Annotated in this window: 46 protein-coding genes and 1 pseudogene; 29 read left to right on the top strand and 18 right to left on the bottom strand. The window is 40.0% G+C overall.

Going from position 1 to position 57,671, the window contains the following annotated elements; all coding sequences use genetic code 11:
* Positions 1 to 305 precede the first annotated feature (305 nt).
* From hisC to lepA, 5 genes are all read right to left on the bottom strand, one after another.
* A complete protein-coding gene (hisC, locus tag JWR87_RS11460) occupies positions 306 to 1,376 on the bottom strand; it encodes a histidinol-phosphate transaminase (protein ID WP_297819948.1) in 1,071 nt (356 codons plus the stop codon).
* A gap of 61 nt (positions 1,377 to 1,437) precedes the next feature.
* The gene (gene hisD, locus JWR87_RS11455) at positions 1,438 to 2,718 is read right to left on the bottom strand and encodes a histidinol dehydrogenase (protein ID WP_297819945.1); all 1,281 of its coding nucleotides are present in this window, start codon (positions 2,716 to 2,718) and stop codon (positions 1,438 to 1,440) included.
* Between the two features lie 3 nt (positions 2,719 to 2,721).
* A complete protein-coding gene (locus tag JWR87_RS11450) occupies positions 2,722 to 3,192 on the bottom strand; it encodes a GNAT family N-acetyltransferase (protein WP_297819942.1) in 471 nt (156 codons plus the stop codon).
* 213 nt (positions 3,193 to 3,405) lie between these two features.
* The gene (gene hisG / locus JWR87_RS11445) at positions 3,406 to 4,260 is read right to left on the bottom strand and encodes an ATP phosphoribosyltransferase (protein WP_297819939.1); all 855 of its coding nucleotides are present in this window, start codon (positions 4,258 to 4,260) and stop codon (positions 3,406 to 3,408) included.
* A 406-nt stretch (positions 4,261 to 4,666) separates the two neighbouring features.
* Entirely contained in the window at positions 4,667 to 6,451 is a 1,785-nt protein-coding gene (gene lepA, locus JWR87_RS11440; RefSeq protein ID WP_297819936.1) for a translation elongation factor 4, read from the bottom strand.
* Between the two features lie 246 nt (positions 6,452 to 6,697).
* On the opposite strand from lepA, the gene JWR87_RS11435 reads away from it, so the two are divergent.
* A complete protein-coding gene (locus JWR87_RS11435; RefSeq protein ID WP_297819932.1) occupies positions 6,698 to 7,195 on the top strand; it encodes a DUF6252 family protein in 498 nt (165 codons plus the stop codon).
* A gap of 125 nt (positions 7,196 to 7,320) precedes the next feature.
* The gene (locus tag JWR87_RS11430) at positions 7,321 to 7,905 is read left to right on the top strand and encodes a pentapeptide repeat-containing protein (RefSeq protein ID WP_297819929.1); all 585 of its coding nucleotides are present in this window, start codon (positions 7,321 to 7,323) and stop codon (positions 7,903 to 7,905) included.
* 51 nt (positions 7,906 to 7,956) lie between these two features.
* Here the strand turns inward: JWR87_RS11430 and JWR87_RS11425 are convergent, their stop codons facing one another.
* Complete coding sequence (locus JWR87_RS11425) at positions 7,957 to 8,709, bottom strand: LexA family transcriptional regulator (RefSeq protein WP_297819926.1); 753 nt, start codon at positions 8,707 to 8,709, stop codon at positions 7,957 to 7,959.
* 111 nt (positions 8,710 to 8,820) lie between these two features.
* On the opposite strand from JWR87_RS11425, the gene surE reads away from it, so the two are divergent.
* The 5 genes from surE (at position 8,821) to JWR87_RS11400 (ending at position 15,767) form a co-directional block, all read left to right on the top strand.
* Positions 8,821 to 9,762, top strand: coding sequence for a 5'/3'-nucleotidase SurE (surE, locus tag JWR87_RS11420; RefSeq protein ID WP_297819923.1), 942 nt, complete (start codon positions 8,821 to 8,823; stop codon positions 9,760 to 9,762).
* On the top strand, positions 9,762 to 10,055 hold the full coding sequence (locus JWR87_RS11415; RefSeq protein ID WP_297819920.1) for a hypothetical protein: 294 nt from the start codon (positions 9,762 to 9,764) through the stop codon (positions 10,053 to 10,055). The genes surE and JWR87_RS11415 overlap by 1 nt, the downstream gene beginning before the upstream one ends.
* Before the next feature lie 277 nt (positions 10,056 to 10,332).
* Positions 10,333 to 11,424, top strand: a complete 1,092-nt coding sequence (locus JWR87_RS11410; RefSeq protein ID WP_297819917.1) for a ligase-associated DNA damage response exonuclease — start codon at positions 10,333 to 10,335, stop codon at positions 11,422 to 11,424.
* Entirely contained in the window at positions 11,417 to 13,099 is a 1,683-nt protein-coding gene (locus JWR87_RS11405) for an ATP-dependent DNA ligase (protein WP_297819914.1), read from the top strand. Before JWR87_RS11410 ends, JWR87_RS11405 begins: the two co-directional genes overlap by 8 nt.
* A 166-nt stretch (positions 13,100 to 13,265) precedes the next feature.
* On the top strand, positions 13,266 to 15,767 hold the full coding sequence (locus JWR87_RS11400; protein WP_297819912.1) for a ligase-associated DNA damage response DEXH box helicase: 2,502 nt from the start codon (positions 13,266 to 13,268) through the stop codon (positions 15,765 to 15,767).
* Positions 15,768 to 15,912: 145 nt separating this feature from the next.
* On the opposite strand, the gene JWR87_RS11395 is transcribed toward JWR87_RS11400, so the two are convergent.
* Both JWR87_RS11395 and pdeM read right to left on the bottom strand, forming a co-directional pair.
* Positions 15,913 to 16,752: a histone deacetylase gene (locus tag JWR87_RS11395; protein ID WP_297819909.1), complete on the bottom strand. Its 840-nt coding sequence runs from the start codon at positions 16,750 to 16,752 to the stop codon at positions 15,913 to 15,915.
* A 212-nt stretch (positions 16,753 to 16,964) separates the two neighbouring features.
* Positions 16,965 to 17,648, bottom strand: coding sequence for a ligase-associated DNA damage response endonuclease PdeM (gene pdeM / locus JWR87_RS11390; protein WP_297819906.1), 684 nt, complete (start codon positions 17,646 to 17,648; stop codon positions 16,965 to 16,967).
* A 174-nt stretch (positions 17,649 to 17,822) separates the two neighbouring features.
* On the opposite strand from pdeM, the gene dgt reads away from it, so the two are divergent.
* The gene (gene dgt, locus JWR87_RS11385) at positions 17,823 to 19,202 is read left to right on the top strand and encodes a dGTP triphosphohydrolase (RefSeq protein WP_297819904.1); all 1,380 of its coding nucleotides are present in this window, start codon (positions 17,823 to 17,825) and stop codon (positions 19,200 to 19,202) included.
* 22 nt (positions 19,203 to 19,224) lie between these two features.
* Here dgt and JWR87_RS11380 read toward each other — a convergent pair whose 3' ends face one another.
* A complete protein-coding gene (locus JWR87_RS11380) occupies positions 19,225 to 19,506 on the bottom strand; it encodes a hypothetical protein (protein ID WP_297819901.1) in 282 nt (93 codons plus the stop codon).
* A gap of 61 nt (positions 19,507 to 19,567) precedes the next feature.
* The gene (gene pncB, locus JWR87_RS11375) at positions 19,568 to 20,752 is read right to left on the bottom strand and encodes a nicotinate phosphoribosyltransferase (RefSeq protein ID WP_297819898.1); all 1,185 of its coding nucleotides are present in this window, start codon (positions 20,750 to 20,752) and stop codon (positions 19,568 to 19,570) included.
* A 523-nt stretch (positions 20,753 to 21,275) separates the two neighbouring features.
* Between pncB and sucC the strand changes: the two genes are divergently transcribed.
* The 3 genes and pseudogenes from sucC to JWR87_RS11360 form a co-directional block, all read left to right on the top strand.
* Positions 21,276 to 22,487, top strand: coding sequence for an ADP-forming succinate--CoA ligase subunit beta (sucC, locus tag JWR87_RS11370; RefSeq protein ID WP_297819895.1), 1,212 nt, complete (start codon positions 21,276 to 21,278; stop codon positions 22,485 to 22,487).
* A 304-nt stretch (positions 22,488 to 22,791) separates the two neighbouring features.
* Positions 22,792 to 23,532, top strand: a complete 741-nt coding sequence (locus JWR87_RS11365; protein WP_297819892.1) for a glucosamine-6-phosphate deaminase — start codon at positions 22,792 to 22,794, stop codon at positions 23,530 to 23,532.
* Positions 23,533 to 23,988: 456 nt separating this feature from the next.
* A pseudogene (locus JWR87_RS11360) lies at positions 23,989 to 25,527 on the top strand (malate:quinone oxidoreductase); the annotation flags it as partial.
* A gap of 202 nt (positions 25,528 to 25,729) precedes the next feature.
* Here JWR87_RS11360 and JWR87_RS11355 read toward each other — a convergent pair.
* On the bottom strand, positions 25,730 to 28,114 hold the full coding sequence (locus JWR87_RS11355) for an alpha-ketoacid dehydrogenase subunit alpha/beta (protein WP_297819889.1): 2,385 nt from the start codon (positions 28,112 to 28,114) through the stop codon (positions 25,730 to 25,732).
* Between the two features lie 210 nt (positions 28,115 to 28,324).
* Here JWR87_RS11355 and JWR87_RS11350 point away from each other — a divergent pair, with 210 nt between their 5' ends.
* The 14 genes from JWR87_RS11350 (at position 28,325) to JWR87_RS11285 (ending at position 46,507) form a co-directional block, all read left to right on the top strand.
* A complete protein-coding gene (locus JWR87_RS11350) occupies positions 28,325 to 28,810 on the top strand; it encodes a DUF1573 domain-containing protein (protein ID WP_297819886.1) in 486 nt (161 codons plus the stop codon).
* 62 nt (positions 28,811 to 28,872) lie between these two features.
* Positions 28,873 to 29,271: a DUF1573 domain-containing protein gene (locus JWR87_RS11345; protein ID WP_297819883.1), complete on the top strand. Its 399-nt coding sequence runs from the start codon at positions 28,873 to 28,875 to the stop codon at positions 29,269 to 29,271.
* A gap of 91 nt (positions 29,272 to 29,362) precedes the next feature.
* Entirely contained in the window at positions 29,363 to 30,559 is a 1,197-nt protein-coding gene (locus tag JWR87_RS11340; RefSeq protein ID WP_297819880.1) for a pyridoxal phosphate-dependent aminotransferase, read from the top strand.
* Positions 30,560 to 30,729: 170 nt separating this feature from the next.
* On the top strand, positions 30,730 to 31,830 hold the full coding sequence (locus JWR87_RS11335; RefSeq protein ID WP_297819877.1) for a Nif3-like dinuclear metal center hexameric protein: 1,101 nt from the start codon (positions 30,730 to 30,732) through the stop codon (positions 31,828 to 31,830).
* A gap of 154 nt (positions 31,831 to 31,984) precedes the next feature.
* Positions 31,985 to 32,740, top strand: coding sequence for a C4-type zinc ribbon domain-containing protein (locus JWR87_RS11330; protein ID WP_297819874.1), 756 nt, complete (start codon positions 31,985 to 31,987; stop codon positions 32,738 to 32,740).
* Between the two features lie 196 nt (positions 32,741 to 32,936).
* The gene (locus JWR87_RS11325; RefSeq protein ID WP_297819871.1) at positions 32,937 to 34,310 is read left to right on the top strand and encodes a tetratricopeptide repeat protein; all 1,374 of its coding nucleotides are present in this window, start codon (positions 32,937 to 32,939) and stop codon (positions 34,308 to 34,310) included.
* Positions 34,311 to 34,406: 96 nt separating this feature from the next.
* Positions 34,407 to 36,062: a DNA repair protein RecN gene (gene recN / locus JWR87_RS11320; protein WP_297819867.1), complete on the top strand. Its 1,656-nt coding sequence runs from the start codon at positions 34,407 to 34,409 to the stop codon at positions 36,060 to 36,062.
* A 205-nt stretch (positions 36,063 to 36,267) separates the two neighbouring features.
* Positions 36,268 to 37,083, top strand: coding sequence for an SDR family oxidoreductase (locus JWR87_RS11315; RefSeq protein WP_297819864.1), 816 nt, complete (start codon positions 36,268 to 36,270; stop codon positions 37,081 to 37,083).
* Positions 37,084 to 37,260: 177 nt separating this feature from the next.
* Positions 37,261 to 37,563, top strand: coding sequence for a SemiSWEET family transporter (locus tag JWR87_RS11310; RefSeq protein ID WP_297819861.1), 303 nt, complete (start codon positions 37,261 to 37,263; stop codon positions 37,561 to 37,563).
* 109 nt (positions 37,564 to 37,672) lie between these two features.
* The gene (locus JWR87_RS11305; protein WP_297819858.1) at positions 37,673 to 40,087 is read left to right on the top strand and encodes a TonB-dependent receptor plug domain-containing protein; all 2,415 of its coding nucleotides are present in this window, start codon (positions 37,673 to 37,675) and stop codon (positions 40,085 to 40,087) included.
* Positions 40,088 to 40,280: 193 nt separating this feature from the next.
* Positions 40,281 to 42,236: a gliding motility-associated C-terminal domain-containing protein gene (locus JWR87_RS11300; RefSeq protein ID WP_297819855.1), complete on the top strand. Its 1,956-nt coding sequence runs from the start codon at positions 40,281 to 40,283 to the stop codon at positions 42,234 to 42,236.
* Between the two features lie 383 nt (positions 42,237 to 42,619).
* Positions 42,620 to 43,447 (top strand): glycoside hydrolase family 16 protein, encoded by an 828-nt coding sequence (locus JWR87_RS11295; RefSeq protein ID WP_297819852.1) that lies wholly within the window; start codon positions 42,620 to 42,622, stop codon positions 43,445 to 43,447.
* 135 nt (positions 43,448 to 43,582) lie between these two features.
* Entirely contained in the window at positions 43,583 to 45,322 is a 1,740-nt protein-coding gene (locus tag JWR87_RS11290; protein ID WP_297819849.1) for a YaiO family outer membrane beta-barrel protein, read from the top strand.
* Positions 45,323 to 45,328: 6 nt separating this feature from the next.
* Complete coding sequence (locus JWR87_RS11285; protein ID WP_297819846.1) at positions 45,329 to 46,507, top strand: hypothetical protein; 1,179 nt, start codon at positions 45,329 to 45,331, stop codon at positions 46,505 to 46,507.
* Here the strand turns inward: JWR87_RS11285 and JWR87_RS11280 are convergent.
* From JWR87_RS11280 to JWR87_RS11265, 4 genes are read right to left on the bottom strand one after another with little or no spacing between them, the layout of a single operon-like run.
* Positions 46,492 to 48,531 carry an LTA synthase family protein gene (locus tag JWR87_RS11280; RefSeq protein WP_297819843.1) on the bottom strand — a complete coding sequence of 680 codons (2,040 nt, stop codon included), beginning with the start codon at positions 48,529 to 48,531 and terminating at the stop codon, positions 46,492 to 46,494. The genes JWR87_RS11285 and JWR87_RS11280 overlap by 16 nt on opposite strands.
* Entirely contained in the window at positions 48,509 to 49,978 is a 1,470-nt protein-coding gene (locus JWR87_RS11275; protein ID WP_297819839.1) for a glycosyltransferase, read from the bottom strand. The genes JWR87_RS11280 and JWR87_RS11275 overlap by 23 nt, the downstream gene beginning before the upstream one ends.
* The gene (locus JWR87_RS11270) at positions 49,978 to 51,768 is read right to left on the bottom strand and encodes a HEAT repeat domain-containing protein (RefSeq protein ID WP_297819836.1); all 1,791 of its coding nucleotides are present in this window, start codon (positions 51,766 to 51,768) and stop codon (positions 49,978 to 49,980) included. Before JWR87_RS11270 ends, JWR87_RS11275 begins: the two co-directional genes overlap by 1 nt.
* A gap of 55 nt (positions 51,769 to 51,823) precedes the next feature.
* Entirely contained in the window at positions 51,824 to 52,222 is a 399-nt protein-coding gene (locus tag JWR87_RS11265; RefSeq protein ID WP_297819833.1) for a response regulator, read from the bottom strand.
* Positions 52,223 to 52,725: 503 nt separating this feature from the next.
* On the opposite strand from JWR87_RS11265, the gene JWR87_RS11260 reads away from it, so the two are divergent.
* Positions 52,726 to 52,932 carry a DUF4982 domain-containing protein gene (locus JWR87_RS11260; protein ID WP_297819830.1) on the top strand — a complete coding sequence of 69 codons (207 nt, stop codon included), beginning with the start codon at positions 52,726 to 52,728 and terminating at the stop codon, positions 52,930 to 52,932.
* Complete coding sequence (locus tag JWR87_RS11255) at positions 52,908 to 53,189, top strand: hypothetical protein (protein ID WP_297819827.1); 282 nt, start codon at positions 52,908 to 52,910, stop codon at positions 53,187 to 53,189. Before JWR87_RS11260 ends, JWR87_RS11255 begins: the two co-directional genes overlap by 25 nt.
* A 187-nt stretch (positions 53,190 to 53,376) precedes the next feature.
* Here JWR87_RS11255 and JWR87_RS11250 read toward each other — a convergent pair whose 3' ends face one another.
* On the bottom strand, positions 53,377 to 54,522 hold the full coding sequence (locus tag JWR87_RS11250; RefSeq protein WP_297819824.1) for a M28 family peptidase: 1,146 nt from the start codon (positions 54,520 to 54,522) through the stop codon (positions 53,377 to 53,379).
* A 33-nt stretch (positions 54,523 to 54,555) separates the two neighbouring features.
* Positions 54,556 to 55,686, bottom strand: a complete 1,131-nt coding sequence (locus JWR87_RS11245; RefSeq protein WP_297819822.1) for an alpha/beta hydrolase-fold protein — start codon at positions 55,684 to 55,686, stop codon at positions 54,556 to 54,558.
* A 94-nt stretch (positions 55,687 to 55,780) separates the two neighbouring features.
* Here JWR87_RS11245 and JWR87_RS11240 point away from each other — a divergent pair, with 94 nt between their 5' ends.
* Positions 55,781 to 56,155: a hypothetical protein gene (locus JWR87_RS11240; RefSeq protein ID WP_297819819.1), complete on the top strand. Its 375-nt coding sequence runs from the start codon at positions 55,781 to 55,783 to the stop codon at positions 56,153 to 56,155.
* Between the two features lie 182 nt (positions 56,156 to 56,337).
* On the top strand, positions 56,338 to 56,649 hold the full coding sequence (locus JWR87_RS11235) for an RNA-binding protein (protein WP_297819815.1): 312 nt from the start codon (positions 56,338 to 56,340) through the stop codon (positions 56,647 to 56,649).
* 207 nt (positions 56,650 to 56,856) lie between these two features.
* Here the strand turns inward: JWR87_RS11235 and JWR87_RS11230 are convergent.
* Positions 56,857 to 57,671 (bottom strand): FN3 associated domain-containing protein (locus JWR87_RS11230; RefSeq protein WP_297819812.1); only part of this gene is annotated, 815 nt, incomplete at its 5' end.

Below are 57,671 nucleotides of genomic sequence, written 5' to 3'. Positions count from 1 at the left end.
TTCATTTCTATTTGTTTTAAAAATTTAAATGCCCGGTGATGAAAGAATTAATACAAGCGGTTCTGCCTTGCACGGCGATATTTATAAGATTAGAGAGATTAATTACCTACACTCTAATTTAAAAAACAATTTAAAAGTTTCCAATAGACAAAAAAGCTGGGGCGTACCGAATCGGAAGCACAGATCGAGTATTTGTGCAAACACAAGCGGATGAAAAGAGTGGCAAGAAGTGAAAGAGAAGCTACTACCTGATAGTAAGGATTTTCTTTTAAGTGAAGATGTTTAGGGAAGGCAGTTTTACCCTTTTAGGCATTTACAGGCTTATTTGCAACAAACCAATCAGCCATTGCCTCAATTAGTTCGGTGTTTTCTTCCTCGGTACCAACCGTAATTCTCAGGCAATTCTCACAGAGCTGCACGCTGCTTCTATCTCTCACAACAATTCCCCGCGTCAATAAATAATGATAGATTTCTTTTGCATTATCCACTTTTACAAGTAAAAAGTTGGCATCAGAAGGATAGACTTTTTTAATAAATGGAATTTTCTCAAACACCCCTTTTAGTGCAACCCGCATTTGCACCAGTTCTTTAATCATATCATTTACCTGACCTACTTCTTCCAAAGCCTTTAGCGCTAATTCTTGCGTAACCTGGTTGATGTTATAGGGCGGCTTCACGCGGTTTAAAACTTCGATAATCTCTTCTGACGCAAAAGCCATTCCTAAGCGAAGACCTGCAAGTCCCCAGGCTTTACTAAAAGTTTGAAGGACGACCAGGTTGGGATAATCTTTAAGTTCCTGGATGAAAGATTTCTGGCGGGAGAAATTGATGTAAGCCTCATCTACTACTACTAATCCACTAAAGTTGTTGAGAACCGTCTCGACATCTTCCCTGTTCATAGAATTAGCTGTCGGATTGTTTGGCGAACAAATCCAAATAAGTTTGGTGTTTTTGTCTACCAAATTTTCAAGATGAACAAGGTCAAGTTGAAAATCATCAAGCAATGGAGCTTTCCTGATTTCGACATCATTGATGTTGGCACTTACCTCGTACATGCCATAAGTTGGAGGACATATTATGACATTGTCTTTACCGGGATTACAAAAACAACGATATAAAAGATCAATACATTCGTCGCTTCCGTTACCTAAAAAAATCTTTGATGCTTCAACTGACTTCACTGCCGAAAGCGCCTCTTTTACTTTCACCTGGTGAGGATCTGGATATCGGTTATACCACTTCGTCAGGGGCGACCCCAGCGCGTTTTCATTTGCATCTAAAAATACTTTTGCATCACCACTAAATTCATCTCTTGCCGAGGAATAAGGGGTGAGGCTCTTTATGTTTTCACGAACAAGTTTATTTAAATCAAACATGATGATATTCGTTTGTATCTGCTATTAAGCTAAAGATGAATGAAAGTAAAAAGCTCCTACATTAGTTGGAAAGCCTGATCGAAACGGCATTTTTATGAGCCAGCAATCCTTCTGCCTCAGCCATCAATTCTACCGTTCTGCCAATCCCTTCCAGGCCTCGTTTCGACAATTTTTGATAGGTAATTTTCTTTACGAAAGAATCAACGCTTACCCCGCTATAGGCTTTAGCATAGCCATTAGTAGGCAATGTATGATTGGTGCCACTTGCATAATCGCCTACACTCTCAGGGGAATAATTGCCAAGAAAAATAGAGCCTGCGTTTATAATTTCCCCTGCAATTTTTTCATCATCCGAACAGCTAATAATTAAGTGTTCCGGAGCATATTCGTTAATTAATTCAATTGCTTCCTTTATCGTCTTAACTAAAAATATTTTGCTATTCTGAATAGCTATCGTTGCAATGTCTTTTCTAGGTAAAACCGCCAACTGCCTCTCTACCTCACTTTTTGTCTCAGCTGCTAATGCAGCCGATGTAGTAACCAAAATTGACTGACTATCATTGCCATGCTCAGCCTGCGATAAGAGATCAGCGGCAACGAAAGCTGCATTGGCTGTATCATCAGCCAGCACGGCAACTTCACTTGGCCCGGCAGGCATATCAATTGCCACTCCATCTTTTTGAACCAACTGTTTTGCGCAGGTAACGTATTGATTTCCCGGTCCGAAGATTTTATAAACCTGGGGTATGGCAGCAGTTCCGTAAGCCATGGCAGCAATTCCCTGGGCTCCACCGGCTTTAAATATTTGAGTAACCCCAACAAGCTGAGCTGCATATAATATAGCAGGATGTAATTTTCCTTCTTTATTGGGAGGTGAGCACAAAACGATGTCTTTACAACCAACGATTTTAGCAGGAATTCCTAACATCAATATAGTAGAAAATAAAGGAGCTGACCCTCCGGGAATATAGAGACCTACTTTCTCAATCGGCACTGACTTACGCCAACACTCTACGCCGGGCATTGTCTCAACACGCTCTTCCACCTTCAATTGGGCCCGGTGAAATTTTTCTATATTCTCTTTGGCCTGCTGTATAGCCTTCTTCAGATCTTCGTCAACCAGATCACATGCTTCCCTTATTTCTTCTGAACTTACTTTAAAGCTGCTAACGCTCACCTTATCAAACATCGATGTAAATCTTCGCACGGCTTCATCCCCGCTCTTCTTTACTTCTTTCAAAATGTTTCCGACACTTGCTTCGAGAGAAGAATTATCAAGTACCGGCCTTAATAAAAGCTTTCTCCACGCCTTCTTCTCAGGATACTCATACAACACTAACATAGTTTACAGCTCTTTAGTCATTTTATAATTCGTAAAATCTTTACCGTTATAAAGCTTCTTCTTTATACGGGTGACCCTAAAACCATAAGCTTCAAAAAAAGGCTTTGCTGTTATACTGGCTTCCGTCGTCAACACCCTGTAATTTCTTTCCCCGGCTATAAGAAGTATTTCCTCTATCAGGTTTGCCGCAACTTTCTGACGTTGAAAATCTTTGTGTACATACAAAGTGTCCACATGTCCGTCATCTACCAACTCCGTAAAGCCGACCATTTTATTTTTTATAAAGGCTACTTTACACACATTTTTCTTCAGCCGCTCTTGCCAAAATCTTTTGTCCGAATTCTCAGGTGCCCACCCGTTCAATTGCTCCTTTCTATAATCTCGTGCGTTTATGGTATGTACCGTATCATAAAATAACTGCATCATCTCATCGAGCATACTTTCGTCATAATCCAAAATTCTAAACTCCTCCATTCTATTTTTTATTATTCTTCTTTTTATACGAACAATCGTTTTTCATAGCATCAACGTTGCGTCGCAATCCGTTCGTCATTTGAACTTCGAGGAAGCTTTTCTTAAGCGTTCCCGATGTCCCGCAGAAATCACAGAAGCCGCAGAAAATATAACAGCCTCGCTTCATTCCCGATTTAATTCCCGTTAATCAAAACAATTCCAGCAATTCCGGTTTTAAATAATCATCTTCTCAATGGGCACAACCAATATTCCCTGTGCGCCTGCTTCCTTTAATTTTTCTATGATTTCCCAAAAATCACTTTCCTTCAATACACTATGAACACTACTCCAACCACTTTCAGCCAGTGGCAAAACTGTTGGACTTTTCATTCCCGGAAGCAACCCAATAATCTCAGACAGCTTATCGTTCGGTGCGTTTAATAAAATGTACTTATTATTTTTAGACCGTTTCACAGCCTTTATTCTAAACAATAGCTTGTCAAGCAAGCGCTGTTTCTCTTCGTTTAAATCGCTGCTTTTAATTAAAACTGCCTGCGACTTTAAAACAGTCTCTACTTCTTTTAAACCGTTCATAAACAAAGTAGAGCCGCTGCTTACAAGATCGCAAATTGCATCAGCAAGGCCGATGCCGGGAGCTATTTCAACACTTCCACTGATCTCGTGTATTTCAGCATTTACACCTTTTTCCTCCATAAACTTTCTTACTATCACGGGGTAAGTGGTAGCGATCCTTTTACCATGCAAATAAGAAACATCGTTGTACACTTCATTCCTGCTAACAGCAATACTTAGTCGACATTTTCCAAACCCCAATTGTTCTACGACCTCTACCTTCTTATTTTTCTCGTACACCACATTTTCCCCTACAAAACCTATGTCAGCTACACCATCTTCCACATACTGCGGAATGTCGTCATCTCTCAAAAAATACACTTCAATCGGAAAGTTGCTTGCTTCTGTGCGTAGCTTATTTACTCCGTTAGCAATATCAATACCGCACTCTTTTAACAGCTTCATGCTGTCTTCATTTAGTCTTCCCGATTTCTGAATAGCAACTCTGAGAACCATGATTTTAGCCTCCTGGCCTCCCTAAAGGGAGGAATTTTTAAGATTAATTATTTGAATACCTTTTTCCTCTTTCCCCCTTCAGAGGAAGGTTGGGATGGGGTACAAAAAAAGGCTTACCGAAGTAAGCCCTTTAATGTTTTATAGTGAGTACACAATACAACAACGGCTTACCCTAAGGCAAGAAGTGATGATGATGTTTGTGCAACTTTAAATTCATGCGGCAAATATAGATTGTGATTACTAAGTAAAAAAAAATTACTTTAAAAACTGATCCCAAATGAACCAAAAGACGAACGAAATGCGACGCAACAATGAAACATCTGTGATTCAAATGTCGGTTAAAAAAAAACTTTGAGGCACTAGCTACAAGCCTTCAGCCTCCGTAACCTGACCTGTTGATTTCTAATTAATCCAACTTCAGTACGGCCAAAAACGCTTCCTGTGGAACCTCGACATTCCCGATCTGCTTCATACGTTTTTTACCCTCTTTCTGCTTTTCAAGAAGTTTACGTTTACGGCTAATATCACCTCCATAACACTTTGCAGTTACGTCTTTCCGCATGGCACTAATGTTTTCGCGCGAAACGATTTTAGCTCCGATTGCTGCCTGTATTACAATTTGAAACTGTTGGCGAGGCAATAACTCTTTCAGCTTTTCGCAAAGCTTTCTTCCAAAGTCCTGCGCACGTCCTCGATGTATCAACGCACTAAGTGCATCCACTTTCTCCGCATTTAGCAGAATGTCCATTTTTACAATATCACTTACACGGTAACCAATCGGGTGATAATCGAACGACGCATAGCCCCTGGTCGAACTTTTCAGTTTATCGTAAAAATCAAAAACGATTTCCGTAAGCGGCAACTCAAATGTAAGTTCAACACGCGTGGCGGTAAGGTAGCTTTGGTTAACGATGATACCCCGTCGGCCGAGGCATAGGGTCATGATGTTGCCAATGTAATCGGCGTGTGTAACAATTTGTGCTTTGATAAAAGGCTCCTCTATCGATTCGAGCTTGGTCGGATCTGGCATCTCTGTCGGATTGTTGACCGTAATCGTGTCGCCCTTTGAGGTATGAGCAATAAAGCTAACGTTGGGAACTGTTGTAATTACCGTTTGATTAAACTCACGCTCCAGCCGCTCCTGTATTATTTCCATGTGCAGCATGCCTAAAAAGCCGCAACGAAAACCGAAGCCAAGGGCCTGCGATGTCTCGAGTTCAAACGTAAGTGATGCGTCGTTTAACTGAAGCTTATCCATGCAATCGCGCAACTCTTCAAAAGCATCGGTCTCAACGGGAAAGATACCAGCAAAAACCATTGGCTTTACTTCCTCAAAACCCTTAATCATTTCCGCCGGATTATTAGCCAACGTAATGGTATCACCCACTTTTACTTCCTTCGCGTTTTTTATACCGGTAATAATATAACCTACATCACCTGTCTTCACCTCATCTTTAGCCGTCATTGTTAGCTTAAGCACGCCCACTTCATCAGCAAAATGCTCGGTCCTTGTACTTGCAAACTGTATCTTATCGCCTTTTTTCAGGCTGCCATTCATAATACGGTAGTAAATAATAATTCCCCTGAAGCTATTGAAAACGCTGTCAAAAATAAGCGCTTGTAAAGGGGCATCTACATTTCCTGATGGGGCAGGGATACGCCCCACTATGGCGGCCAATATTTCTTCAATACCAATTCCGCTCTTAGCACTTGCCAATAATATAGTTTCGGGCTTGCAGCCAATCAGTTCAACTATTTGGTCCTTCACCTCTTCAATCATCGCCCCGTCCATATCAATTTTGTTGATTACGGGAATGATCTCAAGATTATTATCAATGGCCAGGTAAAGGTTACTAATGGTTTGCGCCTGTATTCCCTGTGAAGCATCAACAAGCAGCAGCGCGCCCTCGCACGCAGCAAGCGCACGGCTTACTTCGTAGCTAAAATCCACGTGACCCGGAGTATCAATAAGATTAAGTGTATAGCTCTCGCCCTTAAAGGGATAAGTTATTTGTATTGCATGACTTTTAATGGTAATACCCTTCTCACGTTCCAGGTCCATGTCATCCAGCACCTGCGCCTGCATGTCTCGGTCGCTGATAGTATGTGTAAATTCTAAAAGCCGGTCAGCAAGCGTACTCTTTCCATGGTCGATGTGGGCAATGATGCAAAAATTCCTGATATTCTTCATATTGTCGCAAAAATAACGATGTGCACCCACATTTCCCTTTCGCAACAACTGTTTCGAACGTTACGATCTGTTATTTTAATCGCTAAAATTATGATTGGCCAATGTTTCTTAATTAAAAGTTATTGATCTAAATGCGGTTTGACATACCCGGCGCAACCCTTTACTTGCATTACTTATTAAACATGTGTGGATATTTTAATGCTTTCCACATTAGAAATGACTTTACTTTTAAGAAATTGTACGAGCATGAAATATTTTCTCTCCTTATTAATTATAACTGCTTTTTTGCTAAACAGCTGCGAAAAAGACCAAAACCGAAAACTATTGGGTGGTTATTTTAAGTATAGCATCAATGGCAAGGAAACGGTTATAAATGACGAAGCGGGCATTAATAGTAACGTGTTTGATTGCACTTTTAAAGGCGACTCTATTTTAACCATTAATGTGTCAAAGATTTATGAAGGAGCCGGTTTTGTAGTAAAGAGCGATACAATAAAAGACGCTACTTATGTGTTGGATAATGCAAACAAAGCTTACTACACAAATCCTCTTGACCAAAAAAGATACTACACAAACGATAAGTATAAAGGAACGGTTACCATAAAAAAGGGTACGTTCGAGGCCAAGGAATTGTTATATACGCTTGAAGGCACTTTTAATTTTCAAGCCATTGATACAGTAACCGGAAAAAACTTCCATGTTGTCAACGGATCTTTTCTAATGGAACGTACCCGATTTCATTAGATCTTTTTGTTGCCAGCTTTTGTCCTTATCTCAACATAGTTGTGTCACTCACTTCTACCGTTACTCCTCTTTTTATCCTTTTAAGCAAATTTTACTCGAACCACCTATTCTGTTTATTCAAGCAAATGACTAACATGTTGGAAGGCCTCATTCAAGAAGACAAAACATTTGAAAACCTGGATTATGAAGAGAAGAAATTAACAGTAACAGAATTTACTGAGTGCGAATTTATCAACTGTAACTTTTCCAAAAGCGACTTAAGCAATATCAATTTTATAGATTGCTTTTTTAAAGGCTCAAACCTTTCCCTGGCAATTTTAAGCAACACAGGAATAAAGAATATCCGGCTTTTAAACTGTAAGTTGATGGGGGTGGACTTCAGCGTATGCAACAACTTTTTATTTTCTGCATCTTTTGAAAGTTGTCAACTTGATTATTCTTCTTTTTACAAAAAGAAGATGAAAAAAGCCGTTCTTGATAGCTGCAGTTTAAAACAAGTTGATTTTGCAGAAACTGACCTATCGGCCGCAGTCTTTAAAAACTGCGACCTGACTGATGCAGTGTTTATGCAAACGATTTTGGAAAAAGCTGACTTCAGAACAGCTAAAAATTATGCTTTCGATCCCGAACAAAATAAGATTAAAAAGGCAAAATTTTCGCTGCCCGATGTCGCGGGTTTATTGAATAAATACAATATTGAGATTAGCTGAGAACAATGTAAAAACGTAAATATTAAAAGACTCTTCATGCAGCCCAGGTTCTTAATTCAGTTTTTTCTTCATCGTGATCACCTGCTCCTGCAGGTTGGTTACCAGGCTCGCTAGTTGATTTACATCCCATCGCTGTTGCACATTCGCCTTTGAAATGATCATTTGGGCTTGCCATAGTTCAACTATCTCATCTGCATTCACCTGGTAAGGTTCATACATCGGATTATCACTAACCAACGTAACCTTCGTTTTACTACGGTTATTCTTCAAAACCCTTTTATACACAATCCCTTCATTTCGCGACACTACAATATATGTATTGCTTGTTTTTACATCCTCAATATTTTCCAGCTTCTCACCAACAATCACAGATCCGCTCTGGGTTGGCAACATACTGTCACCAATTATTTCGAATGCACGGTAGCTTCCCCCAGCTAACATAGGAAGCGTAAAGGTGTTTAACTCGTCGATAAAATCAGGATCAGCATAACCGGCCAAATATCCCGCCGCTGCCTTAACCGGCACAAACTGTATTTCAGCAATATTTGAAGTCATCTTCAACTGCCGGCGTTTTTCCATGTAAGTACTGCCCTTCGCATTAGCTACATCTTTTAATAACAACTCATCCAGGGTTATCTTAAAGATGCCGCTAATAATCTCCAGCACTTCCAATTTTGGCTCGGCGCGCTCCTCTTCATATGCCCCTAAAAGCGAACGTTTAATCTTTAATTTACTTGCGAATTCCTCTTGCGTCCACCCCCGAAGTTTTCTGAGGTATTTCAAATTTTTTCCAGCTTGAGACATAACAAGGCTAATTTGTTTAGCTGCAAATTACTAATAATATTAGCCTTACAAAAACATTTTTTTGGAGGCACTATATTTATAATGACTTTTGCACCGTTAAGTAAAGAATTTATGGCAAAAGCTAAAAAAGATATCGTAGAAAAAGAAGAACTTCAGGCTAATACTTCAACCAAATTGAAACCCGGAAGAGGACCGGAACAACCTCAGCAAAATACAAAGGTAAAAGCGGCTAAAGAGTCAAAGACAAGTACTCCCGCTGTTCGCCCGCGGCTCTCAAAGGAGGAACCTATTATACTTATCACTAACGATGACGGGGTAACAGCACCAGGCCTTGCAGCCCTCGTAGATGCGGTAAAAGATCTTGGGAAAATAGTGGTTATTGCGCCGGATAAAGCACAAAGTGGAATGGGACATGCTATCACTATCGGCACTCCCTTACGTATGGTAAGGGTAAACCAGTTTGGAGATAAAATAGAGGCTTACTCATGCAATGGCACACCGGTTGATTGTGTGAAGCTTGCAGTAGATAAAATACTGCACCGCAAGCCAGACATTTGCTTAAGCGGTGTAAACCATGGAGCAAACCATTCCATTAACGTTATTTACTCAGGCACTATGTCTGCCGCTCTTGAAGCAGCTATTGAAAGCATCCCAAGCGTTGGTTTCTCATTGCTTGATTATAGCCTTGAAGCCGATTTTACCGGTGCTAAAAAATATGCCCGTTCAATTGTGCAGCAAATTCTTACTACGAAATCTATAGACAAACATCTTTGTTTAAACGTAAACTTTCCGGCAGTAACAGTGGAACAACTGAAGGGTCTTAAAATCTGTCGACAGGCTTATGCCAAGTACGAAGAAGACTTCGCGGAGCGTACTGACCCAACCGGCAAAAAATATTATTGGCTAACCGGCGAGTTTGTCAATTTCGACAAAGGCCGCGACACCGATGTGTGGGCACTAAACCATAATTATGCTAGTGTAGTTCCCGTGCAGTTCGACCTTACCAACTACAAGCTGAAAGAAAAGCTGGAAAAAACTTTTAATCTTACTTAATGCTAAAAGATAATTTAAAGCTCGGCTTAGTACTTGGCTTTATTGCTCCCGTACTGGGTATGCTGTTATACTATCTCATACAGTTTCGAAGTGTTATTACCTTCAGTGAGTTTGTTCATATTATTCTTGTTCAAAGGACTTTGTTGACCGCTTTGGTAAGCGTTTCCCTTGTTGCCAATGCAGCCATTTTTACATTATATATAAATAAACGGTTAGACCATACGGCCAAGGGAATTTTTATCGCAACCTGTATTTACGGAGGAGCATCACTAATCTGGAAATTTCTTGTGTAGCTAGCATTAGAGTGTAAATGTGACATTGTTGTGTCACACCCGTGTACAGCAAATCATTGTTCATCTTTTTAAAATATCAGCGTAAGTAAAATGTGGTACATCCTGAAAGTGTGCAACATTTTACTTAAACAACACAAAGTCTATCACCCCCCAATAGCATCAGTACGGCGATGAAAAAAAATCGCTATCCATTCTTCATCCATTCTCTATCATAGCCAACACTGATCCAAATTCGCCGGCAATCATCGCTCATCACTCCGCAATTCTATAACGAACAATGGCAGAGTTTTTTCTGTTATCAGCAATTGCTAATGAACTTTTAATGCCATTAATCGAATTTTCAGATAAGGGGTTATGCTGTCCGCAGGGGCAATTTTATATTGACCCCTGGAAGCCTGTAGACAAGGCATTAATAACACACGGGCACAGCGATCATGCACGGTGGGGCTCACAATCTTATCTCTGCCACCGCTATACTAAACCAATACTTCAATTAAGGCTAGGCGACAACGCCTATCAGACTGTTGAGTGGGGTGAAACTATTTTTATGAATGGAGTTAAAATCTCTTTTCATCCAGCCGGTCATGTTATCGGTTCTTCGCAAATAAGGCTCGAATACAAAGGAGAAGTTTGGGTAGTTAGTGGCGACTACAAAGTAGTCAACGATGGACTGAGCGGACAATTCGAAGCGGTGCCGTGCAATACTTTTATAACAGAATCCACTTTCGGCCTACCTATTTATAAATGGAAGTCCCCTGAACAAATTAACAAAGACATTCAAATCTGGATTCAAAAAAACACGGCGGACAAAAAAACAAGTGTAATTACTGCTTATAGCCTTGGCAAGGCACAGAGAGTAATACAGGCAATCGCAGAAGTGACAGAAAAGATTTATGTACATGGAGCCATTTTTAACATCCATGAGACCCTGGTTAAAGCAGGTTGGAAATTGCCCCAAGTTCATCGAATTACACATGATACCGCAAAAGTGGAATTGGCAGGAAGCGTAGTGGTTGCACCGCCAAGCGCAGATGGAAGCTCGTGGATGAAAAGGTTCCCAGATCCTGTTGTAGGAGTTTGCAGTGGATGGATGCAGGTACGTGGTAATGCACGACGCAGAAACGTAGACGCAGGTTTCGTAATGAGCGACCATGCAGACTGGCCCGGCTTATTACAAGCAGTAAAAGCAACCGGCGCAGAAAAAGTGTTTGTCACACACGGTTTCCAGGCAACATTCAGCAGGTATCTGAACGAATTAGGAATTGAGGCCGGAGAAGTAAAAACAGAATATGGCAATGACGAAGAAGAAGGACTAACCCCCTCAACGGCTGGAATTGAGGATGTCGAAAACCCCGCTGAAAATGAGTGATTTTACAAGCGATATTGAAAAACTGGTTATCGAAGACAACGAAAGAGACCGTGCTGTATCTGCGCAAGGACTGGGTGGTTTTGCGGAGCTGGTAAAAATATTAGGCACCAGCACGAAAACAACGGATAAGCTTGAAGCACTTGTTCAATATTTTTCAGAGGCCGACGATAGAGATAAAGTTTGGGTAATTGCTTTATTTAGTGGAAGAAAACCGAAACGTGCAGTAAATACAACTCAACTAATTACATGGTGTGTTGAAGTTGCAGGCTTACCAGGTTGGCTGTTTGGAGAAAGTTATCATACCGTTGGTGATCTGGCCGAAACCATTTCTTTACTATTACCTGAGACTGTAGCAACTGACGGATCAGTCGAAACGAAACCATTGCACTTTTACATCGACACTTTTCGGCAGATAGAAAAGCAGGATGAGAACATTAAAAAAGAATTCATCCTCGATAGCTGGAAACAAATGAATCAAAACGAGCGATTTGTTTTCAACAAACTTATTACAGGCGCTTTTCGAATTGGCGTCTCTCAAAAAATGATGGTGAACGCTTTGGCTAAATTTACCAGCCTTGAAGCTTCGGTTATTGCCCATCGCATTAGTGGCAACTGGGATCCATCTACTACAACTTTTGCCGAGCTCTTAAATGAAAGTCCGGCAATTACAGATTATTCAAAGCCCTACCCCTTTTATCTTGCCTATGCATTAGATGAAAATCCTGAAACACTGGGAGATCCTGCTGAATGGCAGGTTGAATGGAAGTGGGATGGCATTCGGGGGCAAATGATCAAGCGCAACGATACACTCTTCGTTTGGAGCCGTGGTGAAGAACTAATGACAGATAAATTTCCCGAATACCATTCATTAAAACATGTGTTGCCTGATGGAACTGTCTTAGACGGAGAAATCATTCCAAGTATTGACAAAAAGCCCTTGCCTTTTGCTTTATTGCAAACAAGAATCGGCAGAAAAAATGTAACAAAGAAAAACCTTCAGGAGACGCCAATTACCTTTTTTGCCTACGACCTTTTAGAGTACAACCACGAAGACTGGCGAAACCGCCCCTTAACAGAAAGACGCAAACAATTAGAAATATTAATAGCACCTCTAACCACACCAACCATCATTCTTTCACCGATTGTAGAGTTTGCTAAGTGGGATGAACTAACGGCACTTAGAAAGACTTCAAGAGAAATGGGTGCCGAAGGTTTTATGATAAAGCGAAAGTCTAGTATTTACCAGGTTGGACGAAAGACAGGCGATTGGTGGAAATGGAAGATAGAACCCCTGGTTATTGACTGTGTAATGATTTATGCCGAAAAGGGTTCTGGCAGAAGAAGTAACTTGTATACTGCCTATACTTTTGCTGTAAGAGATGGAGAAAAACTGGTGCCGTTTACACGCGCGTACAGCGGATTAACCGATAAAGAATTCAATGAAGTAGACTCTTTCGTAAAACGAAACGCAATCGAAAAATTTGGTCCTGTAAGAACAGTAAAACCTGAACTGGTTTTTGAAATTGCATTCGAAGGTATTGCAGCCAGCAACCGTCACAAGAGCGGAGTGGCCCTTCGGTTTCCCCGGATTAACCGCTGGCGTAAAGACAAAAAGCCTGACGAAATAAACACGTTAGAGGATTTGAAAAAGATGTTGGAGGTATATGGAAAGTAAAAACTCCAACAGGTACACCTTTTCGTATTTCAACAAATTTCTTTGATAATGCTTAAAAGTCCGGGAACTGTTTACGCTATGCTAATACAATTCGTCCACATTAACTTCAACTTATCTTTACGGCTCACTCAATTGCTTCCTCTTACCAGAACAACCCAAAGCATTAATGCTCGAAAAAACACCCGGATATAAAGTAATAAAGACGTGGCTGGCTTCAAAAAAAATGAAGCCTTTTGAATTCCAGGTGCAGGCGTGGCAGGAAATACAAGCCGGAAACAGCGGCCTTGTTAATGCGCCCACCGGTTTTGGTAAAACCTTCTCTGTCTTTCTTGGAGCCATTATCAACTACATCAATCAAAACCCTAAAAGCTATAAAACAAAGAAAAAAAGTGGCATGCAACTGCTTTGGGTAACTCCACTAAGAGCCCTAGGAAAAGACATTGCACGGGCGATGGAAGAAGTTATCGAAGAACTCGGAATGAGTTGGCAAATTGGAATCAGGAATGGAGATACGGATGTAAATGAAAGGCAAAAGCAAAAACGAAATATGCCTGAGGCCTTGATTATTACGCCTGAAAGTCTTCATTTACTGCTAGGCCAAAAAGATTATCCTGATACATTTTCAACACTGCAAATAATTGCTGTTGACGAATGGCATGAACTGTTAGGAAGCAAACGTGGCACTCAGGTAGAGTTAGCCGTCTCACGAATTGTTGGTTTGAGGCAAAAATTTGCAGAAAGAACGGCTGCTTTGCCCCTCTCGCTCTGGGGCATTAGCGCGACAATTGGAAATCTTGAGCAAGCCAGGGATGTACTGCTAGCTCCGTTGACTACCTCAGATCCGTCACTGCCACTACCCTCCCCTGTTATCGTTAAAGCAAACCTGCGTAAGGAAATAGCAATTGAGTCTGTTATTCCCGAAGAAATTGAAAAATTTCCATGGGCGGGCCACCTTGGGTTAAACCTTGCGCAGCAAGCGGTAGACATTATTCGCGCTAACAATACTACCCTTGTTTTTATCAATACCCGCGGCATGAGCGAACGTTGGTACCAGAAAATTTTAGAGATCGCTCCTGACCTCGCAGGTGCCATTGCGCTTCACCACGGAAGCATCGAGCAGGAATTACGTTTGTGGGTCGAAGAAGCCCTACACACAACCAAACTAAAAGCAGTGGTTTGTACCGCCAGCTTAGACCTCGGCGTCGATTTTCGTCCCGTTGAAACAGTCATACAGGTCGGTTCTCCAAAAGGTGTTGCCCGGTTTTTACAACGCGCCGGCCGCAGTGGTCACCAGCCGGGAAAAGTGAGTAAGATTTATTTTCTTCCAACACATTCGCTTGAGTTAGTAGAGGCCGCGGCACTAAAACAGGCTATGGAAGAAAATCTCATAGAAAGCCGCGAACCCCGAATGCTGTGCTTTGATGTCCTCATCCAATATTTGTGTACGCTGGCTGTAGGCGAAGGCTTTAAACCAGACGATATTTTCGAGGAAGTAAAGCGCACTTATTGCTATGCTGACATAACCGATGCTGAGTGGTTGCAGGTATTACATACCATTGTAAACGGCGGGGATGCGTTGCTTCAGTACGACGAATATAAAAAAGTTGAAGTGGGTGAGGATGGGGTCTACCGGATAAAAAACCGAAGAATAGCCATGCGCCATCGCATGCATATTGGAACGATTGTTAGCAGCCCGATGATGAAGGTGAAGTTTATTTCAGGCGGCTACGTCGGTGTGATTGAGGAGACCTTTATTTCAAGGCTTGAACCCGGAAATGTATTTACGCTCGCAGGCCGAAACCTTGAGTTTGTGATGGTAAAGGAGATGACGGCGCTGGTTCGAAAATCAAATGCTTCAAAAGCAATCGTACCTAGTTGGGACGGTGGAAGAATGCCGCTATCATCCAACCTTGGCATGATGCTTAGAAGAAAATTTAATTCCGCCCTTACTTCTGGTGACGTAGAATTAATAGCGCTTAGACCTTTGTTTGACCTGCAACAAAAACTGTCGCATGTTCCCAAAGAAAATGAGTTGTTGATAGAGCAGATCGAGACAAAAGACGGTTACCACTTATTTGTTTATCCTTTTGAGGGACGGCTTGTGCACGAGGCGATGGCTGCGATTTTGGCCTATCGCGTCAGCCGTATTACCCCTATCACTTTTTCAATTGCGATGAACGATTATGGATTCGAATTGCTCAGCGATCAGCCCATTCCCGTTGACGATGCTAATGTGTATGAACTATTTTCTACTGATAATTTGTTTGCAGATATTCAGCGAAGTGTCAACTCTACAGAGATGGCGCGACGAAAGTTTAGAGACATTGGTGTAATCGGAGGGTTAATATTTACAGGATATCCGGGCGAGCAAAAGAAAGCACGGCACCTGCAATCTTCAGCCTCCCTAATCTTCAATGTATTTACCGAGTACGACAATCAAAACCTGCTCCTTCGCCAGTCGTACAACGAAGTGATGGAACAACAAATGGAAGAAATGAGGTTGCGCAACATGCTCGAGCGCATACAAAAATCGAACATCATTTTAAAGTGGCCCACCCAACTTACGCCCTTTTGTTTCCCCGTGAAAGTAGATAGCATGCGCGAAAACATGAGTAGCGAAAAGCTTGAAGACAGAATAAAGAAAATGCAGGCACAATTAGAAAAGTAGAATTATTATTAGTCAGCATCCGACCTGTGCTAAACATCGTTGTGTCACTCACTTATACTTGTATAACTTGATCAACTTTTTTCCTTTTGACTATAACAGTCCTGCAACGTTATATGTTTTCTCAACCGTTATTACCCTGCCACGATTATCGGTAAATATCAAAAGCTGTTCTAAAAGTATTGCAATGGGCCTCCACAATGTTTCTTATGTCAGGAGAATAACCGCCACCCATAGAAACCACACAAGGAACTGCGTGTTTCTTAACAAGCGAAAGCACCATTTCATCTCTCTGTTTACATCCTTGCAGGCTCACTTTTAACTTACCAAACTTGTCTGTTTCAAGTATGTCTACACCGGATTGGTAAAAGCAGAAATCTGGCCTTACCTGCATGAATAGCTCGGGCAATGTCTCCGATAGGATGTTTAGATACTCCCCATCGTCTATTCCATCTGTAAGGGGCATGTCAAGGTCTGACTGTTCTTTATGAAAAGGATAATTGTGTTGGCCATGCATGCTGAAAGTAAAAACCCGGGGTTCATTTTCAAAAAGCTTAGCGGTACCATTTCCCTGGTGAACGTCCAAATCTATTATCAGAATTTTCTTAGCCAGCCTTTTATCAATTAAATAGTTTGATGCAACGCCCTGGTCGTTTAACATGCAGAAGCCTTCTCCCCTATCTGCAAATGCATGATGCGTTCCGCCGGCAACATTTAGGGCCACACCACTTTCAAAAGCATAATGACAACAATCAATTGTTCCTTGTGTGATCATTAGTTCCCTTTCTGTCAACTCTGGTGATTGGGGAAACCCTATCCTTCTTTGTTCGGAAGCGGATAATTTTTGATTGAGCAGTTTATCCAGGTATTCACGAGTGTGTGTAAGCAAAATTATTTCTTGGCTGCAGGGCGGGGAGGCAAAAATATTGTCAGGGGTAATGGTACCCTCGTGCAATAATTGCCCGGGAATTAGCTCATACTTCAGCATGGGAAAGCGGTGACCTTCAGGCAACGGGTGAGAATAAATTGGAGAGTAGGCTATCTTGATGATGTCGCTGATATTTGTCGATTCTTAATTTAAGGCATTTTTTGTTCCATACTGTTCTACCGTTGAAGAGTGCGACGCAACGACTGACTCAAAAGGGACTTACGGTTGAGTTCAAAAACAATCTTTTTAAAAGCCCGTCATTTTCATTCACGTTACACTTTCACAACCGCACCTTGCTGACCTTTTGCCAGGTTGGAAGGTATAATGGCAAAAACATTATCAGCAGATTTTCTATCTATTAGCGCGGTTCCTGTAAATTTTGAAAAAGCTGGTATTACGGCAAAATTTTCAGCAAAATAATAACAAGGCAAAGAGACCTTTTGTTTTGCAAGCCCCTTTAGCAGCACGCACGGATGGATGTGGCCGCTGAAGTAATAATGAATATTTTCAGAGGGCGCACATGCTTCGGTAATGTCGTGCACAAAACAAAAATTTGCAAGGTGATAGTGTAAATCCGAAACAGAAATATTAGAGTCGGCGTACCACTCTCTTTTCAGGATGTCGTGGTTGCCTTTTACTAACTGAATGTGAAGGGTGCTGAAATCGCTTCTCCATTTTTTGAATAAATCCAGCTCTTTGTTCAACACGCTATGAAACAAATCGCCTACCACTAATAACTGCTCGGGCTTGTAAAATTGTAACTGCGCCATTAGTCTTTGCATATCCTCTTTGTAAACATTCTGTGGAACGGCTATGCCTGATTTACGAAAATGACCCGTTTTGCCAAAATGAAGATCTGAGACAATTAGGACATTTTGCTCTTCCCAATAAATGCAGCGATCGGGTGACAGCCACAGCGTTTGTTGATGTAATAAAAACTTCTCTGATACCTGCACTCCTAAATATTTTACGCGCCAAAGATATATAATACAAAGTGCGGAGGAATTAGTTTACGGATAAGACTGAGTGAAGCAGCTTTTGACGGCGCGTTGTTTTAGAATTATTCTTTTAAAAATTATTGACAGACTTTTGCAGCCGTTACCGGGTGTTACTAAAGCTTAATTTTAAACATGAATTGGGAGACAATTTTTACTACGCAACGTATAGGACAACAAAAAGAATCTGCCGGACCGAGATCGGGATTTCAAAAAGATTTTGACCGGATTATATTTTCATCAGCTTTCAGGAGATTACAAAATAAAACGCAGGTATTTCCACTGCCGGGGAGCACTTTTGTGCACAACCGTCTTACGCATTCGCTGGAAGTTGCCAGTGTAGGGCGATCATTGGGTAGTATGGTAGGAGAAAAATTAAGTAAAGAAATTGCCGATAAGTCGAGCGACAGTTACGAGTTCTATAGGTACGAGCTGGCAAACGTTATAGCTGCCGGATGCCTTGCACACGATATTGGCAATCCTGCATTCGGACATTCGGGCGAAAAAGCTATTTCAGCCTATTTTATTAATAATGCTAATTCGCTTATTGATGAAAAACAACTCCAAAGCTTCTTCAGCGAAAGAGAGTGGGCAGACATATCGAACTTTGAAGGCAATGCGAATGCAATCAGAATACTAACCCACGTTTTTAAAGGAAGATTGACTGCAGGACTAGGACTTACCTACACAACAATTGCATCCATACTAAAATATCCTTGTGAGGCAACAGGTATAGATAAGCGATTTAAGCACAGAAAGAAATTCGGCTTCTTTTTATCTGAAGCCCACGCCGTTCATGCGATTGCTGAAAAATTAGGAATGCACCGCGAAGAAGGCGAAACGGTGATGTACAAACGTCACCCTTTTGTTTACCTGGTAGAGGCGGCAGACGACATTTGTTACAGCATCATTGATATGGAAGATGCGCACAGGCTTGGTATTCTCTCTCATGATTTAGTGAGAACTTCTTTCTTTCACGTAATTGATTGCCTTAATGACGAGCAAGATTTTAAAAAGAGAACCGAGGAGATTTACGACAGGATTGATGATATGAATGAAAAAATTAGCTTCCTGAGGGCAAGGGCAATTAATCTTCTTACTATAAAAGCAGCGGAAGTGTTTTGGGAGAACAGGCAATCTATATTAGAAGGGACATTTAATGATACTTTGATCGATAACATTGAAAACCGTTACGGCGCGTTGAAAGAAGTGATGAAAATCTCAAACGAGAAGATTTATAACCATGACACGGTTTTGGAAATTGAAATAGCGGGCTATAACGTAATGTCTGAATTGCTCGGCTTATTTGTTCCCGCACTGTTGAAGAAGAAACCTGATCATAAAGATGAAAAAGTGCTGAAGTTGTTCCCGGTACAGTTTAGGGAATTTGAAGACACAAATTCACCATACGAAAAAGTACTGAGCGCCTTTGATTTAATATCGGGTATGACTGACCTGTATGCAACAGAAATGTATAGAAAATTAAAAGGTGTTGATATACCTCAACACCGATAATCAAAAGCTATGTTCTCTGCGGCTAGCTTGACAACTTATTTGGATCATCATCATTACTCTCCCAACTATCTAAAGCTTCGGGGTCAGGCATATTACCGACATGTGCGTTTTCATCAACGATAAATCCTGAAGCATCTACCTTGGGTACCGCCGCCGGGTCGGTATCAGGCGTTAATAACTCACCTTCTGTTGCAGTACTTTTTTGCACATGCTCCTGGTTGCCTTTGCCATCTTCCTCGTTCCTCTTTTGCATATCTTTTTCAAGATCTTCATTACTCATTTCAGCGGGGTTATTATTGTCCATACTTGCCATTTTAGTGTCTGTTGTTTTATCGGGTAGTTAAAAAATTGTGCCGCTTCGATCCTCATTCAGGAATGTTTAAAATAGTTTTTGCCAGGTTAATTGTCTTTTCGTCTCCGGTGTATTTGCCGCGTTCATCCGACAATTTTACAACCGGCGTCCAGGCTCCCCCATCCGGAAATGCCTCCACCATTTTAATAACAATATTCATCGGTTTTAAACCAACATCGTTGGTAAGATTTGTACCAATGCCAAAAGACATACCTATTTTTTCCCTGCAAAATTCTGCTATCCGTGCTACTTTTTCATAATTCAGAGCATCCGAGAAAACAATAGTTTTTGACATAGGATCTATGCCCAGCTTTTGGTAATGCCTTATTGTTAGTTGTGCAAATTCAATTGCATCTCCGCTGTCATGTCTCACCCCGTCAAAAAGTTTGGCAAACATTCGATCAAACTGGTCGTAGAAGACCGTTGTAGTATAAGTATCAGAAAGCGCAATACCCAGGTCGCCTCTATAAACCTTCACCCAATTATCGAGGCCTAAAGAGTTCGCCATTTTAAACCCGTATTTAGCTGCATGAAACATAAACCATTCGTGCGCATGTGTGCCTATTGGCTTTACCCCATTTGCCATTGCAAAATGTACATTGCTTGAACCGACAAAAGACTTTTGCCCGTATTGTTTAAGCGCCTGCATTACCAAACGGTGCACCTGGTACGAATGTCTCCGGCGGGTTCCAAACTCCGCTACGGTTACGCCCAGAGTGTTGTATTTCTCTATTTTTTCTTTGGTTATCTCTACCACCTGCTGATCGTTGCTGCGTTGCTGGTTGGTCAATTTATAATATAACTCTGATAGAAGTGATAGTAGCGGTACTTCCCAAAGTATGGTTCTGTACCAGTACCCTTCTACAAAAATACGAACATCATTACCCTTCTGCTCAATCACTACCTCTTCTGGATTGTAACAGTAGCCTTGCAAAAAATCAAAGTAAGTAGGATCAAGATATGGACAGGTTACGGCTAAATACTCTTTTTCCGGCAGGGTCAGCTTCAGGGTTGCCATTGCATCTACGCTTGCCCGAAGAGCTTCGGCAAAACCATCAGGAAAACTGTGTTTCCCCCTGTTGATAAATTTATAACGAGCCTTCGCCTTAGGAAACAACTTAACAACGCCATGCTGCATTGTAAACTTGTAAAAGTCGTTATCAAGTAAAGAAGAAAGTTGTACTTCGGCTTTAGCCATTTTTGTTTTTTTTAGAAATTTATGCAAACATGCTACCAGCTAAAAGTTGAAAATTAACAAGTTGCCGGTGGATGGCAGGAAGTAATATACGGGGATGGTTGAAAACCCGGCATTACCTCTTTTTTCTGCCGTAGTTTAAATACCAGCGCATTCTTACATTCCTGGCAAAAGGAAGTTCGGTGTTTGAATGCAAAAAAAGTTGTTGAAACAGCGCGGGGCAATCACGTATGTATGTAAGATGAAAGCCTTACATACATGTATAGATGCAAACAAGCGTAATGAGGAGTGGAATTGTCTTGAAGAAATCTACCAGATTTTGAGGTTTGCATGAAATAATACCGGTTTTATAAATCTCCCGAAAAGAGAAAAAAGAACAGGTGAAATTTGCTGAATAAAGAACAATTTGTAAAAGTGAGTGACACAACGAAGTTGATTAGCATACCAACGTTAGCAAACAAAAAATCTTCGATTTTTAAATCCCGATTTCTAATTGAACTATATTCGCCAAAAATAAATTAGCTATATGAATTTGCATGAGTACCAGGCTAAGGAGTTACTAAAGAAATACAAAGTTCCTGTACAGGAAGGTATTGCAGTAGATACCGTAATGGCTGCTGAGGAAGCATACAGGCAAATTAAAAATGATACTGGCAACCACTTTGCGGTAGTAAAAGCACAGATACATGCGGGCGGACGTGGAAAAGGGAAAATTGAAGGGAAAGAACAACGCGGTGTAGCTGTAGGCAAGAGTCTTGAAGACATTTCGAATATTACTAAAAATTTGTTGGGCGGTACATTAGTGACCATTCAGACAGGCCCTCAGGGTAAAAAAGTAAGCAAGGTACTTATCGCCCAGGATGTATATTATCCTGGTCCAAACCCTGTTAAAGAATTTTACCTGAGCATATTGCTTGATCGTGCAAAAGGTCAGAATGTAATTATGTACAGCACTGAAGGAGGAATGGATATTGAAGAAGTTGCACACAATACTCCTGACAAAATTTTTAAAGAGTGGGTTCATCCCGGCGGTGGTCTTCAAGGTTTCCAGGCAAGAAAAATTGCTTTCAACTTTGGACTAAGCGGTGAAGCATTTAAGAATTGCGTTAAGTTCGTTACCAATCTTTACAGTGCATATTGCGGACTCGATTGCAGCATGTTGGAAATAAATCCCCTGTTTAAAACAGCCGATGAAAAAATCATAGCGGTTGACTGCAAAATGAATTTAGATGAGAACGCTTTAATGCGTCACGCTGATCTTGCAAACCTGCGGGATGTAAACGAGGAAGATCCTACTGAAGTCGAAGCTGGTCAATACAACCTGAATTTTGTAAAGTTAGACGGTAACGTAGGTTGTATGGTGAATGGCGCCGGCCTTGCTATGGCTACCATGGACATGATTAAACTTGCCGGTGGCGAACCTGCAAACTTTCTTGATGTAGGTGGTACTGCAAATGCTCAAACTGTGGAAGCCGGATTTAAGATCATCATGAAGGATCCCAATGTAAAAGCAATTCTAATTAACATTTTTGGCGGTATCGTTCGTTGCGATCGTGTTGCATCCGGCGTTATTGAAGCGTACAATAAAATGGGAAATATTAATATTCCTATCATTGTTCGCCTACAAGGAACAAACGCTGAGGAAGCTAAAAAGCTGATAGACGAAAGCGGACTAAAAGTGCAAAGCGCAATTTTGTTAAGCGAGGCTGCAGAGTTGGTGAGGAAAGCGGTGGCTTAGGAAGTTGTAAGTTTTAAGTTGTAAGTAATAAGTTTTAAGTTGTAAGTAATAAGTTGTAAAGTCCCATCTTTTAAGGTGGGACTTTTTTTATGGACTTAGCTGGTTGCAGGCATGTAGCTTTTGTTGCGTCGCACACTGCAACGATAGATTGTAATTCATCTTTTTAAAGCCACATATATTCTGCATTTGGCTTTATACAGAAAGAATCATTTGTCGGCATTTTTATAAATCCGGAAAATTGCCACCCAATAGAAATAAACCAAACGCCACACCATCATTCAATAACATCCATTCAATTTCTTGCATGAAAATCTTTGTATCTGGTACTTATGAAGCAATGTCAAAGAAGGCCCTTAGCACCGTTGTTGAAATAATAAAAGATCGCCGCAGTCCTGTTATATGTACTGCTTCCGGAGATAGTCCCGCCGGGTTGTATAAAGAATTGGTAGCCGGCGCCGCGAAAAATCAGGTAAAGGTTTCCACCTGGAATTTCCTTAGCCTTGATGAATGGGCAGGTATGAATGGAAGCGACAACGGAAGTTGCAGGTATCATTTAAATCAACAGTTATTTGAGCCTTTAGAAATACCCGAAGAGCAAATTTGCTTTTTTGATGGAAGAGCAGCAGATCTTGAAACGGAATGCAATAAAGTGGAAGATTATATAGAACAACATGGAGGCATAGACGTAGCAATTGTTGGCCTTGGAATAAATGGTCATGTTGGGATGAATGAACCGGGAACCCCGGCACTATTGAAATCTCATGTCGCAGATATAGATCCACTTACCCAGCAGGTAGGACAAAAATATTTTAAAGAAAACACGCCCCTGGAGAAAGGGTTAACACTTGGTATCGCATCCCTAATGGAAGCACGAAATGTTGTACTGGTGGTAAGCGGAAGTAAAAAGGCTGAAATCCTAAAGCAGGTGCTTGAAGGAGAAATTTCTGAACAAACCCCTGCCAGCCTTTTAAGAAATCATCCGTCTTTTTTTGTTTTTGCAGACAAAGAAGCTGGCTCGTTGTTAATGCAGCAGGATGTTGAATAATGATTTGCCACCTATAATTCTGTAAACGCATCTGGATGGTCACCTCATTTGTGTAAGTTTTAAAACAAATCCTCCTCCCTGTGCCATTTTTATTATGGAAGGTTTGCCCTTTTTTGCAAGAGAAATTTCGTGATGCTATAGCCGCATAGGTGTTGGCATTTATACAATCGGATATTCGTACTTGCAACATCTATTCAATAACTAGGCTTATTCTTCAACTTTAGCTTAACTATAATACGGCTATCGGGAGATTTTATAGAAATGCTATCAGGTGCACAACCGCATTGAAAGAATAAAAACTAATAATAAGGTGAATTGAACTTTCACATGCCTGGTTAAAATCAACTTTTGAAGGAGGTTGCAAAAACAATAAAAAAACACAACTACAACAATAAGCTTAGTGGCATAATTTAAGTAGAAAGTACATTTGCATTTCAAAAAGCATTTTATCAATTTAGAACAAGTAGCATGAGTATGAATGAAAATCCAAACAATCCTGATGTGGTTTTAATTGGAGCTGGTATAATGAGCGCAACGCTGGGTGTATTGCTTAAACAATTGCAACCCGATTTAACCATCGAAATTTTTGAAACGCTTGATGTTGCAGCAGCAGAAAGCTCCGACGCCTGGAACAATGCAGGAACCGGTCACTCGGCATTTTGTGAACTTAATTATACACCGGAGCTACCTGATGGATCTATCGAGACGTTAAAAGCAGTGAAAATTGCTGAATCGTTTGAGATTTCAAAACAGTTTTGGAGCTATCTTATTCAGCAAAATTTTATAACTGTACCGCCGTCTTTCATAAGGCCTATTCCTCACATAAGCTTCGTTTGGGGACAGAAAAACATCGACTATCTCAGGAAGCGATATGAGGCGCTCACGTCGTGCCACCTTTTTAAAGGAATGATATATACTGAAGACAAAAGCGTGTTGGAAGAATGGATTCCTTTGGTGATGGAAGGCCGCAACCCCGAAGAGAAGGTGGCAGCAACACGGATGGATATTGGAACAGATGTAAATTTTGGCTCACTTACCAGGTGTATGTTTGACCATCTGAAACATCAGCCCGGCGTTTCTCTTCATTTTAGCCACCAGGTTCGCGACCTTGAAAAGAATGAGGGTGAAACGATGTGGCGGCTGAACGTAAAAAATACAATAACAGGTGAAAGGCGAAAGCTGCAAGCCAGGTTCGTCTTCATAGGTGCAGGCGGAGGATCGCTGCCGTTACTGATAAAATCAGAAATTCCTGAAGGAAAAGGCTTTGGTGGATTCCCGGTTAGTGGACAATGGCTTCGGTGTACCAATCCGGAAGTGATAGCTAAACACAATGCAAAAGTTTATGGAAAGGCTTCTGTAGGCGCCCCACCAATGTCGGTGCCCCATCTTGATACAAGAATAATTGAAGGGAAACGTGAATTGCTTTTTGGACCTTATGCGGGATTTTCAACAAAGTTTTTAAAGCACGGCTCATATATGGACTTGCCGCTATCTATCAAACTGGGAAACATTGGTCCGATGTTGTCTGCCGGTATTAAAAACATTCCTCTTACAAAGTACCTGATCGACCAGGTAAGACAATCGCCTGAAGATCGTTTAGATGCCCTTAGGGAATATTTGCCGGCGGCAAGATTAGAAGACTGGGAAGTAGAAATTGCCGGACAAAGGGTGCAAGTGATTAAAAAAGATGAAAAAGAAGGCGGCGTGCTTGAGTTTGGAACGGAGGTAGTAAGTTCTGCGGATGGAACTATTGCTGCACTATTAGGAGCGTCGCCAGGTGCGTCCACTGCTGTTTCTATTATGCTTGATCTTTTAAAACGTTGTTTTAAAGACAAGGTTGGCACACCTGAATGGCAGTCAAAGCTGAGAAAGATGATCCCTTCGTATGGTCAGTCGCTGGCATCTAACGGAAAACTTTGCGCAGAAGTGAGAAAGCAAACTAGTGAAGTGCTTAAACTGCAATTTGCAGAAGGTGTACTTAAGCCGCAGGAATGATTATAACTTGAAACCGTCTGGTATTGATATCGTAAAAACAAATCCTTGTAACCAGGCAATCAGCCTGGTTACAAGGATTAACAAACAAACGCTATACAACAACTTTAATATGGAATACGAGGAAAGCCGAACGATGTTTTGCGGCTAAACGGAGCGTCGCAACAATTGAAACAGAAAAGATTAAAAGCTGGTTACAGAAAAATTATTCCGCCATCATTTCCTGGATAGTCTCAACAATATCTTCTGCATTTGGCTTACTGAAATAGTCCCCGTCACTTCCATAAGCTGGACGATGAGCTTGAGCGGTAAGTGTTTTTGCCGCCACATCGAGGTAGCGATAACCATTTTGTTCTTCAAGCACTTTATTATACATGTACGCGGCTGCTCCTCCAGGTACATCTTCGTCGATAAAGATAATTCGGTTAGTCTTTTTTAAAGAAGCGAGAATTGTAAGGGGGCGATCAAAAGGCACCATCGTTTGTACATCTATAATTTCACAGCTTACACCGCTCTTGTGCAATGTATTAGCTGCTTCGCTTACTATACGTAAAGTAGAACCATAAGAAACAATCGTTATATCTTCTCCTTCGCGCAAAATTTCGGGAGTACCAAGAGGTACACGAAGGTGAAGTAAATTGGAAGGCAACTTCTCTTTCAAGCGATAGCCGTTTAAACTTTCTATCATCAACCCCGGATCGTTCCCATCCAACAAGGTATTATACATTCCGGCCGCCTGCACCATATTGCGCGGAACGCATATAAATATTCCCCGAAGGGCATTAATGATCATACCCATTGGTGAGCCACTGTGCCAAATACCCTCAAGGCGATGACCACGGGTACGAACAATCAGGGGACAACTTTGCAGACCTTTAGTTCTGTAATGGGTAGTAGCTACGTCATCGGCAAGCGGTTGTAATCCGTAAAGCAGGTAATCGAGATACTGTATTTCTGCTATTGGACGAAGACCCCGCAGGGCTAAACCTACCCCTTGTCCAATAATAGAAAGTTCGCGTATTCCGGTATCGAAAATGCGATGGTGGCCGTGCTTCTCCTGCAAACCGGAAAAGCCCTGGTTTACGTCTCCTATTTTACCAACATCCTCGCCAAAAGCAAGCACTTTTTTATTAGAGGCAAATAAGAGATCGAAGTATTTATTTAGTATTTCGAAACCGTTTACAATTTTCGAGTCCTCGGCGTAGGTAGCCTTTACCTCGGTTATCTTTAAAGCCGATTTCGAACCTTCGTTATACAGGTGCGAATTGAAGATGGACTTATTTTCTTTCTTCAATTCGTTGTAGTGACTCTTTATTTCTTTAGCTGACGGAATTATCTGCAATGTCGTAGCTAAGGTCTTCATTACGTCGCGGCGAAGCGGCTCACGATTTGTCTGAAGTTCCGTTATAAGTTTTTTAAGCTCTTCTGATTTTGCAGGATGCTGTTTAGCAACTGTAGCAATAATCTGAACAACCTTGGCTACCTGCTTTTTAATTGGGGCAATATAACCGTCCCACGCTTTTGCCTTGCTTGTTCTTGCATGTTCCTTAGCGGCAAATTCTATATCAAACAATTCATCTTCTGCGGCCAATCCATTTGCAATAATCCATTCCCTAAATTTTTTAATGCAATCCCACTCCTTTTCCCATTGTAGCCTTTCATGTGTTTTATAGCGCTCATGGCTTCCGCTGGTAGAATGTCCCTGAGGTTGGGTGATTTCTTCAACATGAAAAAGTGCGGGGGTATGTGTTTCACGCATCTCTTCCAATGCAGCCTCAAATACTTCGCACATACCGGCATAATCCCACCCTTTTACTTTGTAGATATTTATGCCGTTAGTCAAAGTTTCCTTCTGAAACCCCGACAACGCATCTGAAATGGAACCTTTTGTAGTTTGTAGTTTTTTAGGAACAGAAATACCAAATCCATCATCCCAAACAAAAATAGCCAGCGGTACCTGCATAACGCTAGCTGCATTTACAGTTTCCCAGAAATGACCTTCAGAAGTACTTGCATCACCGATAGTACAAAAGCAAATTTCGTTGCCGTTATTGCTAAGATTTATAAGTTCTTTTGTATCACCGAGATTACGAAAGGCTTTTGAAGCCAACGCCAATCCTAGTGCCCGCGGCATCTGGCCAGCTGTAGGAGCTATATCAGCGGAAATATTTTTCAGATTAGCGAGGTCGAGCCAACTACCGTCCTCATTAACAAACTTTGTAGCAAAGTGAGCGTTCATCTGCCGGCCTGCACTAAAAGGATCGTTATTAATATCGGGGTCCGAATATAATTGAGCAAAAAATTGTTGAATAGTAGCAAGTCCGGTCGAAAACATGAAGGTTTGGTCGCGATAATAGCCAGACCTGAAATCGCCGTTCTTAAAAAATTTCGCCATTGCAATCTGTGCCACCTCTTTTCCATCGCCAAATATTCCAAATTTTGCTTTACCTGTCAGCACTTCTCTTCGGCCAAGTAAACTGGTTTCACGGCTTTCCATTGCAATCTTATAATCTTGTAAAACCTCCTGCCGAAACCTATCATACGACATTACCTCCTCGCTGACCTCTGTGTGTAAATGCTGATTCTCCATATGCAAACTTATAAATAATGGCGGTGTAAACTTATTAGTGTTAAAAATTACAACTTATGAAACTTCTATATAATTTACAGCCTCGATTTGCGTTTCTAATTTTAACTGACATCGATTAATGAAATCTTAAAAACAGAAGGGGTACGAAAATAGGCACTATTATTTCTTACCAGAAACAATAACTTTACAATCACAAAAATCATTTTCCAAATGAAGAAAATTACACTTGTTCTTACCAGCTTATTTGTTGCTGCGCTTGTAAATGCCCAGGCTCCTGCGGGAACTACTTCTGCGGCCAGCACTCAAATTACACCTAAGGCTGATATAACCAAAGTTCTGGAATTTAAAGAAGAAAATCACGACTTTGGAAAGATCCCTCATGGAAAGCCTGTTGAATTTGATGTTGCCATTAAAAACATTAGTTCAGAACCTATAAAAGTTGAGAATGTAAAAGTTGGCTGTGGATGCACTACGCCAAAGTATGAGCAAGGAAAAACCTACGCTCCCGGAGAAACTTTTAAAGTTACTTTGGGCTTCAGCGGTTATGCAGAAGGTGCTTTTGAAAAATCGGTAGATATTTTCTTCAATAACGGAATGTCTAAACAAATTAAATTTCATGGTACAACTTACAAAACAGCTGAAACTCCGGCTCCGGCAAATACTGGTGTTCAGAAGCTAAAAAATTCAGGCAAATAAAATAATTTTAAACAGAAAGGTTGTTAGCACTAAATCGCAACCTCTTTAAATACCCTCTTATTATGAAAAAAATAGTTTTTTTAATTATTGCAGTTTTAGGTATCACAACTGTTTTTGCACAAGGCAAGGCACCCATCGAGTTTAAAGAAGTAAAACACAGTTTCGGTAAGATTAAGCAGAACGTGCCTGCTACCTACTCTTTTACTTTTACAAATACATCTAACACTCCTGTAGTTATTGAAAATGCAAGTGCCGAGTGCGGATGTACGTCTCCAGACTACCCTAAAGGGGTGATTGCAAAAGGAGCTTCAAATAAAATAAAGGTTACTTATAATGCAGCTGCGATGGGTAGTTTCACCAAAAAAGTTACGGTTAAAGTAGCAAAAGTTGCCGATCCCATTATTTTGACGATAGACGGAGAAGTAGTTGAGGCAAAAGCCACTGCTAAAGCTGGAAAATAATCAATCAAATACTATTGTAAAAGCCACCAATTTGGTGGCTTTTTTATTGTTACCAATTCTCTATCCTAATTCCCTCTAGTATCTTTGCCCCATGTTAACTATTAGTCAGCGAGGTCATTTGATGCCTGCTTCCCCAATAAGAAAACTGGTTCCCTTTGCTGAGGCAGCAAAGAAAAAGGGTATCAAAGTGTATCATCTCAATATCGGGCAACCGGATATTGAAACACCAAAAATGGTTTTAGATGCTGTTAGAAATAGTGATTTTTCAATATTAGAGTATAGTCATAGTGCAGGTAACGAAAGCTACCGCAAAAAACTGGTGCAGTATTACGAGTCGGTAGGCATACAGGTGGATTACAACCAGATTATTGTCACAACAGGGGGAAGTGAAGCTATTTTGTTTGGCTTTATGACATGCCTCGATGTTGGTGACGAGGTCATTATTCCCGAACCGTTTTATGCAAACTATAATGGTTTTGCTGTAGAAGCAGGTGTACATGTGGTGCCGATAACCTCACGAATAGAAACCGGTTTTGCCCTTCCTCCTATTGAAGATTTTGAAAAAGCCATTACTCCGCGAACAAAAGCAATTGTTATTTGCAACCCAAACAATCCAACTGGCTATTCTTATACCAGAAGCGAGATGGAGCAACTGAAAGAGCTTATAAAGAAACACAACCTATACCTGTTTTCCGATGAGGCATATCGCGAGTTTACCTATGACGAAAAGCAGGTTAGCGCAATGCATTTGCAGGGTGTGGATGAAAACGTAATCATCATGGACACCATCAGTAAAAGATATAGTGCATGCGGTGGGCGTATAGGTGCTTTTGTAACTAAAAACAAAGCGGTTTTGGACGCGACGATGAAATTTGCCCAGGCACGTTTAAGCCCTCCAAGTTTTGCTCAAATTGCCGCTGAAGCTGCGGTTGACCTGCCTGCCGATTACTTTAATACAACTAAAGAGGAATATAGAAGCCGGCGCGATTTAATCGTACAACGCTTAAACGCAATGCAGGGAGTTTATTGTCCAAACCCTGGCGGTGCTTTTTATGCAATGGCTAAACTGCCTATAGATGACAGCGACAAATTTTGCCAATGGTTGTTAGAAAGTTTCGAGTATAACGGGGCTACACTTATGCTGGCACCAGCCACTGGCTTTTACGGTACACCGGGATTGGGAATGCAAGAGGTAAGACTGGCTTATGTACTTAATCTTACTGCTATCGATGCTGCAATGAACTGTCTTGAACAGGCATTAAAAGTGTATCCGGGTAAAACAAATTGATTTCGATTTAAAAATGTAGTTGTAAAATATATTGAATAAATGCTGGTACGTAATTTCAATACCGGCATTTGTTTTTTTAGCATCATCCTTGCGTCGCAATCACTTTGGCAGTAAACCTTTAGGCATCGCCTTCAATACAATCAGTAAAACCATCATTCAAATCATCAATAGTGAAAATCAGAGATATTCTACAGGTTCTTGATGAACTTGCCCCATCCTCTTACCAGGAGAGTTATGACAATGCAGGGTTGATTACCGGCGACTCAACTCATGAGTGCAGGGGCATTATTTGCACATTAGATGCAACCGAAGAAGTGTTACTCGAAGCAAAGGAAAAGGGTTGTAACCTTGTGGTAGCTCATCATCCCATTATCTTTTCGGGTTTAAAAAAGATTACGGGAAAAAATTATGTAGAGAGGGCGGTTATTACTGCTATAAAAAATGACATCGCTATTTACGCCATCCATACAAATCTCGACAATTTGCTCACAGGAGTAAATGGTAAAATGGCAGATAAATTAAACCTTCAAAACAGGAAGGTTTTGTTGCACAAACAAAATAACCTGATGAAGCTGGTGGTGTTTGTGCCTGTTAGTGAAGCGGAACAAGTGCGGGAAGCCATTTTTAATGCAGGCGGCGGCATGATTGGGAAATATAGTGAGTGTAGCTTTAATATCAGAGGAAAAAGCACCTTTACTCCAGGTGAAGGCACTAATCCTCATACGGGCGAGGTTGGCAAAAGAGAGGAAAACGACGAAGAAAAAATTGAAATCATCTTTCCTGCACACTTAAAAGAAAAGTTAATTACTGCAATGTCGGAAGCCCACCCCTACGAGGAAGTTGCCTACGACATTATTGCTTTAAATAACTATTTCCAGGAGGTGGGAAGCGGCCTGATTGGTGAGTTGACAGAACCAATGGAAATAAACCATTTTCTAAAACTTATCAAACAACAATTTGGTTTACACGTTATACGCCACACCCCGTTGGTGAAAAAAGTGGTAAAAAAAGTGGCTCTTTGTGGAGGTGCGGGAAGCTTCCTGATTAAAAATGCTTTATCGGCCGGGGCTGATGCTTACATAACCGGCGATATTAAGTATCACGAGTTTTTTGATGCTGAAAGTAGAATGGTTCTTGCCGATATAGGACATTGGGAAAGTGAGCAATTTACCGTAGACTTACTGCATGATGTTTTACGTTCAAAATTTACTACCTTCGCCGTCTTAAAAAGTGAGGTAAAGACCAACCCGGTTAATTATTTCACAGACTAATTCAGCTCGATTTGATCGCTTTATCTAAAGAAATATCAAGGTACAAATGATGAACGGATTGCGACGCAACAATGAATAATCGGAGTTGTTAAGCTGGTACCAAAAGCAAAAATCGTGGTGATACCTATAAACATTAAAATTTTTAAAACAAGATATGGCTACTGTTAAAGACTTTTCTGTAGAAGAAAAATTGACCGCATTGGTTAAGTTGCAAAAAGTTGACTCTAAATTAGATGAGATTGGAATTTTGAAAGGTGAATTACCAATGGAAGTGAGTGACCTTGAAGATGAAATACAAGGGCTGCATGCACGGCAAATGCGTATTGAAGAAGAAATAAACGGTATTTCTGATTTCATTGAAAAGAAAAAAGAGGTAATAAAAGAATCGGAAGCGCTTATAAAAAAATACGAGAAGCAAAGCGAAAATGTAAAAAACAACAGGGAGTTTGAGGCCATTAATAAAGAAATGGAAATGCAACACCTTGAGGTAAAGCTTGCTGAAAAACACATTAAAGACGCAAACGAAGAGATTGCTGATAAAATTAAAGTACTGGATATTGCTAAAAGGCAGATTGCAAGCAAAGACACTGTTTTAAATAACAAAAAAAGTGAGCTTCAAAAGATAATCGGCGATACTGAAATTGAAGAAAGCCACCATAAAGAGTTTAGTACTGAGGCACGTGCGGCACTTGATGAAAGACTGTTGTTTTCTTATGATCGTATTCGTAACAATTATCGTAACGGGCTGGCTGTTGTTCCGGTAATGAGAGATTCGTGCGGCGGTTGTTTCAATGCCATTCCACCACAAAAGCAAAGCGAAATCAAACAACACAAAAAGATTATTGTTTGTGAGAACTGTGGACGGATTTTGGTTGATGAGGATCTGCACCAAAATGTGGAAACCAAATAAGACCAATTATAATATTGTGAAAAGGGCATCCAAAAGGTGCCCTTTTTTAGTGCGCATTGTTTATCTCATATCTTTACCGCCAATGAAAAATGTCTTTTTTGCTATTGCAATTTGTTTACTTTCCTTAACTTCTTTCAGCCAAAAAGTATACGATTTTAACGTTACGTGCCGGGCGGCTTACACAGAAGTAATAAAATTGAAATTTGCCAAGGGAAAAGAGTTAATTGCTAAGGAAAGACTGCAAAACCCAGGGAACCTTATTCCTGATGTACTGGAAGGCTATATAGACTTCTTTACTTTATTTTTTAATGAAGATCCTACTGAATACGCTGTCCGGAAAGACAACTTCGATAAAAGAATTGTAGCCTTTGACTCAGGCCCTTCCAATAGCCCGTTTTATAGATATGCTAAAGCTTTAACCTTTTTACAGCGCGCAGCCGTGAGAATAAAATTTGGAGAACGCTACGCCGCGGGGTGGGACTTTAAGAAAGCCAACTCATTAATTAGAGACAACGAAGAAAAATATCCATCGTTTCAGCCCAATAGAATGCTATCGGGATCTATTGAAGTAGTCATAGGAACTGTACCGTCAGGGTATAAATGGCTTACAAGCCTGTTTGGAATGAGAGGCTCAATCACCGATGGAATGCAAACCATGCGCGCCTTTATTAGCAGTAATGACACTTACGCCAAACTTTTTACAAATGAGGCCATCTTTTACTACTGCTATCTTATGTTTTATGTAGAAAATAAACCAGAGCAGGTTTTTAAATTGATAGAGGCAAAAAAGTTAGACCTGGTAAATAATCATCTTTTTACTTACCTGGGTGCAAACCTTGCTTTAAATAGTAAGCAGACCGATTATGCCCGTAAGGTTATTGAGGCCCGTAATACTTCTCCTGATTATATGCAAACTGCTGCATGGGACTTTGAGATGGGATTTGTGAAACTGCATAAACTTGAATTAGATGAGTCGATCAAGTACTTTAAACAGTTTTTAGATACTTATAAAGGCAAGTTTTATGTAAAGGATGTATTGCAAAAAATAAGCTGGTCTTACTATCTCAAAGGGGATAAAGTGGAGGCGGAGAAGTACCGCATCCTTACAATCAGAAACGGCAATACCGAAAGTGACGCAGACAAAAAAGCTTATCGTGATGCAAAAAAAGGAGTATGGCCTAATGAAATTTTATTGAAAGCGAGGATCTTTAATGATGGCGGTTACCAAAAGGAAGCGCTGGGATTGTTACAAGGAAAGACGATTAACGATTTCCCAAAACCCGAAGATGCGCTCGACTTTACCTATAGGCTTGCACGGATTTACGACGACATGGGAAGAGATGATGAAGCTATAAAACATTACCAGGCAGCAATAAAATTAGGCAAAACGAGGACAGATTATTACGCTGCCCGGGCTGCATTACAAATGGGAAATATCTACGAAAACCGAAACCAAAAATCATTAGCCATTGCAGCTTACAAAGAATGTCTGGAAATGGGAGACCATGAATATAAAGACTCGTTGGATCAGAGAGCCAAGTCAGGAATTGCACGGTGCAAAGGGGAGTAAGCGCCCTTTCCTGATGGAAGAAAATATATAGCAATGCCGGTTTTGTCTCGTCCAAAGCCCCTATAGGGGTTGGGGTTTCTTCTATATCTTTACCTTATGTTACGCAGGTTACACATACAGAACTACGCTATTATTGATGAAATTGACATCGATTTCTCAAATACCCTTAATGTTATTACCGGTGAGACAGGTGCTGGAAAAAGTATTTTGATGGGAGCTTTAAGTCTTATTTTAGGCGAAAGAGCAGATACTTCTTCACTGCAGAACAGGGAAAGAAAGTGTTTTGTGGAAGGTTTTTTTTCTGTTGATAATAAAAAAGCTGTTGAGAAATTTTTGACTGAAAACGAATTTGATTTCGAAGAAGAACTGGTCATAAGAAGAGAAATTTCTGCAAGTGGTAAGTCAAGAGGTTTTATAAATGATACTCCCGCAACCGTTCAGCAATTAAAAGAATTGGCCTCATCTCTTGTTGACCTGCACCAGCAATTTGATACCCTTGAGCTGGGGGACTCCGACTTTCAGAGACAAGTTTTAGATGGGCTGGCGGGCAGCACTGAGCTCTTGGCCACTTATCAGAAAAACTTTCGCAACTGGAATAAACAAAAACATGAACTTGAACAATTGCAGAAACAAAAGGAAACCTTTCAAAAAGACTTCGATTACCACCAATATGTTTTCAATGAACTGGACCAATTGGGCTTATCGGAAAATGAACTTGAAAACCTTGAAAGTGAGCTTCAACTGCTAACGAATGCTGAAGGGATTAAAACAGCCCTGACTAAAGTATATTTTGAATTAAAGGAAAGCGAACAGCCGATTGTACCGCAGCTAAAAATACTCGCTAATCAGCTAAATGCTTTTTCGGGATATCACAAAGATTTGCCTGAATTGATTAAAAGACTTCAAAGTGCACAAATAGAACTGCAGGACATTGCAGACGAAGTAGAAAGTCTGAACGACCAAACCAATTTCGACCAGAAAAAAATTGACCAGGTGAACGAACGTCTGTCAGCGGGATACAAAATGCTCAAGAAGCACGGCGTTCAAACCACAAACGACCTTATCGCAATAAGAAATGAGCTATCGCAAAAACTGGAAGCGGTACTAAATATTGATGAGACTATTTCATCGAAAGAACATGAAGTAAAGGCTTTATTTCAAAAAGCAGAAGACGCGGCAAAAACCATTTCAACCAGGAGAAAAAAAGAAATACCATCTCTTGAACAAAAAGTAAATGCTCTTCTACATCAGGTGGGTATGCCTAATGCAAGGCTGAAAATTCAGGTGGAACCTGCGCCTTTAAATTTTTTCGGACACGATGCAATTGAATTTCTTTTTGACGCAAACAAGAGCAATAGATTTGAACCAATACGTAAAGTTGCAAGTGGCGGCGAACTTAGTCGATTAATGCTGTGCATAAAATCTCTCGTCGCACAATCTATTGATCTACCCACCCTTATTTTTGACGAAATAGATACGGGCATTTCTGGTGAAGCAGCAAAACAGGTGGGGTTCATAATGAAAGACCTTTCTTCAAACCGTCAATTAATTACCATTACGCACCAGCCTCAGATTGCGGGTAAAGCAGACGCACACTTTTTCGTCTACAAAGAAATTAAAGGTGATGCAATTAAAACCAACATCAGGCTATTGTCGCAAGATGAAAGAATAACCGCAATCGCACAAATGCTTAGCGGCGAAAAACCAACCGCCGCAGCGTTAGAAAATGCGCGTGAAATGGTTATGAATTAAGAAGTTTGAATACCTGGCACACGGATGACACGGCCTGGGGAATGATCCGGGAATTTGTTCTTTATTAAAAGCCCTTCTTATCCGGGGCATCCGTGTCCCCCTTTTTCATGTGTGTTCCATCTTGCTCTATTTTACATTCTTTTTTCAGAATAAGAATTGAATTTCTATTTTTACCACTTGTTAATAAAAACAAAATCAACTCGTAATGGCATACAACTTATTGAAGGGAAAGAAAGGTATCATTTTCGGTGCATTAAACGACCAGTCAATTGCATGGAAAATTGCAGAAAAATGTTATGAAGAAGGAGCACAAATTGTGTTAACAAATGCGCCGATCGCTTTACGGATGGGTGAAATAAACAAGCTTGCAGAAACGTGTGGAAATGCCCCTGTCATTCCTGCCGATGTTACCAGCAACGATGATTTAAAGAATTTGCTGACAAAGAGTATGGAACATTTTGAAGGACAAGTTGATTTTATATTACATAGCGTAGGCATGAGTATGAACATGCGCAAAAACAACCATTACACAGCTTTAAACTACGATTTTACACATAAGACTCTCGATATTTCGGCTATCAGTTTTCACCGGGTGTTGCAGCTCGCTTATCAAATGGACGCACTTAGCCAATGGGGAAGCGTAGTAGCGCTCACCTACATTGCGGGGCAAAGAGTATTTCCTGATTACAACGAGATGGCCGATGCAAAGGCTTTACTTGAAAGCATTACCAGAAGTTTTGGCTACCAATATGCGAAAAAGAATAAAGTGCGGATCAACACTGTCAGCCAGTCTCCTACCCGTACTACCGCCGGAAGTGGCGTAAAAGGTTTCGAAGGCTTTATTTCATTTGCAGAAAAAATGAGTCCCCTTGGCAATGCAACTGCTGAGGACTGCGCCAATTATTGCGTCACTTTGTTTAGCGACCTAACCAAAATGGTTACCATGCAAAACCTGTTTCACGATGGCGGGTTTAGCTTTACAGGCGTCACCGCAGAAGTGATTGAACAAATGGAAAAATAATTTTTAAAAAAACTCCCCTTTTGGGGAGTTTTTTTTAATAGAAATTTCAATACCTGCCACGGTCTTTCATAGCAACATCGTTGCGTCGCAATCACTTCAACAATATAACATTCCGAGGCTTTGGCTCCTCCGCTATCAGTTCTCATATCCTTATTCACCCGCCACGCAACATTTACAATGATAAACTTGTCAATCAATTTACTTGAAATACCTGCCTACCAACTTCATTGGTTTGATTACATTGGTTATTTCGGTTCGTTTCTAACCTCAATCACCTTTATTCCGCAAGTATACAAAGCATGGAAAACCAAAAGTGTTGGCGACCTTAGTATTTGGATGATATCAATCGTAGTTTTAAGTACTATGGTCTGGCTTGTGTACGCATTTGCAATTGCAAGTGGGCCCGTCATAGTTGCTAATACGGTCGTCTTTATTCTTTCTCTGATACTTATTTATTTTAAGTACCGGTTTAAACGGTAAATGAAAGATTAGTTGGGGTTTCATTAAAGTCATAAGCCGAAAGCAAAGGCTGCGCAGGGACTAAGCCAAAGCAGTTGTAAAAAAAATGTTGCTATAAATATTTGCCATAATGAAAAAACAACTGCTTTTGTTTGCGTCTCTTTTAATTGCTGTTTTCGCCCATGCCCAACATCCGCTTCAGGATTTTTTGGACTCAGTTTCAGGAAAGTTAATTACTGACATCCGGAAACAGGGCCGGCCAAAGGCATTGCTGGAAACAGATAAATCAATCTTTAAAGCCGGAGAAACTATTTGGTTTAGAAGTTTCCTTGTAAACTCCATCTCTCAGAAAGTAACCAGGCAAAGCAAATATTTGTTTGTAGACCTCGTGAACGAAAAAGACAGTGCCGTTACCTCGCTATTGCTCGATGCGACCAGACAGCAACTTAATTCTAAGATTATTCTACCAGCTACCATCCCCCCTGGCTACTACTGGTTACGAGCTTATACAAGACAAATGGCAGAAGGAGATTCTAACAATGCTGCTATAAAACCAATATACGTAGTAGGTTCAAATGGTAGAGTCATAACAAAAAATTTCACAGCAACAAATGCATCTCCAAATGGAGAACCGGTAATACACTTTTTCCCCGAAGGCGGCAGCATTATAACAGGAGCAAATTCCACTGTTGCGGTTTCAATAAAGGATGCAATGGGCAATCCTCTAGCCACCGAAGGAGTTGTCAAAGACACTCGAGACACAATTATTGCCCGTTTCACTTCTAACAATCTGGGGCTTGCAAAATTTAATTTCACACCGTCCTACTTAAGAAGATACAAAGCTTTCTTAAACGTAAATGGAAAAGAGGTAAGTTATCCCTTGCCTCCATTTGACTTCTTCACGGGCCAAATAGCTGTTTTACAACAAGGAACTGGAGGTAAAACATTAAGAGTATTATTAGAAGATAGTATTTTTAAAAAGAATGCGGTTACCTACCTGATCGGCGTAAGTAAAGATAGTTTGTGTTACGTGGCCATAGGTCGGGGCCAATATGAAGTATCGATACCAGAGCACAAATTCCCGGAAGGCATCGCCACTTTTTACTTACTTTATAATGGCGGCAAACTATTAAGTGAAAGGAGTATTTACATAAAGGAACATAACGTATCAGTAACCTCCACCCTGCTTAAAAATACATTTTCGAAAAGAGAAAAAGTAGCCTTAAATATTTCAGTTGCTGATGCTAATCATCAGCCAATTCCGGCGCTGCTTTCTGTTGCAGTTACAGATTCTGCATTTGCAATTCCCGCTGAGGAGCTGATGTCCGGTCCCTTAAGTATTTCAAAGCAGGTTAATAACTCACCTCCAGGTATTTTAAGGAATATGAATGAGGATGAGATAGATCTCATGATGGTTTTAATCAATAACACTTACCCTAAAAGTGCCAGTCATAATGCGAAACAAAACTATAGCTACGATGATAATCTCCTGTTTATAAAAGGCAAAGCAATGGATGCAAAAGGCATCCCGGCACCAAATAAAATCTTATCCCTTATATCAAATGACGGCAAGGCTACTTTTCTGATCGATACAACAGACAATGCCGGAAAATTTATCTTTCCGGTTTATGACTATAGCGATAGCGCTGAGTTTGCCATTCACACACGCAATATCAACAGCGCTACAGAAAATATCCAGATCGAAAGAGAGGCACTGACCTTTCCAGGTTTCAGAACACCTATTGAACTAAAACATTACTTTCCATTCAACCCCGTTTTTACAAGTAAATATAGAAGTGCTTACCTCGACACAACTCCGGCCTACATAGGAAAAGAGCTGCTAAGCACAGTAACCGTTAGAGAAAAAAAGAAAAAAGATGCAACTTATAATGAAGCTTTAAGAGTAAGTCCTACATCCGTTATTATTGCCGGTGATCAGTTGGATGAAAGAAGAAACGTTGGTGACATTATACAAAATGCCTCAGGTGTTCGCATGTTGAATCGATTTTTGGTTATAGGCGGTCTTACCTCAATGAAACAACCTGATGCTACTTCTGAACCTCTGCTTCTTATAGATGGAGTACAAGCGCCGGCTATCACTAACGTAAATGAAAGCCCGGTGATTGCAACTTTAAATTCAATCAATCCAAAGGATATAGATTTCATAGAAATCCTGAAGGGGCCTGAAGGTTCTAATTATGGTATGAGGGGCGGAAACGGTGTAATACTTGTAAACATGGGGCATAACCGCCGCGACAATTTTAAACGTGACGCAAATGGTTTGCAAACTTTTTTTGTAAAAGGAATTTCGAAACCTTCACCATTTCCACTTATTAATTACGATATAAAAGAGGTAAAAGCTATCCCGAAAGTTGATAATCGTTCCACTATCTACTGGAATGGCAGCGTTTTAACCGGTACACAAGAACCGGTTAGCCTCAGCTTTTTCACCAGTGACATTCCGACTACTTATAAGATTACAATTACCGGTATAACAATTCATGGAGACCGTATTTATAAGACATTGACTTTTTATAACAAATAGGTAAAGATTACGGTAGGGTTCATTCTGATGAAAGGCATTTTCAATGCTTTCCGTTTTCCACCTATAAAAGGCAATATCCAACTGAAAAAGATTTTTTTATGATGATTGGTTATAAGGGAAATAACAAAATCGGCTTATATTCATCCATTAACAGTTTATTTAGGCAAACTGAAATACTAAGATTAATGCTACAATGAAGATTTATTTATTCCTGTTCTTATTAATCTTTTCTATTTCCATCTCACTTAAAGCACAAGTTTGCAATGGCGGTTCCGGCGATCCTATTGTAAATGTCACCTTTGGCACTAGTCAGGCCCCTCTATCCACGAAGAAAACTTCCTTATCTTTTGTTGGCGGCTGCCCATTTGATACCGGATCATATACCATTCGAAACTTAATCTTTGGTTGTGGCGAAAACCCCCAGGCTCGCTCCTGGCACATGCTAGCCGGAGATCATACTCGCGATGTTAACGGGCAGTACATGTTAGTAAATGCATCATGGGCTCTAGGTCTCACGCATTCTCCGGTAATTATACATCTAGATACAGCAACCGCGTTATGTCCAAATACAACGTACCAATACTCCGCATGGCTGGCCAATGTTATGGGTAACCTGGCCTGCGGCGGCAACCCCCTTTTACCAGACATTACTTTTACGGTTTCCTCAATATCAGGAGTCGTCTTAGCTACTTCTACAAGCGGAAAGCTTCCCGTAAGGGATGGAAGAATTTGGCAACAGAACGGTTTAACTTTCACTACACCGCCCAATGTAGATGCAGTTATTCTTACACTTTCCACCGACCCTGAACGGGGCTGCGGAAATGCATTTGTGGTAGATGACATCACCCTAAGTGTATGCGGTCCGGCAGTGCAGGCAACAATTGATGGAAAAACAGAACCGGCAAACGTTTGCGCCGATTATGCCAATCCTTTTATCCTTAACGGTTCTTACTCCAATGGATTTAGAGATCCCGTAGTGCAGTGGCAAAACAGCGTTGATAGAGGTAATACCTGGAGAGATATGCCGGGCATAACCACTTTATCTTATGCAATCCCCCGCAGAAGTATCGGTACTATTCTTTACCGGATGGCTGTTGCAGAGCGGCAGAACATAGGTTCGCTTAATTGCCGTGTAGTTTCCAATCCCATTTATACCCAAGTACATCCTATACCTCCGCACCGTGCACCACAAGATGTAGTTGGATGCATCAGCAAAGATTTACGCCTACCAGAAACAGACCCGTCCGCACTTGCCATTCAATGGACCGGCCCAAATGGCTACTCCTCAACCGATCCAAAATCTATTGTACCTAATATCAAATACGCAGACACCGGCATTTACCGCCTCAACCAATCATTTTATTTTGGTTGCACTTCAATTGATACTTTTAAATTAAATGTTTTTCCTTCTACAACTATAGCCACCCAGACGTTGTATTCAATTTGTGAAGGAAACTCCGTCGCGCTGTCAGCTACTGGTTCAGGTACTTTTAAATGGACCCCGGCCACGGGACTTTCAAATGATACGATACCTAATCCTGTTGCCTCACCTCGCGACTCCACCTTATATAAGGTTATTGTTACCAACACCTTTGGCTGCATGGATTCTGCAGAGGTTAAGATAAATGTTTTTAGAAATCCGGTTGCCAACGCAGGCCCCGACAGAACAATTGTTATTGGCGACACCGTTTTACTAAACGCCTCCATCGCCGGAACGGCAATTAATAGCTCCTGGAGTCCTTCTGTTTCCATCGATAATCCCCAACTGGTGGCACCAAAAGTTTCCCCTCGTCAAAACACCGAATACACACTTACTGCAACGTCTACCGTTGGTTGCGGTACCTCTATGTCAACTGCCGTTGTAAAAGTTTACAGAGACGTGTACATTCCCACCGCTTTTACGCCCAATGGTGATGGAACAAACGATCTATTCAAAGTATTTGCAGCAGATGGATATCGCCTTATTAAGTTTCATGTTTATAATCGTTGGGGACAAGTTGTTTTTACTGCAAAAGAAAGTAGCGAGGGTTGGGATGGCAAAATAAATAGCCAGCCACAAGCGGCGGATACTTATGTCTATTATATTGAACTGGAAAACACTCAAAGTAGAAAAATAGTAAAGAAGGGTACCATCACTTTGATTAGGTAAAAGGACTAAAGAACTTTTTTAAGAAGTTTCATTTTGAAGAATTGACGCATTTTATAACACAAAGACCCGCACTAACATTTACACTTCAGCCAATATCAAAGCAAATAAATTTCAAAAAAGTAGTAGGAAATTAGGTACCGGGCATTGTCCGCAGGTGAATCTTCGGTTGCGTCGCACTCTTGTACTTTTGCCCCAGTCAGAAGCATCAATAAAAACGAACGGATGCAGCATATGCATACATCAGCATTTCGTAAAGCAACCAATAAGATAGAAAGAACATCCTTAGAGAATAAACTTTAAGTGGTACTTACTCCTCTGCGCCAATTACAATTAAAAGTCTAACTAAAAATTACCGCAATGAGCAAGAGAAAAAAGATAAAACGTTGAAAACAAAACTTATCAGAGCGTTAGTATCACTTCTGGCCATAGGCATGCTGGTATCTTTTATCAGCCTTAATAAATTAAAGCACAAACCAAAATGGAAACTAACCTGGAAAGACGAATTCAATTATGAAGGTTTACCAGATTCTACAAAATGGAATTACGATACAGGCGGCGAAGGATGGGGTAACGACGAGTTACAGTATTACACTAAACAACGAAAACAAAATGTAGAAGTATTAAAGGGTAACCTATCTATTAAAGCTATAAGAGAAAAGTTTGAGGCAAATAATTACACTTCAACCCGGCTGGTAACAAAGGGAAAAAAAGATTTCAGATACGGGAAATTTGAAATTAGAGCGAAGATCCCAACAGGGAGAGGTTTATGGCCAGCCTGCTGGATGTTGTCTTCAAAGGAGCCTCGCATTTGGCCCGACGATGGAGAAATAGACATCCTGGAAAATGTAGGATATACTCCGGGAGAAATCACGGGCGCAGCCCACGTCAGGAGAAATAAAACAAGCAATGCTATAATAACCAGTTCAAACAGTACTACTATTTTCGATGCTTCTGATGCTTTTCATATTTATAGATTAATATGGACGCCAGAAAGATTAGAATGGTATGTAGATGATAAGCTGTTTCACTTTTATGACAAAGCCGACAGGCCGCCCTTGCACTGGCCTTTCAATGGCAAGTTTTACCTGATCTTCAATTTGGCCGTAGGTGGAAGTTGGGGCGGTAAAAATGGTATTGACGATTCAATTTTTCCACAAACTTTTATCATTGATTATGTGCGTGTGTACGAAGATCAAAACCTTTCATCTTAAGTACTAAGTCCGTTGCAGGATGAAAAGGAAATGCTTGTAGAAGGGATAAAGTAAAGTTTTGAGGTACTAGTTGATAAAAACTTGAGCATGCAGGCCAATTGACATACCTCACATTTATTATAACCAGTAAAGTTAATGATGAAGAAATTTATACTTGTTGCGATTTTGTTTTCTTGTTCTCACTTATCTGCTCAACCACCTTCCTTTGAAGTTTCAGGCAATTTTCCCGATTTATATTTCAATCATACTGTTGCAGAAGGCCAAAGTTTTTCAAGCCTGGCAAAACTTTACAACCTTTCGCCCAATATAATTGCTTCTTCCAATAAACTCCATCTTGGCGCTGACCTACCTGCTGGCCGGGTACTTAAAATTCCTGCAACAACCACCAATTTTCACCATTTCCCGGGGGCAAATTCCTTCAACAATTATATCCCCATCTATTATTTAGTAAGGCAAAATGATTTGATCAGTTTAATAAGTAAAAAGTACGGTATTTCGGATACCACCATTCAAAGAATTAATGTACTTGGCAGCAGGACTGTCAAAACCGGCGACAAATTAATTGTAGGTTATTTGAAAGTGAGAAAAGACCAGCCAACTCCTTCGAGATTACCTTCACAGCCAGATACTATAAAGCCAATAACAGGTAATGCGCCTAGTGTACCTATCGGCCCTGATACAACTGTTGTTCAAGTCAAGGAATTAGACTCGGACAAACTTTTTGAGCAGGCCCGACGGACAGCATTTGATAAGAAAGATTATACTACTGCATTACAACTCTGTTTTCAAGCCTTAAGAAAAAGCCCGGATTATAGTGATATAAGAGTTTTTGCAGGCAGAATTTATACATGGACCGATAAACTGGATAGCGCCATTACTCAGTTTACCTATGTAGTTGAACATGATCGAGACAATAAAGAAGTGTATGTGGCCTATAGTGACCTTCGATATTGGAATGAGCAATACTCAAAGGCTTTGGAAGTATGCGACACGGGCCTATCTTACTATGGCACTTCTAAAGACCTTTTAATAAGGAAAGTGAAAATATTGAGGGCTCTGAAAAGGCCGGCCGAAGCGCAGGAAGTATTAGAGAAACTTTTAAAAATTGACCGGACAAATACAGAAGCAAGGGCATTACTCCAACGGAATAAAGATGAAGTTTTGAAAAACAAGATCGGTGTTTCATACGAGTATAACTATTTTGATAAACAGTTTAGCGATCCGTGGCACATAGGCAGTTTGGACTATAGCAGGCAAACTAATTTAGGATCTATAGGGGCCCATCTTAATTATGCTAATCGTTTTCAAACAAGCGGACTACAATATGAAGTGGACGCCTATCCACACATTTCGAAGCGTTTCTATAGTTACATAAGTGGAGCATATTCAAGTAACGTAGGAGTATTTCCAAAATACAGAGGCGGTTTCTCCCTTTATAGTATACTGCCACAAAGTTTTGAAGGTGAAGTTGGATTAAGGTATTTATACTTTTCCGATGCAACTCTAATTTACACCGGTGCAGTAAGTAAGTATTACAAAAGCTGGCTATTTACTGCCCGTACGTACATAACACCAGGAGAACAAAGTACCTCCCACACTTACAACTTTACCACCCGATATTACTACGGGGGTGCAGACGATTATTTTTTGCTCACACTTGGCCACGGCATTTCTCCCGATGAGTCAATTGCTGTTTTGTTGAACAACAAACAATTCGAGAAACTCGTTACAGTAAAAGCTACTGTAGGATTTAGGCACGAATTCAAAAAAAAATATCTACTTACAATAGATGCAGGCTGGATGAACCAGGAATACAGGCCTAATACTAAGGGCAACCAATTGTTAACCGGAATAAGTTACCAGGTGAGGTTCTAGAAACAAATGAAAAGAAAATTTCTTTTTTTCTCTGTCGTCGGCATTATTTCAATTCCTTTTTGCATGTGGGGCGCCTGGCTTATTACGCCAAATAAAAAGTTAGTACTGGCAATCGTAGACAAGACAGAGTCAATGCGGGAAGGCCGACACCACATGGCACTTACATGGATTTTAAACAATGAGAAATATAGTAAAACACATAAGAAAAGCTATGATGTTAGTAACGATTACTACGGTTTTTTTCCAATAAAAAAATCTGAGTATAAAATAAAAGGACTTGAACGTTTTTCTTCCGCTCAATTGGAGCAGTTGAGTGACGACTGTGATCTTGCCTATTATGTGGATACCTATGGAGTTTACAGTAATGATTTGGCAGACCAGAATAACGATGTCAATAAAGGGACCGGTATTATATATGGAGGGATGAGTCAACAAGATCTTGATTTTTTAAAAAAGATCAAAAGCAAAAAGAAATTAATTATTGCTGAATACAATACCCTCCAGTCTCCAACGCCAATTGAAATAAGAAAGCAATTTGAAACTGCATTTGGACTTAAATGTAGCGGTTGGACATGCCGTTATTTCGAATCCCTTGATCCGGTGGAAAATAAAGACCTGCCGATGTGGGTTGTCAATAACTACAAACTTAGAAATGCAGGCAAGTGGCCTTTTACAAAGCCTGGGCTTGCTTTTGTTAGCACAATGGGAGAAGTTGTTGTTTTAGAAGACCTTGTTCATCTAAATAACCCTGTGCCATTTATTAGCATAGCAAAGTCGGAGCAAAACTATTTCAAGGTAGATGATAACGTGAAATTCCCCTTCTGGTTTGATATCATTATCCCAGATACCGCAATTAATAAAGTAGTGGCTAATTTCAATATAAGCTATACTCAGAAAGGTCGAGAACAACTTGTTCAACACAACATCCCGTTAAACATACCGGCCATCATTAGCCACGAGGGAGATGATTATGGGTTTCACTATTTCTCAGGAAGCTTTTGTTCTACAAATAAACTTTCCTCTTCTTCTTCCCATTACAAATGGATCTCAGCTTTCAAAAGCTTTCTATACAACGAAGATGACACAATGGAAAGCAGCAGCTTCTTCTGGACTTTTTACCGTCCTTTAATGTCAACAATTCTTGGTAACTATTACAAAAAGATTAAAACTTACCGCGGGAAATAACGGCTGTAGATTGAGTCGGGTAAAAGTGGAGCGCCCTTAATAACACTTTCATTCTTCTTTTTAAACTCGTTAAACGAATGTAGCATTGCCGCAACCTGTGCTTCATCCTCTACCGGGGAAGATTTTAGTCCTTGCTTTAATTTGAATAATTGCGAGTTGTTCAACAAATTGTCGCCTTCCAAAAAGTCAACCAATTCTGTCTTCGTCTGCAACAACGGGTAAGCATGCACACTATTTAATGAACGGGTTGTGTCAAGACCACTACCCATCCATGAAACCAGGGAAGGTAATTGCACCGGGTAGTGGGCTTTTATATAAGCCAGTATACTAGGGGTAATATCAAAATGCGTTGAAATCGAAGAGATTTTTGCAGTTCTTATAAGTAGAGGAGAGTAAATTAATAATGGTACATGATAACGGTCTATTTTACTCGCCATGGGTATTTCCGGCATTCTATGATCGCCGGTTATGAAAAAGATAGTATTATTGAAATCAGCCCGTTTAGAGTAAGTATTAATAAAGTTTTTGATAGCGTCGTCAGTAAACAAAATACTGGAGTATTGATACCTATAGTCTCTATACTCCTTCTTTTTATCCTCTTCAAAACCTAACTGTTGCAGCCGGTCTTCGAACTTATTGAGATATTTCTGCTGTTCGTTAACTAAAAAAGGAGTATGGGTCGACACAGTTAAGATGATATCCAGGAAGGGGCTTTTTAAAGGAGCCACCCTTGTGTCAAAATATCTTCTAAACAACTCTTTGTCGCCATAACCCCACGAAAAACCGTTGGGGCTTTTCGGCATCGATGTATACCCTGCTCCAAAAGTCTTCTCATCGTTTACCTCATCAATGTTACTCTTCTTTAAAAACAGCTGCATATTATCAAACTTCGAATCTCCACCATAATAAAAAGAAGTATGATAGCCGTTCAATTTAAGGAGACTGATCAGAGAAAGATGACGAGGCATATTATCCCCCGCTTCGGCAAAACCATTTTTGTAAAAAGGTAATGAACCAACGACAGACGGTAGTACGGCGAACGTTCTACCTCCCTCGCTTAAAAAATTTTCCCAATACAAGCTTTTATTAGCAAGGGAATCTATGAAAGGAGTAAAATTTCCAAGGTAAGCGCCTTCATTAGCGAACGCTCTTCCCAGTCCTTCTACCAATAATATCACGATGTTTGGCGGCAGGTTTTCTTGGCGCAGAAAAGGAGATAAAACATCCCGGCTACTGTCTTTGTGCAAGAATGGATAGTGCGCTGCATCTACATATTCAAATTTTGCTATCGAAGATTTTTTATTGTAATCGCCAATATAAGCGTCAGCATAAATATCAGTTTCATTTTCTTCAGGAAAAAAATGTTGAAGGGTTTGAGCTAAAAAAAAATCAGTCTTATTAAGGGAAAGGTTGTTGACAAACTCAGAACCTTGAGCAGGCCTGGGAATAACAACGAAGGAACTAAGAGTTACAGATATAACAGTTAATATAGCAATTGAGATGCGTGTTCTTTTACCCAATTTTATTTTATCAGGAATGAAATGGAAAGCAGCCAGGCAGCCAGCAATCAAAACAATAATACCCAAAACCAGTGGAATGGAAATGCTACCAGAAGCACCAACCGTTTGTTTTATATCAGCCAACGAATAACGGTACACATCGGCACCTAATGGTACTAAAGACTGCGAAAAATATAAAGTAAGAGATAGTTGCAGCAGTAGATAAATGAATGCGATAACAGCAAAAACAATTTTACTCAGTTTCTGATAAAGAAAGAATAACGGAAAGAAAATAAAAAGCTGAATTGCAGAAAACCTCAACCAAAAAAACAAGTCTGTTGCTAAAGCAGAACCATAAAGATTAAATAAGTCGACTTTAGTTGAATGTATGTGCAAATTATAAACAAGCTCAAATAAACGAAGCAGCAGCACTATGACTAAACATACAATAGACAATAAAGCAAAAGATGCAAATACATCAAATAACCGGTTTGATATTCTTTTAAACTTTCCTGTAGTGTGCATTTAAAATGCCCGGTTTTAGTTCTGAAATGTCGGTACCAAAACCACTTCTTGTCATTTCACCCCAACTTTTCTTATTTCTAAAATAATCAGTAATTCCCCTTATACTGGACCAAACCATGAAAGGGTGAAACAAAAAAGGCTCTGTTATGGCAACCAATAAAAGTTTTAAAATATCTGAAGGTCGCTTGTATTGATGATAGCTCAGGACTTCCATTAAAATAGCAAAAGCTGAATACATACAGCCGAACGAAATCATGAATAAAAGCATGGAAAAGAAAAATGACCACTTTATTATTCCAAGAATTGTAGCTGACAGAAATATTATGAAGCCTATAAACTCAACAGCCGGTCCAAGCATTTCAAAAAAGAACCAATAAGGATAACTGACAAAGCCCATCAGTCCATAACGCTTGTTGAAGCAAATTATTTTGTGAGCTAATAATGTTTCTATCGTTCCGCGCATCCATCGGTTTCTCTGTCGCCCCAGTATTTTGTAAGTTGACGGCGCCTCAGTCCAACAAAGCGGATCTGGAATGTATTTGACACAATGGGGTTCATTTTTCTCCACCATATATCTTCGCATACGCACGATCAGTTCCATATCCTCTCCCACGGTATTGGTATTATATCCACCACACTTAATTACAATTTCTTTATCAAAAGCGCCAAAAGCGCCCGAAATTAACAGCAGGCCGTTCAACCGGGTCCATGCCATTCGTCCTAGCAAAAAGGAGCGCAGATATTCAAGAGTTTGTACCCGGGCAAGATAGTTTTTTGGCAAATTTACCTTCACCAACTTTCCATCTTCTACCACACAAGAGTTTGCAATTCTTACCACTCCGCCAGATGCTATTACCCTAACCTTAGGATAATCAATAAGAGGTTTAATAATCTTAAGAAGCGCATCCTGTTCTAAAATGCAATCAACATCTATAGCGACAATATAATCTTTCGATGCAATGTTGATAGCTGCATTTAATGCGTCGGCCTTTCCACCATTTTCCTTATCAACAACAATCAATTTTTTATATACCGGATTTATGCTTTTATAAACGCCTCTCACTTGTTTTGCTGGAAGAACTTTTTCAACAAAAAAATCTACTTTATATAGTTCATACGCTATAATTAATTTTTGCAAAGACTTATCTGTACTGCCGTCATTCACAATAATAATTTCCAGGTTACTATAATACATGGCCAGTAGCGATCTCACATTATCTATTATTCCGACACCTTCATTATACCCGGGAGCTATTATGCTTACAGATGGTCCGTGTTCAGATGTAGCCAGTAAGGAATAATCAGTAGAATTGTTCTTCTTGTAATTTCTCAGAGTCTCGCCTATCGAAATCATTGCAAACAGGACGTAAAAAACCAGCATGCAGGCGCAGTAAAAGTATAAAATGTCAGTAAGGATACCCGCCAGAATTTCAAACCATATCATCATTAAACGGCTGATTTTGTATGAAGTAAAATTTCAGAATACTGGCCACCTATCTTATCACAGTATTCTTCAAGTAAATAATTGCCCTTTATACCTTGTTTGCTTAAAGCAGTCGCAGCCAAAATTCTAAATGTATCATCACCAAGAGATAATACATCCAGTAAAAAATCCGTTTGCCCCTGGTCTCCTATTTCTCCTATAACTTTTACAATAGCTATTTTATTTCTTCTGGTCTCTGTTGCAAACCTTCTGATGAGTACACTGGCCGTATACTCATTATGTATCTCTTTGAGGCATTTAACCGCAAAAAAACGAATAGCCTCACTCTTGTTCCCCAAAGCCTTTACGACTTCATTATGCATTGTTCGTTGTTTAAAAAGACCAATAAGCTTAAGCGTAAAAATTACAAGCGACTGGTTAGGAGAATCAAGTAATAGACGTAAATCAGGAATATCAGAAACAGGGGAAGTAGCCAGGATACTTAATAACTTCACTTGCTGCCACTCGGATATGGGATAGTTTAAGACGTTTAAAAACCATAGGCCGCCGAAGCCCGAAAGTCGTAATAAAGCGCTTTGCGCTTCCATTCTAATAAATTCATTTTTGCTATTTATTTCGCGGAAGATTTCCGTCATCTTATGGTTCTGCTCCATTATTGCCAACTCCTGAATTCCTTTTACAACATTATTCCAGTTTTTACTTTTAAGCTTATTAGCAGAGTCCTTATCAAGGTTTAGTGCTAAGTATAATTTTAGAAAGTTATCTCCTACCTCACCTTTTATACTTTTCCGTCCATTGATTATTTCATCTATTATAAACTGCCGGTTTGCCTTTTTAGAAAGTTGCTTTTTTAGAAAAAGAGAAGTTGACAACGCTTTATTTATTCTTCCGGAAAATGAATTGCCGCCGAGTATCTCATCAATCAAAACTTTCCTTATAGAGCCGTTTAATTTTGCATTTAATATCTCTTTTCTATTTCTTATTGCTGTATACAAGAATATTAGTGCCACCAAAAAAATGGAGATAGAAAGTTGGACTTTTACAAGAAATAAAACTTTTTGTACCCGCGACACTGACCTTGGCTGAGGTTCAATTACTTCTGCGAAGGCTTCTTTTTTTTCGGGCAACCTTGTTATTAAAGGAGCGCCTTTACTTAAAAAGTTAGCCTTATTTTTAATTACGGTAGCAACCGGAGTAGTTTGTTGATTTGATGCTAATGAAAATTTATCCTTTTGTTTCGTGTTTGAAACCGTATCCTTTCTTTTGCTATAACCCACTATTGCAGTTGGTTCAGGAGTACCCGGTGAAGCAATTTGAAAAACTTTCTGGTCTACTTTTGTTGTATGCAGGTAGCCAGCCAGAAGTATCCTTCCGTTAACCCGTCTTACCATTTTATTAGGGCCATTCTTTTTAAGTCGAAATAATGTTTTAGCGTTTCCGCGGATATAGTAAAGAGGCACCAGCAGCTCATTAGAAAAGACCCTTTTTTCTTTTGAGAAATTTTGCTTTGATAATGGTATGGTTACATATTTTGGTATAACCTCCTCATCATAGTATTCCAGGTTATTGTACTCGGCTATATCTTCTCCACGTATACCATACAGCTGACCAATAGTGGTGAATGTTTCGTGAGGTAGTACTATATGTTTAAGATGAACATTAGGGAAAACATTAGTTGTACCAGATTTTTTCTGAGGAAATAAAGAAAAGGAACTGAGGAAAAGAATCAGGGTAAAAGAAACTCGCAAAAAACGATTTTTATCACCATTAGAAAAAATGAAAATGGCGCTCATTAATTTTATACAGTTTGAATCGGTTTGAAAAATGAACCGGCAACACAAGCATTCGTCAAAACTTTTCATCTAGTTGCAATACGGTGTTGCGCCCCCTTACTTTAACCAGGCGCTTGACACGAAGAGAAAGCTCGGCAAGACTAAACGGCTTTGTTACATAATCATCTGCTCCTAATTCAAATGCCTCCTTCACAGCACTTTCCTGCCCCATAGCAGAGAGCACTACTACAATAATTTTTTTATTGAAGCCACTTTTTATTTTGGCGATAATTTCGAGTCCAGAATAGAAAGGCATCATTACATCTGTTAAAATTATGTCAGGAAGATGCTCTTCAATTTTCAACATCGCCTCTCTTCCGTTGTTTGTACTTATTACTTTATATCCTTCTTTAGTAAAAAAAGTTTCGAGGGTCATCGATATTAATGGATCGTCTTCAGCTATTAACATTACCATACATGCGTCTTATTCCGTTATCAGTTTATTGATTAAATTCTTGCTTCAATAAGAATATATCCATTGATTTTTATTAGAACAAAAATGGCTACAACTGCACATTTTCATTTCTTGGATCTGAATTAAAAAATCTAAAAGAATAAAGTCTAAATAAAAACTTACAAGAGGATTTCCAATGAAAAGGATTAGATCTTTGATAGAATAATTAGCGAGATTGGATTTGGAAGACTATGATTACTAAAGAGAATTTTAAGCGTATAAAAGTTGCAAATAAGAGCAAAAGCACTTTGAATAAATGAAAGTAATTATTGCTCAAACCCGAAACGCTTAAAAGCCTAATATCTCCCCTACTTTTAACAGCAGGAACCAAAATACTTGTAAGGAAAGTGCCATATCTAAAAGCCATTCAAATATAACTATTAAAAGTTAATAGAAAAATGCTGAGTATATAACAACGGTGAACAACTAAGACCTTTTACTTTTAAAAATAAACGCTCGCTACCATGCGAGTTGAATTAAATGGAAAAGTTGTTGGAGAAAAAACTGTTTCAACACAGACTAAACTTACTGCTACTTTCAATGTTCCTTATGAAAAAGGGGTATTAAAGGGATACAAGATGGCAAAAGGTAGATTCATTGAGTTAAGCAACAACAGGCAAGCTTACCAAGATAAGACTAAGAGCCGATGGAGTCAGATAAGGTCTGGTTGAAACGACTTCTGTTATGTTACCGGGAAATATTGGATGAGGCGCGGCTTGTAATACATGAAGTGAATATCACTGTTCAATTTGCCCTCCCCGACAATGCTAAAATGGAAGCAACAGGAAATGCAAACCTTGCAGAGATAGCAAGTTTTAAACAACCGAAAAGAAACACGTTTAGAGGAAGAGGTTCGACAATAGTGCGCCCGAGAGGCAAACAGGGTAAGGCAATTTTAAAAGCGCAAGCGCAAGGAGTGAACTATTGATTGATATAAAACGGCGTTTTTGTATTTCGATAGTTGTAGAGATTTACTCTAAATGGTTTGAAAAAAAATCTTTTTCCGCATTGCTGCCCGCTGCCACATTAGTACAAGAGTGCGACGCAACAGAAGCAATATAGATATTGTTAGCCCGGTTAATAAACTTCCTCCTATCGTTTTGCACATTCATGAGTTACTTCATAAGCTTTTCATTGAATTTGAGAATCAACTGAAACAAATCTTCGTATTCATTTAAAGGCAGCGTTTCTGCTTTGTCAAAAACATCATGATAAGCTTTAATTCCCCCCATTGTATAAAGAAAAAAAGCAGGAACACCTTTTTCGCTGAACCAATAATGATCACTGTTTGCAGCTTTGCCGCGGGCATTTATTTTTGAAAGATAATGAGTGCTATCGTTTACGGCATTAAGGACAGCAAATTGTTTTGAAAATTCAGTAGCATTTACTACAGTAATGCCTTCATCACCGGTTCCTTCGAGATCAAGGTTTAAAAGGAATCGGATGTTTTTTAAAGGAAAAAGAGGATTTTCAGTAAAATATTTTGAGCCCAGCAAACCGGCCTCCTCACCTGCAAAAGAGATAAATGCAATGGTGTATAACGGAGGATGAGCCGCATAATATTTAGCTAAGCCAAGCAATAAAGAAGTTCCGCTTGCATTGTCATTAGCTCCGGGAAAATAGGTACTTGCACCCATGCCGCCAAGATGATCGTAATGGGCGGAAATAACAATGAGAGAGTCAGGGTAGAGGGTTCCTTTGACCCATCCGCAAACATTGGCTGTTTTAAAGTCAGCCACTTCCTGGTTTTCTATGTCAGCTCGTATTGAAATTGGAATGTCGCCGGCTGCTTTTTTGTCTAATTGAATACTGGTGTAATTAGCGGCAGCTGGAGCAACGGACCAGGTTAGTTTATCTTCGAGAGAAACGATTATACGATAATTGGGATTAACAAAATGAGTACTGTCTTTTTGTTCGAGTTTCCCCGTTGCATGTACACCGCGACTATTTGGTGTTACAATGAAATCTTTACCAGGAACGAGTTTCTTATTGTTAATTAAGACTTCCATTCTACCAGGAAAGGTATTGACCGGGTAGCTAAAAGGCTGCAGGAATGACTGACCATTAATGGGAGTTAAACCAAAGCCAGAGAACTGCTGCGATATAAAAGCGGCAGCCTTAACCATTCCATTGTTGGTATAGCCCCGGCCCCAAAAAGCTGGGGAGGTAAGCGTATCAACCAACTGGCGGGCAAAAGCAACATCCTGAGACCATGAAGTAGCAGACATCAACAAGAGCAGAAAGACAAATAGTTTTTTCATAGGGAATATGTAGGGTAGGCTTAACAGAAGGGGCTAACGTATAATAAACAGGTAAAAGTCTACAAACTCCTTTCTCCAGGTGGCCTCATTGTGTTTGCCCAGGGGATTCATTACCCTGCGGGTTTCATAGTTGCCCTTTCGCTCAACTGTTGCAATCATTTTATCCATGTCGGGAACCATCGCTTCACCTTCTTTTCCCCCGGCATAGAAGTAGAATCTTTTTATGGCTCTGCCTAAATCTGCTTTGGCAACCTCATCAAAAATAGAGGGGGCAGTCCAGAATGCGGGAGAAAAAATACCTGCGCCCCCAAACACCGCCGGGTACTTAACTACAGCATATAAACTAATCAAGCCTCCCATGCTGCTACCGGCGACAAACGTATGAGATGAGTCTTTTAAAGTGCGGAACTTTTTATCGATATAAGGCTTTAAAGTAAGTGCAAGAAAATCTGTGTACTGGCTCCCCTCTCCTTTTCCGTTCTTAAAATCGTAAGGATTGTATTCGGTCATTCTTTTATCTCCACCATTATCAACGCCAATAATAATTGCTTCTTTTCCTGTCCGGCGAATTAATGTATCGAGCGTTTCATCTATACCCCATTCGCCAAAAGGAGCTGTTTGTTCATTAAATAAATTCTGCCCGTCGTGCATGTAAATGACGGGGTATTTCTTTGTGCCGGTAGCATAACTTTTTGGCAAATAAGCCCAAATTCTTCGCTTCCTGTTTAACTGGGGAATTACGAAGGCGGTATCAATTACCTTCACCTGTGCAGTGGCAGTATTAGGCTTAGGCTTATCAGGATAATCATCTTTCCAACCGGGAATATTAAAATCTTGTGCTACATCTTCTTTTACTGTGATTTCATGGTTCGATACATCTTCACCTTTCGCAGTTGTTTCAACCTTATCAAAGCCTCCACGTGTAAATTTAAATTCGTATTTCCCTGCAGGAAGATCTTTCAAAATGATAGCACGGCGTGAAAGGCCAAATGGTTTCAATTTATATTTTTCATCTCTTGGGTTCCAGTTATTGAAGTTCCCCGCAACATACACGTCTTCTAGCTTTTTTGCACCAACCTCATTTACCACCAGCCTAACGGTATATTGACCGTTACTAACATGACAGACAATAATAAATAATAAGGCGGCCAGGAAGTGTTTCATTTAATGAAATTAATTGTTTCGGGCTAACTTAAGTAGCTGACGGTTAGAAAGGATTTGAATTAGGTTTTTTTTAAGAAGTAAGTATTTTTATATTATGAAAGTGAGAATATCTGGCAATAAAATAAGGTTTAGGTTAAAAGAGCCTGAGGTAAAACAATTTCAACAAAAAGGCCTGGTTTATGAAGTTATTGAATTTGGCATTCATACAGATGAGCAATTGAAATTCGCATTAGCTGTGGCTGAATTAGATGAAATAGGTGTGCGATTCGCCTTAAATGAAACAACAGTACTGGTTCCAAAGATGACGGCTGATAATTGGACTTCGACAGAACTGGTTGGTTTTGAAGCCGAAGTTAGAACAGGGCATGGAAAAACTATTTCAATTTTAGTGGAGAAAGACTTTGTTTGCCTTGATGGACGTGAAGAAGAGAACGCCGGTTCTTATCCAAATCCGCTTCTGAATCGTTAATGGCAGAACTCTATCTCCTGATATTTCTAAGTTTAAAGAGCATCTCCCCAAGAAACGTAGTTGCTAATTCCCTTGCGGGAAAAGTAGTTTGTGTTTAAGCGGGCTTCCTTGCTTTAATAATAAATAAAACATGAGATGGTCTAAGTTTGTGCAAGTATTGTAATTTGCATCAAATTTATAACATGAAGCTTTTTGTTGCCGGGCTGCCCAACGACTTTGATGATACAGATTTAAAAGAAATGTTTGAATTGTACGGGGAAGTTATTTCGGCAAAGATCGTTATCGACAGGGAAACAGGGAAAACCAAGGGCTTTGGTTTTGTAGATATGAAAAATAAAGCTGAAGCGCTGGAAACAATCGAAGCTTTAGATGGGGCCGGCCTACCGCGCGGAAAAAAAATAGTGGTAAAAGAAGCTGAAGAACAACCTCCAAGAACCAGCAATTTCAACAGAAACAACAATAATAACAGAGGATTTAATAATAACAGGTATTAGTTTATATCTGCAATTTGTAATTAAAGTTCGCAGGAAATAATAATTAAACTCTAATAAATTCGTTTGGTCTAATATATAGTTGGCACAATTAGTGGTGACACAATACTGAAAATTAAAACATTGGCACCGGCACTACTCTGAAATAGACATAGGCCGGTGCTATCTATTTTGGGCAGTTTGTAATGCTGCAAATTATATTTACCTCTCTTAATTCACCATAACCTCATCAATAAAAACCCAACCTTTCTTTCCTTTTTCACCATGCCATTCCGGAATTTTAGCTAAGGGTGTAGCGACAATTTTAATGAATTGTAGATCTCTTGGTGAAAACTCACAAGTGATGGGCAGATTGGTATTTGGATCTCCTTTTATTGGTTGTTTTGGAAAAACTTTGCCCAAAAGACTTAACTTATTCCTATCTGGTCCGCCATATATTTCAATGCTGGTTGGGGGAAAAATCGAAGCACCAATATCCCTAAGCAAACTTAAAGTAACTGATGAGGCTTTGACCGGATCCTTAAATATTAGTAGCCCTTCGAAATTGTTATTTTGAAATCCAAGCCATTTACCGGTTCCTTTTGAAGGCTCGCTTTTTATAAGGTCCGCGAGTGTTTTACCTTCTTTGGCTTTATACTTTGCATCTGCCGGCTTTAGGAGAGCTATACTGTCTGGCCGATAACGAGTGGTAAAAAAATAACGTGAAATAACATCGCTACTATACCACCCCGACTTAACAGCTCTTGTTTTTAGCTCAAATATTTTTTGTATTTGCAAGTCATTATTGTAAACGGGAGAGGTTGTGCTATCAGGATCGGTTCCATCAGTTGTATAGCGGATAGTTGTTCCAGGTACATAATGCTTCAGTTGCACAGCTACAGGTTGTGAAACGATGGAGTCACCATTTACGACAATAGGTGGGGTAAGTTTCATAACCACTTTATCTGCATCAAATCCAGTTTCAAAACGAATTTTACCCCGTTTATTTATTGCTGCAAGTGCAGGTTTCGTAATTCCTGTATTCC

The sequence above is a fragment of the Segetibacter sp. genome (assembly GCF_025963695.1).
GTDB lineage: Bacteria > Bacteroidota > Bacteroidia > Chitinophagales > Chitinophagaceae > Segetibacter.
This window is presented reverse-complemented; position numbering and strand designations above follow the sequence as displayed.

Bases quoted from the DNA above. Each gene is read 5' to 3' on its own strand.
- hisC (WP_297819948.1), bottom strand. From the start codon at position 1,376: ATGTTTGATTTAAATAAACTTGTTCGTGAAAACATAAAGAGCCTCACC.
- hisD (WP_297819945.1), bottom strand. From the start codon at position 2,718: ATGTTAGTGTTGTATGAGTATCCTGAGAAGAAGGCGTGGAGAAAGCTT.
- JWR87_RS11450 (WP_297819942.1), bottom strand. From the start codon at position 3,192: ATGGAGGAGTTTAGAATTTTGGATTATGACGAAAGTATGCTCGATGAG.
- hisG (WP_297819939.1), bottom strand. From the start codon at position 4,260: ATGGTTCTCAGAGTTGCTATTCAGAAATCGGGAAGACTAAATGAAGAC.
- lepA (WP_297819936.1), bottom strand. From the start codon at position 6,451: ATGAAGAATATCAGGAATTTTTGCATCATTGCCCACATCGACCATGGA.
- JWR87_RS11435 (WP_297819932.1), top strand. From the start codon at position 6,698: ATGAAATATTTTCTCTCCTTATTAATTATAACTGCTTTTTTGCTAAAC.
- JWR87_RS11430 (WP_297819929.1), top strand. From the start codon at position 7,321: ATGACTAACATGTTGGAAGGCCTCATTCAAGAAGACAAAACATTTGAA.
- JWR87_RS11425 (WP_297819926.1), bottom strand. From the start codon at position 8,709: ATGTCTCAAGCTGGAAAAAATTTGAAATACCTCAGAAAACTTCGGGGG.
- surE (WP_297819923.1), top strand. From the start codon at position 8,821: ATGGCAAAAGCTAAAAAAGATATCGTAGAAAAAGAAGAACTTCAGGCT.
- JWR87_RS11415 (WP_297819920.1), top strand. From the start codon at position 9,762: ATGCTAAAAGATAATTTAAAGCTCGGCTTAGTACTTGGCTTTATTGCT.
- JWR87_RS11410 (WP_297819917.1), top strand. From the start codon at position 10,333: ATGGCAGAGTTTTTTCTGTTATCAGCAATTGCTAATGAACTTTTAATG.
- JWR87_RS11405 (WP_297819914.1), top strand. From the start codon at position 11,417: ATGAGTGATTTTACAAGCGATATTGAAAAACTGGTTATCGAAGACAAC.
- JWR87_RS11400 (WP_297819912.1), top strand. From the start codon at position 13,266: ATGCTCGAAAAAACACCCGGATATAAAGTAATAAAGACGTGGCTGGCT.
- JWR87_RS11395 (WP_297819909.1), bottom strand. From the start codon at position 16,752: ATGCTGAAGTATGAGCTAATTCCCGGGCAATTATTGCACGAGGGTACC.
- dgt (WP_297819904.1), top strand. From the start codon at position 17,823: ATGAATTGGGAGACAATTTTTACTACGCAACGTATAGGACAACAAAAA.
- JWR87_RS11380 (WP_297819901.1), bottom strand. From the start codon at position 19,506: ATGGACAATAATAACCCCGCTGAAATGAGTAATGAAGATCTTGAAAAA.
- pncB (WP_297819898.1), bottom strand. From the start codon at position 20,752: ATGGCTAAAGCCGAAGTACAACTTTCTTCTTTACTTGATAACGACTTT.
- sucC (WP_297819895.1), top strand. From the start codon at position 21,276: ATGAATTTGCATGAGTACCAGGCTAAGGAGTTACTAAAGAAATACAAA.
- JWR87_RS11365 (WP_297819892.1), top strand. From the start codon at position 22,792: ATGAAAATCTTTGTATCTGGTACTTATGAAGCAATGTCAAAGAAGGCC.
- JWR87_RS11355 (WP_297819889.1), bottom strand. From the start codon at position 28,114: ATGGAGAATCAGCATTTACACACAGAGGTCAGCGAGGAGGTAATGTCG.
- JWR87_RS11350 (WP_297819886.1), top strand. From the start codon at position 28,325: ATGAAGAAAATTACACTTGTTCTTACCAGCTTATTTGTTGCTGCGCTT.
- JWR87_RS11345 (WP_297819883.1), top strand. From the start codon at position 28,873: ATGAAAAAAATAGTTTTTTTAATTATTGCAGTTTTAGGTATCACAACT.
- JWR87_RS11340 (WP_297819880.1), top strand. From the start codon at position 29,363: ATGTTAACTATTAGTCAGCGAGGTCATTTGATGCCTGCTTCCCCAATA.
- JWR87_RS11330 (WP_297819874.1), top strand. From the start codon at position 31,985: ATGGCTACTGTTAAAGACTTTTCTGTAGAAGAAAAATTGACCGCATTG.
- recN (WP_297819867.1), top strand. From the start codon at position 34,407: ATGTTACGCAGGTTACACATACAGAACTACGCTATTATTGATGAAATT.
- JWR87_RS11315 (WP_297819864.1), top strand. From the start codon at position 36,268: ATGGCATACAACTTATTGAAGGGAAAGAAAGGTATCATTTTCGGTGCA.
- JWR87_RS11310 (WP_297819861.1), top strand. From the start codon at position 37,261: ATGATAAACTTGTCAATCAATTTACTTGAAATACCTGCCTACCAACTT.
- JWR87_RS11305 (WP_297819858.1), top strand. From the start codon at position 37,673: ATGAAAAAACAACTGCTTTTGTTTGCGTCTCTTTTAATTGCTGTTTTC.
- JWR87_RS11300 (WP_297819855.1), top strand. From the start codon at position 40,281: ATGAAGATTTATTTATTCCTGTTCTTATTAATCTTTTCTATTTCCATC.
- JWR87_RS11290 (WP_297819849.1), top strand. From the start codon at position 43,583: ATGATGAAGAAATTTATACTTGTTGCGATTTTGTTTTCTTGTTCTCAC.
- JWR87_RS11285 (WP_297819846.1), top strand. From the start codon at position 45,329: ATGAAAAGAAAATTTCTTTTTTTCTCTGTCGTCGGCATTATTTCAATT.
- JWR87_RS11280 (WP_297819843.1), bottom strand. From the start codon at position 48,531: ATGCACACTACAGGAAAGTTTAAAAGAATATCAAACCGGTTATTTGAT.
- JWR87_RS11275 (WP_297819839.1), bottom strand. From the start codon at position 49,978: ATGATGATATGGTTTGAAATTCTGGCGGGTATCCTTACTGACATTTTA.
- JWR87_RS11270 (WP_297819836.1), bottom strand. From the start codon at position 51,768: ATGAGCGCCATTTTCATTTTTTCTAATGGTGATAAAAATCGTTTTTTG.
- JWR87_RS11265 (WP_297819833.1), bottom strand. From the start codon at position 52,222: ATGGTAATGTTAATAGCTGAAGACGATCCATTAATATCGATGACCCTC.
- JWR87_RS11260 (WP_297819830.1), top strand. From the start codon at position 52,726: ATGCGAGTTGAATTAAATGGAAAAGTTGTTGGAGAAAAAACTGTTTCA.
- JWR87_RS11255 (WP_297819827.1), top strand. From the start codon at position 52,908: ATGGAGTCAGATAAGGTCTGGTTGAAACGACTTCTGTTATGTTACCGG.
- JWR87_RS11250 (WP_297819824.1), bottom strand. From the start codon at position 54,522: ATGAAAAAACTATTTGTCTTTCTGCTCTTGTTGATGTCTGCTACTTCA.
- JWR87_RS11245 (WP_297819822.1), bottom strand. From the start codon at position 55,686: ATGAAACACTTCCTGGCCGCCTTATTATTTATTATTGTCTGTCATGTT.
- JWR87_RS11240 (WP_297819819.1), top strand. From the start codon at position 55,781: ATGAAAGTGAGAATATCTGGCAATAAAATAAGGTTTAGGTTAAAAGAG.
- JWR87_RS11235 (WP_297819815.1), top strand. From the start codon at position 56,338: ATGAAGCTTTTTGTTGCCGGGCTGCCCAACGACTTTGATGATACAGAT.